Origin of the sequence: Paraburkholderia polaris (assembly GCF_012927345.1) — a bacterium.
In the GTDB taxonomy this organism is placed as follows: Bacteria; Pseudomonadota; Gammaproteobacteria; order Burkholderiales; family Burkholderiaceae; genus Paraburkholderia; species Paraburkholderia polaris.
The window spans coordinates 1-55,400 of the sequence record NZ_JABBGJ010000022.1 but is presented as its reverse complement, the minus strand read 5'-3'; the positions used below and the strand labels follow the sequence as shown (position 1 = coordinate 55,400).

At 60.1% G+C, this 55,400-nt stretch carries 58 protein-coding genes and 4 tRNA genes (1 of these 62 running past the window's edge); 39 read left to right on the top strand and 23 right to left on the bottom strand.

Going from position 1 to position 55,400, the window contains the following annotated elements; all coding sequences use genetic code 11:
- The 5 genes from pepN to HHL24_RS20910 all read left to right on the top strand — a co-directional run.
- Positions 1–686, top strand: partial view of an aminopeptidase N gene (gene pepN, locus HHL24_RS20930; protein ID WP_169487318.1) — the final stretch only. The gene continues 2,011 nt to the left of window position 1, outside the view; the window shows 686 of its 2,697 coding nt (coding positions 2,012–2,697); the start codon falls outside the window, past its left edge; the stop codon is at positions 684–686.
- Positions 687–881: 195 nt separating this feature from the next.
- On the top strand, positions 882–1,163 hold the full coding sequence (locus tag HHL24_RS20925; protein WP_169487317.1) for a type II toxin-antitoxin system RelE/ParE family toxin: 282 nt from the start codon (positions 882–884) through the stop codon (positions 1,161–1,163).
- Positions 1,164–1,179: 16 nt separating this feature from the next.
- Positions 1,180–1,635, top strand: a complete 456-nt coding sequence (locus HHL24_RS20920; RefSeq protein ID WP_169487316.1) for a HigA family addiction module antitoxin — start codon at positions 1,180–1,182, stop codon at positions 1,633–1,635.
- A 120-nt stretch (positions 1,636–1,755) separates the two neighbouring features.
- Positions 1,756–2,772 carry a class 1 fructose-bisphosphatase gene (locus HHL24_RS20915; RefSeq protein ID WP_106283319.1) on the top strand — a complete coding sequence of 339 codons (1,017 nt, stop codon included), beginning with the start codon at positions 1,756–1,758 and terminating at the stop codon, positions 2,770–2,772.
- A 55-nt stretch (positions 2,773–2,827) separates the two neighbouring features.
- Positions 2,828–2,903, top strand: a tRNA-Thr gene (locus tag HHL24_RS20910).
- A 211-nt stretch (positions 2,904–3,114) separates the two neighbouring features.
- Here HHL24_RS20910 and HHL24_RS20905 read toward each other — a convergent pair.
- Positions 3,115–3,315 carry a hypothetical protein gene (locus HHL24_RS20905; RefSeq protein ID WP_169487315.1) on the bottom strand — a complete coding sequence of 67 codons (201 nt, stop codon included), beginning with the start codon at positions 3,313–3,315 and terminating at the stop codon, positions 3,115–3,117.
- Between the two features lie 369 nt (positions 3,316–3,684).
- On the opposite strand from HHL24_RS20905, the gene HHL24_RS20900 reads away from it, so the two are divergent.
- On the top strand, positions 3,685–6,360 hold the full coding sequence (locus tag HHL24_RS20900; protein WP_169487314.1) for an ATP-binding cassette domain-containing protein: 2,676 nt from the start codon (positions 3,685–3,687) through the stop codon (positions 6,358–6,360).
- 20 nt (positions 6,361–6,380) lie between these two features.
- Here HHL24_RS20900 and HHL24_RS20895 read toward each other — a convergent pair whose 3' ends face one another.
- A complete protein-coding gene (locus HHL24_RS20895; protein ID WP_206002956.1) occupies positions 6,381–7,292 on the bottom strand; it encodes a LysR family transcriptional regulator in 912 nt (303 codons plus the stop codon).
- 128 nt (positions 7,293–7,420) lie between these two features.
- Between HHL24_RS20895 and HHL24_RS20890 the strand changes: the two genes are divergently transcribed.
- The 3 genes from HHL24_RS20890 (at position 7,421) to HHL24_RS20880 (ending at position 10,077) form a co-directional block, all read left to right on the top strand.
- Entirely contained in the window at positions 7,421–8,536 is a 1,116-nt protein-coding gene (locus HHL24_RS20890; protein ID WP_169487313.1) for an aldo/keto reductase, read from the top strand.
- Between the two features lie 508 nt (positions 8,537–9,044).
- On the top strand, positions 9,045–9,194 hold the full coding sequence (locus tag HHL24_RS20885) for a hypothetical protein (RefSeq protein WP_169487312.1): 150 nt from the start codon (positions 9,045–9,047) through the stop codon (positions 9,192–9,194).
- A gap of 286 nt (positions 9,195–9,480) precedes the next feature.
- On the top strand, positions 9,481–10,077 hold the full coding sequence (locus HHL24_RS20880; RefSeq protein ID WP_169487311.1) for a chorismate mutase: 597 nt from the start codon (positions 9,481–9,483) through the stop codon (positions 10,075–10,077).
- Between the two features lie 123 nt (positions 10,078–10,200).
- On the opposite strand, the gene HHL24_RS20875 is transcribed toward HHL24_RS20880, so the two are convergent.
- Positions 10,201–11,355, bottom strand: a complete 1,155-nt coding sequence (locus HHL24_RS20875) for an exonuclease domain-containing protein (protein ID WP_169487310.1) — start codon at positions 11,353–11,355, stop codon at positions 10,201–10,203.
- A 352-nt stretch (positions 11,356–11,707) separates the two neighbouring features.
- Complete coding sequence (locus HHL24_RS20870) at positions 11,708–11,911, bottom strand: cold-shock protein (protein ID WP_054037310.1); 204 nt, start codon at positions 11,909–11,911, stop codon at positions 11,708–11,710.
- A gap of 439 nt (positions 11,912–12,350) precedes the next feature.
- Here HHL24_RS20870 and HHL24_RS20865 point away from each other — a divergent pair, with 439 nt between their 5' ends.
- On the top strand, positions 12,351–12,599 hold the full coding sequence (locus HHL24_RS20865; RefSeq protein ID WP_169487309.1) for a hypothetical protein: 249 nt from the start codon (positions 12,351–12,353) through the stop codon (positions 12,597–12,599).
- A 531-nt stretch (positions 12,600–13,130) separates the two neighbouring features.
- Positions 13,131–14,279, top strand: a complete 1,149-nt coding sequence (locus tag HHL24_RS20860; protein ID WP_169487308.1) for a porin — start codon at positions 13,131–13,133, stop codon at positions 14,277–14,279.
- Between the two features lie 228 nt (positions 14,280–14,507).
- Here the strand turns inward: HHL24_RS20860 and greB are convergent, their stop codons facing one another.
- Entirely contained in the window at positions 14,508–15,077 is a 570-nt protein-coding gene (gene greB / locus HHL24_RS20855) for a transcription elongation factor GreB (protein WP_169487307.1), read from the bottom strand.
- 120 nt (positions 15,078–15,197) lie between these two features.
- Between greB and HHL24_RS20850 the strand changes: the two genes are divergently transcribed.
- Together HHL24_RS20850 and HHL24_RS20845 are read left to right on the top strand one after the other, a co-directional pair.
- Positions 15,198–15,274: transfer RNA gene (locus HHL24_RS20850), tRNA-Arg, on the top strand.
- A gap of 88 nt (positions 15,275–15,362) precedes the next feature.
- Positions 15,363–15,439: transfer RNA gene (locus HHL24_RS20845), tRNA-Arg, on the top strand.
- A 111-nt stretch (positions 15,440–15,550) separates the two neighbouring features.
- On the opposite strand, the gene HHL24_RS20840 is transcribed toward HHL24_RS20845, so the two are convergent.
- The 5 genes from HHL24_RS20840 to HHL24_RS20820 form a co-directional block, all read right to left on the bottom strand.
- Positions 15,551–16,039 (bottom strand): phage protein NinX family protein, encoded by a 489-nt coding sequence (locus tag HHL24_RS20840; protein ID WP_169487306.1) that lies wholly within the window; start codon positions 16,037–16,039, stop codon positions 15,551–15,553.
- Positions 16,040–16,168: 129 nt separating this feature from the next.
- Positions 16,169–18,523 (bottom strand): RelA/SpoT family protein, encoded by a 2,355-nt coding sequence (locus tag HHL24_RS20835; RefSeq protein WP_169487305.1) that lies wholly within the window; start codon positions 18,521–18,523, stop codon positions 16,169–16,171.
- 108 nt (positions 18,524–18,631) lie between these two features.
- Entirely contained in the window at positions 18,632–18,835 is a 204-nt protein-coding gene (gene rpoZ / locus HHL24_RS20830) for a DNA-directed RNA polymerase subunit omega (protein WP_006025620.1), read from the bottom strand.
- 60 nt (positions 18,836–18,895) lie between these two features.
- Positions 18,896–19,576 carry a guanylate kinase gene (gmk, locus tag HHL24_RS20825; RefSeq protein ID WP_169487304.1) on the bottom strand — a complete coding sequence of 227 codons (681 nt, stop codon included), beginning with the start codon at positions 19,574–19,576 and terminating at the stop codon, positions 18,896–18,898.
- 18 nt (positions 19,577–19,594) lie between these two features.
- Positions 19,595–20,518, bottom strand: a complete 924-nt coding sequence (locus tag HHL24_RS20820; protein WP_169487303.1) for a YicC/YloC family endoribonuclease — start codon at positions 20,516–20,518, stop codon at positions 19,595–19,597.
- Positions 20,519–20,798: 280 nt separating this feature from the next.
- Between HHL24_RS20820 and rph the strand changes: the two genes are divergently transcribed.
- The 5 genes from rph (at position 20,799) to HHL24_RS20795 (ending at position 24,525) form a co-directional block, all read left to right on the top strand.
- Positions 20,799–21,539, top strand: coding sequence for a ribonuclease PH (gene rph / locus HHL24_RS20815; protein ID WP_169487302.1), 741 nt, complete (start codon positions 20,799–20,801; stop codon positions 21,537–21,539).
- Positions 21,532–22,179 (top strand): RdgB/HAM1 family non-canonical purine NTP pyrophosphatase, encoded by a 648-nt coding sequence (gene rdgB, locus HHL24_RS20810; protein ID WP_169487301.1) that lies wholly within the window; start codon positions 21,532–21,534, stop codon positions 22,177–22,179. Before rph ends, rdgB begins: the two co-directional genes overlap by 8 nt.
- A complete protein-coding gene (hemW, locus tag HHL24_RS20805) occupies positions 22,176–23,405 on the top strand; it encodes a radical SAM family heme chaperone HemW (RefSeq protein ID WP_169487300.1) in 1,230 nt (409 codons plus the stop codon). Before rdgB ends, hemW begins: the two co-directional genes overlap by 4 nt.
- A 55-nt stretch (positions 23,406–23,460) precedes the next feature.
- Positions 23,461–23,550: transfer RNA gene (locus tag HHL24_RS20800), tRNA-Ser, on the top strand.
- Positions 23,551–24,066: 516 nt separating this feature from the next.
- Positions 24,067–24,525 (top strand): hypothetical protein, encoded by a 459-nt coding sequence (locus HHL24_RS20795; protein WP_169487299.1) that lies wholly within the window; start codon positions 24,067–24,069, stop codon positions 24,523–24,525.
- Positions 24,526–24,553: 28 nt separating this feature from the next.
- Here the strand turns inward: HHL24_RS20795 and HHL24_RS20790 are convergent, their stop codons facing one another.
- The 3 genes from HHL24_RS20790 to HHL24_RS20780 all read right to left on the bottom strand — a co-directional run bounded on the left by HHL24_RS20790 (position 24,554) and on the right by HHL24_RS20780 (position 26,705).
- Complete coding sequence (locus HHL24_RS20790; protein WP_169487298.1) at positions 24,554–24,958, bottom strand: RidA family protein; 405 nt, start codon at positions 24,956–24,958, stop codon at positions 24,554–24,556.
- 96 nt (positions 24,959–25,054) lie between these two features.
- The gene (locus tag HHL24_RS20785; protein ID WP_054037416.1) at positions 25,055–25,285 is read right to left on the bottom strand and encodes a hypothetical protein; all 231 of its coding nucleotides are present in this window, start codon (positions 25,283–25,285) and stop codon (positions 25,055–25,057) included.
- 199 nt (positions 25,286–25,484) lie between these two features.
- Positions 25,485–26,705: a Bcr/CflA family multidrug efflux MFS transporter gene (locus HHL24_RS20780; RefSeq protein WP_169487297.1), complete on the bottom strand. Its 1,221-nt coding sequence runs from the start codon at positions 26,703–26,705 to the stop codon at positions 25,485–25,487.
- A gap of 247 nt (positions 26,706–26,952) precedes the next feature.
- Here HHL24_RS20780 and HHL24_RS20775 point away from each other — a divergent pair, with 247 nt between their 5' ends.
- The 8 genes from HHL24_RS20775 (at position 26,953) to HHL24_RS20740 (ending at position 34,652) form a co-directional block, all read left to right on the top strand.
- The gene (locus tag HHL24_RS20775) at positions 26,953–27,549 is read left to right on the top strand and encodes a hypothetical protein (RefSeq protein WP_230417521.1); all 597 of its coding nucleotides are present in this window, start codon (positions 26,953–26,955) and stop codon (positions 27,547–27,549) included.
- 145 nt (positions 27,550–27,694) lie between these two features.
- Positions 27,695–28,978, top strand: coding sequence for a glutamate-1-semialdehyde 2,1-aminomutase (gene hemL / locus HHL24_RS20770; RefSeq protein WP_169487296.1), 1,284 nt, complete (start codon positions 27,695–27,697; stop codon positions 28,976–28,978).
- Positions 28,979–29,050: 72 nt separating this feature from the next.
- Positions 29,051–30,220: a bifunctional diaminohydroxyphosphoribosylaminopyrimidine deaminase/5-amino-6-(5-phosphoribosylamino)uracil reductase RibD gene (gene ribD, locus HHL24_RS20765; protein WP_169487295.1), complete on the top strand. Its 1,170-nt coding sequence runs from the start codon at positions 29,051–29,053 to the stop codon at positions 30,218–30,220.
- 15 nt (positions 30,221–30,235) lie between these two features.
- On the top strand, positions 30,236–30,850 hold the full coding sequence (locus tag HHL24_RS20760) for a riboflavin synthase (protein ID WP_169487294.1): 615 nt from the start codon (positions 30,236–30,238) through the stop codon (positions 30,848–30,850).
- Between the two features lie 202 nt (positions 30,851–31,052).
- Positions 31,053–32,189, top strand: a complete 1,137-nt coding sequence (gene ribBA, locus HHL24_RS20755) for a bifunctional 3,4-dihydroxy-2-butanone-4-phosphate synthase/GTP cyclohydrolase II (RefSeq protein ID WP_169487293.1) — start codon at positions 31,053–31,055, stop codon at positions 32,187–32,189.
- Positions 32,190–32,239: 50 nt separating this feature from the next.
- Positions 32,240–32,746, top strand: a complete 507-nt coding sequence (gene ribH / locus HHL24_RS20750) for a 6,7-dimethyl-8-ribityllumazine synthase (RefSeq protein WP_006050161.1) — start codon at positions 32,240–32,242, stop codon at positions 32,744–32,746.
- Positions 32,743–33,177 (top strand): transcription antitermination factor NusB, encoded by a 435-nt coding sequence (gene nusB, locus HHL24_RS20745; protein ID WP_169487292.1) that lies wholly within the window; start codon positions 32,743–32,745, stop codon positions 33,175–33,177. The genes ribH and nusB overlap by 4 nt, the downstream gene beginning before the upstream one ends.
- Positions 33,178–33,455: 278 nt before the next feature.
- Positions 33,456–34,652, top strand: a complete 1,197-nt coding sequence (locus tag HHL24_RS20740; protein WP_169487291.1) for a pyridoxal phosphate-dependent aminotransferase — start codon at positions 33,456–33,458, stop codon at positions 34,650–34,652.
- A 195-nt stretch (positions 34,653–34,847) separates the two neighbouring features.
- Here HHL24_RS20740 and HHL24_RS20735 read toward each other — a convergent pair whose 3' ends face one another.
- Positions 34,848–36,023 (bottom strand): lytic transglycosylase domain-containing protein, encoded by a 1,176-nt coding sequence (locus HHL24_RS20735; protein WP_169487290.1) that lies wholly within the window; start codon positions 36,021–36,023, stop codon positions 34,848–34,850.
- A 607-nt stretch (positions 36,024–36,630) separates the two neighbouring features.
- Here HHL24_RS20735 and HHL24_RS20730 point away from each other — a divergent pair.
- The gene (locus tag HHL24_RS20730) at positions 36,631–38,199 is read left to right on the top strand and encodes a UbiD family decarboxylase (RefSeq protein ID WP_169487289.1); all 1,569 of its coding nucleotides are present in this window, start codon (positions 36,631–36,633) and stop codon (positions 38,197–38,199) included.
- A 126-nt stretch (positions 38,200–38,325) separates the two neighbouring features.
- A complete protein-coding gene (locus HHL24_RS20725) occupies positions 38,326–39,003 on the top strand; it encodes a LysE family translocator (protein WP_169487288.1) in 678 nt (225 codons plus the stop codon).
- A 113-nt stretch (positions 39,004–39,116) separates the two neighbouring features.
- Here HHL24_RS20725 and HHL24_RS20720 read toward each other — a convergent pair whose 3' ends face one another.
- Positions 39,117–40,082, bottom strand: coding sequence for a threo-3-hydroxy-L-aspartate ammonia-lyase (locus HHL24_RS20720; protein WP_169487287.1), 966 nt, complete (start codon positions 40,080–40,082; stop codon positions 39,117–39,119).
- 146 nt (positions 40,083–40,228) lie between these two features.
- On the bottom strand, positions 40,229–40,531 hold the full coding sequence (locus tag HHL24_RS20715; protein WP_169487286.1) for a hypothetical protein: 303 nt from the start codon (positions 40,529–40,531) through the stop codon (positions 40,229–40,231).
- A 765-nt stretch (positions 40,532–41,296) separates the two neighbouring features.
- Here HHL24_RS20715 and HHL24_RS20710 point away from each other — a divergent pair.
- The 4 genes from HHL24_RS20710 to HHL24_RS20695 all read left to right on the top strand — a co-directional run bounded on the left by HHL24_RS20710 (position 41,297) and on the right by HHL24_RS20695 (position 44,396).
- Complete coding sequence (locus HHL24_RS20710; protein ID WP_169487285.1) at positions 41,297–42,235, top strand: Rossmann-like and DUF2520 domain-containing protein; 939 nt, start codon at positions 41,297–41,299, stop codon at positions 42,233–42,235.
- Between the two features lie 77 nt (positions 42,236–42,312).
- The gene (locus HHL24_RS20705) at positions 42,313–42,633 is read left to right on the top strand and encodes an EthD family reductase (RefSeq protein WP_169487284.1); all 321 of its coding nucleotides are present in this window, start codon (positions 42,313–42,315) and stop codon (positions 42,631–42,633) included.
- 218 nt (positions 42,634–42,851) lie between these two features.
- Entirely contained in the window at positions 42,852–43,415 is a 564-nt protein-coding gene (locus HHL24_RS20700) for a YggT family protein (RefSeq protein WP_169487283.1), read from the top strand.
- Positions 43,416–43,865: 450 nt separating this feature from the next.
- Positions 43,866–44,396, top strand: coding sequence for a hypothetical protein (locus tag HHL24_RS20695; protein WP_169487282.1), 531 nt, complete (start codon positions 43,866–43,868; stop codon positions 44,394–44,396).
- A gap of 290 nt (positions 44,397–44,686) precedes the next feature.
- Here HHL24_RS20695 and HHL24_RS20690 read toward each other — a convergent pair whose 3' ends face one another.
- From HHL24_RS20690 to HHL24_RS20665, 6 genes are all read right to left on the bottom strand, one after another.
- Entirely contained in the window at positions 44,687–45,718 is a 1,032-nt protein-coding gene (locus tag HHL24_RS20690) for a reverse transcriptase family protein (RefSeq protein ID WP_169487281.1), read from the bottom strand.
- Positions 45,696–45,992: a helix-turn-helix domain-containing protein gene (locus HHL24_RS20685; RefSeq protein WP_267929613.1), complete on the bottom strand. Its 297-nt coding sequence runs from the start codon at positions 45,990–45,992 to the stop codon at positions 45,696–45,698. The genes HHL24_RS20690 and HHL24_RS20685 overlap by 23 nt, the downstream gene beginning before the upstream one ends.
- A gap of 48 nt (positions 45,993–46,040) precedes the next feature.
- Positions 46,041–46,283, bottom strand: a complete 243-nt coding sequence (locus tag HHL24_RS20680; protein ID WP_169487280.1) for a hypothetical protein — start codon at positions 46,281–46,283, stop codon at positions 46,041–46,043.
- 472 nt (positions 46,284–46,755) lie between these two features.
- Positions 46,756–47,055, bottom strand: coding sequence for a hypothetical protein (locus tag HHL24_RS20675; protein WP_169487279.1), 300 nt, complete (start codon positions 47,053–47,055; stop codon positions 46,756–46,758).
- A 222-nt stretch (positions 47,056–47,277) separates the two neighbouring features.
- Complete coding sequence (locus HHL24_RS20670; protein ID WP_169487278.1) at positions 47,278–47,637, bottom strand: hypothetical protein; 360 nt, start codon at positions 47,635–47,637, stop codon at positions 47,278–47,280.
- 9 nt (positions 47,638–47,646) lie between these two features.
- Positions 47,647–47,931 carry a hypothetical protein gene (locus tag HHL24_RS20665; RefSeq protein WP_169487277.1) on the bottom strand — a complete coding sequence of 95 codons (285 nt, stop codon included), beginning with the start codon at positions 47,929–47,931 and terminating at the stop codon, positions 47,647–47,649.
- Positions 47,932–49,209: 1,278 nt separating this feature from the next.
- Between HHL24_RS20665 and HHL24_RS20660 the strand changes: the two genes are divergently transcribed.
- The 7 genes from HHL24_RS20660 (at position 49,210) to HHL24_RS20630 (ending at position 55,107) form a co-directional block, all read left to right on the top strand.
- A complete protein-coding gene (locus HHL24_RS20660) occupies positions 49,210–49,473 on the top strand; it encodes a hypothetical protein (protein ID WP_169487276.1) in 264 nt (87 codons plus the stop codon).
- Between the two features lie 102 nt (positions 49,474–49,575).
- Positions 49,576–49,764 (top strand): hypothetical protein, encoded by a 189-nt coding sequence (locus HHL24_RS20655; protein WP_169487275.1) that lies wholly within the window; start codon positions 49,576–49,578, stop codon positions 49,762–49,764.
- Between the two features lie 6 nt (positions 49,765–49,770).
- Positions 49,771–50,829 (top strand): radical SAM protein, encoded by a 1,059-nt coding sequence (locus tag HHL24_RS45085; RefSeq protein ID WP_169487274.1) that lies wholly within the window; start codon positions 49,771–49,773, stop codon positions 50,827–50,829.
- Positions 50,801–51,811 carry a radical SAM protein gene (locus tag HHL24_RS20645; protein WP_169487273.1) on the top strand — a complete coding sequence of 337 codons (1,011 nt, stop codon included), beginning with the start codon at positions 50,801–50,803 and terminating at the stop codon, positions 51,809–51,811. Before HHL24_RS45085 ends, HHL24_RS20645 begins: the two co-directional genes overlap by 29 nt.
- Before the next feature lie 10 nt (positions 51,812–51,821).
- Entirely contained in the window at positions 51,822–52,502 is a 681-nt protein-coding gene (locus tag HHL24_RS20640) for an iron-containing redox enzyme family protein (RefSeq protein ID WP_169487272.1), read from the top strand.
- Positions 52,503–53,261: 759 nt separating this feature from the next.
- Complete coding sequence (locus tag HHL24_RS20635) at positions 53,262–54,299, top strand: hypothetical protein (protein WP_169487271.1); 1,038 nt, start codon at positions 53,262–53,264, stop codon at positions 54,297–54,299.
- A 106-nt stretch (positions 54,300–54,405) separates the two neighbouring features.
- Entirely contained in the window at positions 54,406–55,107 is a 702-nt protein-coding gene (locus HHL24_RS20630) for a hypothetical protein (RefSeq protein WP_169487270.1), read from the top strand.
- A gap of 67 nt (positions 55,108–55,174) precedes the next feature.
- Here the strand turns inward: HHL24_RS20630 and HHL24_RS20625 are convergent.
- A partial coding sequence (locus HHL24_RS20625) for an ATP-binding protein (protein ID WP_169487269.1) occupies positions 55,175–55,400 on the bottom strand: 226 nt, incomplete at its 5' end.

Sequence of the window (55,400 nt, the reverse complement as noted above, 5' to 3'; positions counted from 1 at the left end):
TCAGGAAGGACTGGCTCGCCGTGTACGAAAAGCACCGCACGCCGGGCGCCTACGAAGCTACACCGGAGGCATCCGGTCATCGTGCGTTGAAGAATCTTGCGTTGTCGTATCTCGCGGAACTGGACGATCCGGCTGAAGCCGTGCGTCTCGCATCCGCGCAATACGACGCCGCCAACAACATGACCGACCGCTCCGCGGCGCTCTCGGCATTGCTCAATGCATCGGCGGCGAATGGCGGCAGCGTTGCAGCGCAGCAGGCGCTGGACGACTTCTACCGGCGCTTCGAAAAGGAGCCGCTCGTCATCGACAAGTGGTTCGCCTTGCAAGCCACGCAACGCGGCAGCGCGCAGCGCCCGGTGATCGAGATCGTGCGCAAGCTGATGACGCACCCGGCGTTCAACCTGAAGAACCCGAACCGCGCCCGCTCGCTGATTTTCAGCTTCTGTGCGGCGAACCCCGCGCAGTTCCATGCCGAAGACGGCTCGGGCTACGCGTTCTGGGCCGACCAGGTGATCGCGCTCGACGCCATCAATCCGCAAGTGGCCGCCCGCCTCGCCCGCTCGCTGGAACTCTGGCGCCGCTTTACGCCGACGCTGCGTGACGGCATGCGCGCGGCGCTGGAGAAAGTGGCGTCGCAGGTGAAATCGCGCGACGTGCGCGAGATCGTGGAGAAAGCGTTGGCGTGACGATCACCTGAAAGCGCGTCCCGCATCGAAAAGCCGGCACGAGTTGCCGGCTTTTTTTCGTCCTGAAGTTCGCCATGAGACGGGTGCGGAACTCAACGTTAGCCATCTGGACGACTGTTCGTGCCAAGCCAGCAGGGAGAAAGTAAACGCATTCATTTAACGGTTTACGTTTAACGCGACGCGTTATATGATCCCATGATCACGACATTCGGCGACAAGGCTACGGCGGCAATCTTTCAGGGCAAGTTCGTGCATTCATTGCCGCTTTACATGCAGGCGCTCGCACGCCGCAAGCTGCTGATGATCGACGCGGCCCACTCCATTCATAGCCTGCACTCGCCGCCCGGCAATCGGCTCGAAGCCTTGCAGGGGCAGCGTAGCGGGCAATGGAGTATCCGCAACAACGCACAGTGGCGCATCTGTTTTCATTTTGTCGACGGCGAGGCGCTGAATGTCGAGATTGTCGACTATCACTGATTATTGGGAGACCGGCATGGTCATCAAACGCTCCGATCTGAACAGCATCGATTTCTCGGACATCGACACGGGCGAAAGCATCCCGGATATCCATCCGGGCGAGATTCTGCGTTGCGAGTTCCTCGAACCGCTCGGCATGTCCGTCAATGCGCTCGCGCTTGCGCTGCGCGTACCGGCGCCGCGCATCAACGACATCGTGCGCGGCAAGCGCGCCATCTCAGCCGATACTGCGCTGCGGCTCGAGCGCTACTTCGGCGCGAGCGCGCAGTTCTGGCTGAACCTGCAGATCGCCTACGACCTGCGCATCGCCACCGCGGCAGCCGGCGAGCAGATCGAACGCGAAATCGAGCCGATGCCCAAGGCGAACCGGCCGAAAATGCCGAAAGTCTCGGCCGAACACGCCCGTGCCGCAGCACTCGCCACCAGCCTAACCGGCAACGTCACGGCCATCAAGGCGCGCCGTAAAGTCTGAATTTCGGCGCCCAATGCAGCGCCTGGCGACGCGGCCGAACGCCCTTCCGTATCAAAAGCACGGAGCCGACACAACGAGCGGTTAAAATCGAGACATTCCTCAAGCCCCCGGAGTACAGCAATGGCTTTGCAACGTCGTACCACTCTCACGAAGTACCTGATCGAGCAGCAGCGCGAAACCAACAACCTGCCGGCCGACCTGCGCCTTTTGATCGAAGTCGTTGCGCGCGCGTGCAAGGCGATCAGCTACCACGTCAGCAAGGGCGCGCTGGGCGATGCGCTCGGCACGGCGGGCAGCGAGAATGTCCAGGGCGAAGTGCAGAAGAAGCTCGACATCCTGTCGAACGAAATCCTGCTCGAAGCGAACGAATGGGGCGGCAACCTTGCGGGCATGGCGTCCGAGGAAATGGAGCAATTCTTCCCGATCCCGGCCAACTATCCGAAGGGGGAATACCTGCTGGTGTTCGACCCGCTCGACGGCTCCTCGAACATCGACGTCAACGTGTCGATCGGCACCATCTTCTCGGTGCTGCGCTGCCCGGACGGCCAGCAGCCCACCGAACAATCGTTCCTGCAACCAGGCACGCAGCAGGTCGCGGCAGGCTATGCGGTGTACGGCCCGCAAACCGTGCTGGTGCTGACCACCGGCAATGGCGTGAACTGCTTCACGCTCGACCGCGAACTCGGTTCGTGGGTGCTCACGCAAAGCGATATGCGCATTCCAGTGGAAACCCGCGAATATGCGATCAACGCTTCGAATGAGCGCCACTGGTATCCGCCGGTCGAGCAGTACATCGGCGAATTGAAGGCTGGCAAAGACGGCTCGCGCCAAAGCGACTTCAACATGCGCTGGATCGCGTCGATGGTCGCCGACGTGCACCGTATCCTTAACCGGGGCGGCATCTTCATGTATCCGGCGGACAAGCGCACGCCGGACAAGCCGGGCAAGCTGCGTCTGATGTACGAAGCGAACCCGATGGCCTTTATTGTCGAGCAGGCGGGCGGCGCCGCGACCAACGGCGAGAAGCGTATTCTGGACATCCAGCCGAAAAGCCTGCACGAGCGTGTGGCGGTGTTCCTCGGCTCGAAGAACGAAGTCGACCGTGTCACGCGCTACCATCTCGAAACAAAAAAGTGATCGTAGGGTCTTGCCAAGCTCCTGAAAAAGTACCTATAATCTCGTTTCTCCTGATGCCGGAATAGCTCAGACGGTAGAGCAGCGCATTCGTAATGCGAAGGTCGGGGGTTCGATTCCTCTTTCCGGCACCACAAGATTCAAACAAAAAGCCCAGTCCTCGTGACTGGGCTTTTTGCTTTCTGTCGCCTGCTTTCTGCGTTTCTCTCTGCTTTCTTCCCCGGTTTCTGCTTTTCCCCTGCGCCCGCTTTCCGGAATCCGCAAAGACTCAGCTTAGCCTTCGCCTCGGTCAACGCGAGTGCCGCTACTTCAATGCCGACTGCCACAATGACCAACGGCCCCAGTTTATCCGCCAAAATCCAATCGATCGCATCGCGCGGTCATGCCGAGATTGCGAGCGACCACCGTATCTTCAACGATCACGTTCTCCGCCGGCTTGCTGCCATACGCCAGCACCGCTTCCGGCGGCGCTGACGAAAACCACAAGATCCGGCCGGCGCACTCGATTCCGACCTGGCGTCCTTTCCAGTAGACAGCGTTTTCCATGGCGAACTCTCTGAAGGGCGAAGACAGCCATCTTCCGCGCCAGACCCGGCGCGTCCGTTAGCCACCGCACCGTAAGCGGCGGATAGCTGCTGTCAATGATAGGCGCAGGCTCGCGCGTTGACCGGCTGGTCATTCGATGTCGGTATTCTTTGGCGTCAGACGGCAGCCGCTCGATCCGTCGAAAACATTCGCGGACTCAACGTTTTCGCCGCGCTTCGGCTAGGCTGCTAGATGACGACGCAGTCTCGACTCGTGCACTGCCCTTACTCCCGCCGGAAACCATCCTCCCTTCGCCGGGCATATTCCGTGCAACGCTCATAAGCGTTCCCCCGGCCGACCGGGTTGCCACGCTTACCCCTATGAATCGACATGGACGCCATCCGCAACAAGCCCCGCTCGCTCTCCGCCTCCACCGATGCGCCCGCGCCGACCGGTTTCGTCCGCGTACGCGGCGCTCGCGAGCACAATCTTAAAAACGTCGACGTGCAGATCCCGCGCGATGCGCTGGTCGTGTTCACCGGCGTTTCCGGTTCGGGCAAATCGTCGCTGGCGTTCGGCACGCTCTACGCCGAGGCGCAGCGGCGCTACTTCGAATCGGTCGCACCGTATGCGCGACGCCTGATCGACCAGGTCGGCGTGCCGGAAGTCGACGCGATCGACGGTCTGCCGCCCGCCGTCGCGTTGCAGCAGCAGCGCGGCACGCCGAGCGCACGTTCTTCGGTAGGCAGCGTGACGACGCTGTCCAGCCTCGTGCGTATGCTGTACTCACGCACCGGCGACTACCCGCCGAAACAGCCGATGTTGTTCGCAGAAGATTTCTCGCCGAACACAGTGCAAGGCGCCTGCCCTACGTGTCACGGGCTCGGCCGCGTGTACGAAGTCACCGAGAAATCAATGGTGCCGGACGACTCGCTGACCATCCGCGAGCGCGCAATAGCCGCATGGCCGCCCGCATGGCATGGACAGAATCTGCGCGACATTCTGGTGACGATGGGCTACGACGTCGATACACCATGGCGCGACCTGCCAAAGAAAGACCGCGACTGGATTCTCTTCACAGACGAACAGCCGACCGTGCCCGTCTACGCCGGTTTGACGCCAAAGGAAACCCGCGCCGCACTCAAACGCAAAGCCGACCCTAGCTATATGGGCACCTTCACCGGCGCGCGCCGTTACGTGCTGCACACTTTCGCGAACACCCAAAGCGCGTTGATGAAAAAGCGCGTGTCGCGGTACATGGTCGGCAGCGTCTGTCCGACTTGCCACGGCAAACGACTCAAGAAAGAAGCGCTCTCAGTGAAGTTCGCCAGTCTCGATATCGGCGAATTTGCGCAGTTGCCGCTCGCCAGGCTGGCGGCCATTCTCGAACCGATCGCGCGGGGCGAATGGCCCGATGCCGCGACGGGCGCCGACTGCAAAGGCCGCGTGCTTAGCAGGCATGCGATGCGCGACGCCGTCGACAAGCGTGTCGCCGCAGGCGGTTCGGCGCACAAAGCCTCGCCCGACGTGCGACGCACGCCGAATCTCTCCGAGGAGAAGCGGGTCGCCGCGCAGCGCATTTCAGCTGAACTGCTCGAGCGCCTGACCACGCTGATCGATCTCGGCCTGGGTTACCTCGCGCTGGAACGCAGCACGCCGACGCTGTCGTCGGGCGAACTGCAGCGCTTGAGGCTGGCCACGCAGTTGTCGTCGCAACTGTTTGGCGTCGTGTACGTGCTCGACGAACCGTCGGCCGGCCTACACCCTGCCGATGGCGAGGCGCTCTTCAGCGCACTGCAAGGACTGAAGGCAGCCGGCAATTCGCTATTCGTGGTCGAGCATGATCTGCAGATGATGCGGCGCGCCGACTGGCTGGTCGACGTTGGTCCCGCAGCCGGCGAAGCAGGCGGTCATGTGGTCTACAGTGGACCGCCCGCGGGACTCGCCAGGGTCGAAGCGTCGCAAACGCGCCGGTATCTGTTCACGCCCCCGGCGCCCGTCGACCGTACGCCGCGCTCACCTGCGGGCTGGCTGCGACTTGCCAATATCACGCGCAACAATCTGCACGGGTTGAATGTCGCATTTCCGCTCGGCTGCTTTACGACCGTCACCGGCGTGTCGGGCTCCGGCAAATCGAGCCTCGTAAGCCAGGCACTGCCGGAACTGATCGCAAGCCGCCTGGGACGGATCATCGAAAGCCCGGACGATGACGAACAGGACCCGTTGCTCGCCACCGAGACGATGCCGACAAGCGGCCACATCACCGATGGTATGGAGACGCTGCGCCGGCTCGTGCGCGTCGACCAGAAACCAATCGGACGCACACCGCGCTCGAATCTCGCCACTTACACGGGCTTGTTCGATCACGTGCGCAAGCTGTTCGCCGACACGCCGCTCGCCCGCAAGCGGCGCTACGGTGCGGGCCGCTTCTCGTTCAATGTCGCGCAAGGCCGCTGCCCGACATGCGAGGGCGAAGGCTTCGTGAGCGTCGAGCTGCTGTTTCTGCCGAGCGTCTATGCGCCCTGCTCGACCTGCCACGGCACCCGCTACAACACCCAGACACTGGAAATCACGTGGCGCGATAAAAACATCGCCGAGGTGCTCGACCTGACCGTCGACGCCGCCTGCGATTTCTTCGCCGACGAAGCCAGCGTGATGCGCGCGCTGAAAGTGTTGCGCGATATCGGCCTCGGCTATTTGCGGCTCGGCCAGCCGGCCACCGAACTGTCGGGCGGCGAAGCCCAACGCATCAAACTCGCCACCGAACTGCAGCGAGCGCAGCGTGGCGACACCTTGTACATCCTCGACGAACCGACCACCGGCCTGCATCCCGCCGACGTCGACCGGCTGATGGTGCAACTACAGGGACTCGTCGATGCGGGCAATACGGTGGTGGTGGTCGAGCACGACATGCGGGTCGCCGCGCAAAGCGACTGGATCATCGACGTCGGCCCGGGCGCGGGCGACGCCGGCGGCGCGATCGTGGCCAGCGGCACGCCGGCCGAAGTTGCGCGCGCCACGGAGAGCCGCACGGCCGCCTATCTGAAGCAACGGCTCGCGGCCTGAAGCTGGAGCACGCGCGAGCGCTACCGGACTCCGCGCTTCTCCCTCAGGAAATCGATCAGCGCGCGCAACTTGAACGGCATCTGCGCGCGGCTCGCCGTGTACAGATAAAAGCCCGGAAAGCTCGGACACCATGCGTCCAGCACACGTACCAACCGACCGTCTTCGAGTTGCTCGTTCACGTAGTCGTCGATCACGTGGAGAAGGCCCACGCCCTGCTCCGCCGCCCGCACCATCGTGCGTAGATCGTTGGTGACAAGACTTCCGCGTGTCTCGACTTCGAACACGCGCGACGAATCATCGGGCGGCGCGAACTCCCATCGATAGATACCGCCGCTGGTCGAGAAGCGGTAGCGCAGGCAATCGTGAGCGGCGAGATCAGCAGGTGTCGCCGGCGCTGGATAGCGCTCGAAGTAGGCCGGCGAGCCGGCGACGACAATGCGGATCTCTCCACCCAACGGCACCGCCACCATGTCCTGCGCGACCCGTTCGCCAAGCCGGATGCCCGCGTCGAAGCCTTCGCCGACCACGTCGGCGAAACCATCGTCGAGCGTCAAGTCGAGACGGATCTGCGGATAGCGGCGCGTGAACTCGGCCAGATGCGGCAGCACCAGCAACTCGCTCGCGACCCTCGGCAAATTGATGCGCAGCGTGCCGGCGGGCTGGTCGCGAGTCTCATCGAGCGCCTCGAAGGCCGCCTCCAGTTCACCCAGCGCAGGCACCACGCGCGCGAGAAACTGTGCGCCAGCCTCCGTCAGGGCGACACGCCGGGTGGTCCGGTTGAACAGGCGCACTTTCAACTGCGTCTCGAGCGCGCGAATGCTTTGCGACAGCGCCGACGCCGTCACCCCGGATTCAGCGGCCGCGCGCGTGAAGTTGCCGTGACGCGCCACGCACGCGAACGCCATCAACGCCGGCAGCTGGGCTGGGTCCATCGCCACCTCCATTGTTAAGCCTCACTTCATAATCCTTGCAGACAGACGGCGTTTTTCCAAGTAAAAAATCGGCGCACGATGGCGTCATCGATTCAATTCCTCCCGTCTTAGCGCTCAAGGAGATTGACATGACGATGGACCGCTACAACCTGCTCGGCCGCTCGGGCCTTCGCGTGAGCCCGATCGCACTCGGCACGATGACCTTCGGCACCGAATGGGGCTGGGGCGCCGACGAACAATCGGCGCAACGTCTGTTCGACCTGTACGTGGATGCCGGCGGCAACTTCATCGATACCGCCGACCTGTACACCGAAGGCACCAGCGAAAAATGGCTCGGCAAATTCGTCGCGGCGCGCGGTCTGCGCGACCGGCTCGTGATCGCCACCAAGTACGGCTACAACGCCGAGAGCGGCAATCCGAACGCGGGCGGCAACCACCGCAAGAATCTGCTGCGTGCGCTCGACGGCTCGCTCAAGCGTCTGGGCACCGACTACATCGACCTGTACTACCTGCACACGTGGGATCGCGTCACGCCGGCCGACGAAGTGATGCGCGCGATGGACGACGCGGTGCGCGCGGGCAAGATCCGCTACGTCGGCCTGTCGGATACGCCTGCGTGGTTCGCGGGGCGCGCACAGACGCTTGCCGACTGGCGCGGCTTCGAGCCGGTCGCGGCGATGCAGCTCGAATACTCGATGATCGAGCGCAACGCTGAGAACGAGTTCGCCGACCTCGCCGCCAATCTGGGCATGGGGCTCGTGCCGTGGAGTCCACTGGGCATGGGGGTGCTGTCGGGCAAATACCGTCCTTCGCAAGGCGGAGCAGCGAGCCATGTTTCCGGCGAAGGGCGCCTTGCGAGCGTGGCCAGCGCGCCGCCGCCGGGATTCGACAAGCTGACCGAACGCAACTTTCGCATCGTTGCAGAACTGGAGGCCGTTGCGAATCTGGCGGCGCGTCCGATGGCGCAAGTCGCGCTGAACTGGCTGCATCAGAAGCGCGGTGTATCGAGCATCATTGTCGGCGCGACCCGGCCGGAGCAGTTGCAGCAGTCGCTCGGCTCGCTCGATTTCACGCTCGCGCCGGAATTGATCGCACGGCTCGACGCCGTCTCGGAACCTGCCCGTCCGTTCCCGTACTACATGTTTGCTGACGGTCATCAGGCGCGGATTCACGGGCAGGTCGAAGTCGCCGACAAACCCGCTGCCTACTCCGCACCCGTGAAAATTCCGGCACCGAACGCGTAAAAATCGTCCACCGCTAACGCCGCGCTTCGTCCAGAACGCGGCGCCTTTTATTTGCAAAAAATAACGCGAAAAGTATTCGCGCTCGTCAACGAAGTCGCGCAATCGTTCGTTTACAAACAAATGGGGGGCTGAATGGCCGCACTGAACCAATCGGTAATTAACGAACGTTCGGCCTAACGCGGAGAAAATCGCCCCAATGCGGCAGTGCACAAAAATCGCCACGAATTGTTCATATCAACGCATATGAACGGGTTAGTGGTGTGGCGCACAGAGATAATGCGCGGAAGGCGCGCGGGGCAAGGCTGGGAAGGGAACGGCGGAGATATCGGCCTGTTTTGATTCGCAACGGTGAATTCAGCCGTGCGCAGTCAACCGATAAAGTCTATTCAAACATTCCGTTCCCATGTCGGCCTGTACCGTTAAAGCAACACCCAACATGTGAGCCGCATCAGACACTGGTGCAAAACGGGGACCGAGGCAGATAATCGGTTTGTAAAGGAGAAAGATCATGGATGACAAACCAACGAAGATTCCGACCCCGGATAAAGTTTTTAGTCCGGATCCGGAACCCGCTGGCGTCGAGTTTCTGGGTGCCGAACTGCCTGAGCACGTTCGCGCATTTTTCGACGAACAACGCAGGTCGTGCGACTCGAAGTAATTGTGAAGTGGCGCGATGCAGCATCAGCGTCCGCGCGTTTGACGCGCGGCGAAGATTTGCACGCGCCCCTACGATTGTCTTTTGCCGCTTTCGCGGTACGGGTTACGCCTGCTTGATTGCGACGCCTGGCTCATGTGGCCCGACGCGGTGATAGCGCACGTCTCTGACGAGTGTCTTTAAATATCCCGGTCGTTTGTTTTTCGATCGACCGGCGCGCCCGCTTGATCCGCGCATCGTCTATTCTTCTGGTTTTTCTTCTGCGGCCGACCGGCCTCTCCCGCCCTCCATGAATCGCTCGTATCGCTTTGGAGCGTCATGCGCGCTCGCGTTGTTCACCGCGCTTGCGCTCGCGCCCGCTCCCGCCGTTGCGGACGGCGACGACACCGCGCTGACCAATCTGATTGCCCTGGCCTCGCAGCGTCTCGCGCTCGCGGAACCCGTTGCGCGCTGGAAGTGGGCGAACCATCAGGCGATTACGGATACGCCACGCGAGAACGCATTGCTCGCCGATGTTGAAAAGCGCGCCGTTGCCGCGAACGTCGATCCGGCGTTTGCGCACGCCTTCTTCCAGGATCAGATCGACGCCAGCAAGGACGTGCAAAACGCGCTGTTTGACAACTGGCGCAGCACGCGGCCGCCTGAAGGCCCTGCGCCCGACCTGGCCACCAGCACGAGGCCGCAGTTGGACCGGCTGACGCAGTCACTCGTGGCCGGGCTCGCACGCGTGCAAGCACTGCGCGCGGCGCAGGATTGTCCGTCGCGCGTGGCGCAATCGCTTGCTAACTGGAAGTCACTGACGCGCTACGACTCGACCCGTTCGAGCGCGTTGACACGCGCGCTCGGCCACGTGTGCGAAGCGGGTGGAGTCGGTGCGACGGGCTGATCGGTCTGTGCAGTCTGTGCGATCTATACAGTCGAACCGGGAGCTTAGAACCCCCATTGGTCCGCCGATCTCAGGCGTGGATTGAACCCGCCCTGAGTAACGGGTCGTTATGCAAAGCCCGCTTTAAGCCAGACTCGGCACAGGCGTGCCGCTCGAGACGCTCAACGGCATCAGACGCAGGCCACGCGCAAGATGGCTCTGCAGAAGACGATAGGTCGACAGCTCGAACGGCCCGGCCGCGCTCGACGCATGCAACGCTGCCGCCTGCGCGAGCGAGGGCGCATGCCCGAGGTAACGCCACCGATCGACAACATGAAAAGCGCGCGCGTGCGACGCTTCTTCACGCTCCTCAAAGACGACTGGTCCTTCGAACGGCCAGGGCGCATCCAGCGGATCGCTCTTCGTGACACGCGGCACCCGGTTATGGCCGGGGCGCAGCGTCGCGATCAACTGCGCCTCCGCGAGCATGGCGCCCAGCTCGCCGCCAGTCGCGCGCCACTCGACACGCCGCACTTGCTGCGCGAGCCGCATATCCTTCGACGAACGCCGCTCACCCGTCAAATGCGAACGCAGCCGCTGACGCACACGCACGCTTCGCCCGACGTACAGCGGCAGATCGCCTTCTCCATAGAACGTGTAGACACCGCATCCGGCAGGCGCAGTGTCGAGCAGATCTTCAGTGATGTCGCCGGCAAGCCGGTAGCGCCGGGTGGTGCGTTCGATCTGCGCCAGCAAAACGTCCAGCGGTACGAGACCGCCATGCAGGCGCTGCCAGAACTGCCAGATCAGATCGGCGTCGGCGAGTGCGCGGTGGCGATCGGACGGGACGAGACCATGACGCTCCACCAGTGCGTCGAGCCCATGACGCTTTTCCGCCGGAAACAGCGCGCGCGACAGGCGCACGGTGCACAGCACGTCCGGATCGAACGCAAGCCCGGCCCGGCGAAACTCTCCGCGCAGAAAGCCGCGATCGAAACTGGCGTTGTGCGCCACGAACAGTTTTCCGTTCAGGCGCTCGAACAATTCGGGCGCGATGGCGTCGAATGTCGGCGCGCCACGAACCATCGCGTTCGTGATGCCGGTGAGCTGCTGAATGAATGAAGGAATCGGTTGCTGAGGGTCGACCAGGCTGCTCCAGCGCGACACGCCAGCCGGTCCTATTTCAACCACCCCGACCTCGGTGATGCGATGCTCGCTGGTGGAACCGCCGGTGGTTTCAAGGTCGACGAAGACGATCGGCACATCGAGGGCCGGTTCTGGCGGAAACTGTTCAGACATGGAAAGGGATACTTTGGACGCGTGGCTTTGCGGCAAGTATGCACCAGTTAGCCGCCTCGCACCCAGCCAGCATTGCGTTACCTTTGGCGCCGTGCAGTGCAAAGACCGCATTTCTGCACGATCCACGAAGAGCACATAAAGCTGCGAATTATTATATTGTCATGGCGCCGGTTTGAAATTCAAAAAACGTCATCTTATCTTCCACCTCTCCGCACATTTAATCCGAACCAGATAGTTAATTGCCTCATCCACACAGACAATAATGTCCAGCCATAAAAAAACCTTCGCATCTCGCGAAGGCTTTTTTGCGATCAGACTGCCCGGCGACACGCGCGGAGCAGCGCAGTGCAACTTACAGCGGCTGGATGTTCGCCGCTTGCTTGCCCTTCGGGCCAGCCTTGACTTCGAAGGAAACGCGCTGGCTTTCCTTGAGCGACTTGAAACCTTCAGTGCGGATCTCCGAAAAGTGCGCGAACAGGTCTTCGCCACCCGAATCCGATGTAATGAAGCCAAAGCCCTTAGCATCGTTGAACCATTTGACGATACCAGTTTCCATATTCCAGTTTCCCTCGATGATTTATCAAAATCGGGCATTGCCCTCAGATGAATTTCATGGCCATTTCGTCTGCGAACGAGCATTTCTGAAGGCGCTGCACTATCAGAGCTGGCGATTGAAATTCAGCATTGCCGTTATACGGGGAACGAAGAATCAACGTCAAGAGAATTTTTCGTATGTCCTTAGCGCGCAGCACAATAACTCAATGCCGGATGAATCGAAACCATGACAGCATATTCAGCGAAGACTGAACAACCATTCACGTCAATATTACTTATTCAAAGCTGGAAATAAACAATTTCGGGAAAAAATTCTGCATGCCGGTGAGCATATGTAACAAAACATGTTTTCAGTAAGTGTTTGTCCGAGTTGTTGCCCCGCACCCACGGCAGCATGATGGAAATCAGTAGCGGGAAGTAATGCGCGTCAGGAGGTTGCCATGCTGTTCAATGAATTCCACCGCCTCATCACCTGGCTCACCCAATCACATGTAAAGACGGTTCCCGCTCAGTCCGGTCCGATCGCCGCGTCGCCTTCAGCCTTCGAATTTGATCCTATGTGGCATGGGGACCATTGGCAAAACCTGCTGTCGTCCCCCATGGACGCGCGCCGCTATGTCATGGAAGACTGGAGCACCCCCATAGCGACCGACTGGAGCGAAGTGGACAGCGCTGCGCCGGCGCACTAACTGACATCCGCGATTCGGCAATCGGCAGGCGAAAAAAAAGCGCGACTGGGAAGTCGCGCCGACAAAGGTTTGGAGATCTTTTTCGTCAACGAAAAAGTCCGCTTCGGAAAGCAGAGATTTCAGTATAGCTGCTTAAACGATTTCGATTATTCGCACAATCAACAATCATCTATTGCTATTGCGACAACAATCTTTCGTTACGATTTATCGCGTTGTTTTTTTGCATCGATTATTGTAGTAAATGAGCAACGCGATTCGCGTTGACTCGCCTTCCATTCCCCCTCAATAACGCTGCAAGCCTTTATCAACAAGGCTCAGGCGGCACGCGCCTATCGTTTCACATCCAGTAATACTTTATTGCGAAAACCGGAACGTCCGTTTTACGAGTGTCTATCTACACTCTGCCTAATCGGAAACCGGTGCGTTTGGAGTACAACGCGCTTCTCATGCGGATTTCGCCTCTCGCAGCGCCCGCGTGAAGGTCTCCTTAAGCCTGGGTTCAATGCCCACTCTCGCTCTCGGAGTTACAAGATGAAAAAGACACTCATGGTCGCGGCCCTCACGGGCGTTTTTGCAACGGCAGCACATGCCCAGAGCAGCGTCACGCTGTATGGCTTGATCGACGCCGGCATCACCTATACCAACAACCAGCACGGCCACAGCAACTGGCAGGAAACGAGTGGCTCGGTCAACGGCAGCCGTTGGGGCTTGCGTGGTTCTGAAGATCTGGGCGGCGGTCTCAAGGCCATCTTCACGTTGGAAAACGGCTTCGGCATTAATGACGGCACGCTGAAACAAGGTGGCCGCGAATTCGGCCGTCAAGCGTTCGTCGGTCTGACGAGCGACCAGTTCGGCGCAGTGACCCTCGGCCGTCAGTACGACAGCATGGTTGACTACGTTGCTCCGCTAGCACTCACCGGCACCCAATACGGCGGCACGCAGTTCGCGCACCCGTTCGATAACGACAATCTGAACAACTCGTTCCGCGTCAACAACTCGGTCAAGTACCAGAGCGTGAACTACGGTGGCTTCAAGTTCGGCGCTCTGTACGGCTTCTCGAACCAGGCTGACGGCTTCGCCAACAATCGTGCTTACAGCGCGGGCGCATCGTACAACTGGGGCGGGCTGAACCTCGCTGCCGCTTACCTGCAACTGAACAGCAACGGCGCCACCGGCGCGGCTGCGGCGTTCAATTCGGGCGGCGCCGTGTCAAGCGACAACACGTTCTTTGCTGGCCGCCAGCAAACGTGGGGCGCAGGTGCTAACTATGCGTTCGGCCCGGCAACGGTCGGCCTCGTGTACTCGCAAACGAATCTGTCGAGTCTGGCTGGCATCGGCGCGGGCGCGTCGGGTCAATCGGCTGGCATTGGATTCGCCAACCCCAACAGCGCCCACTTCCAGAACTTCGAAGCTAACGCTCGCTATGCTCTGACGCCGGCAGTGAGCGTCGCCGGTTCGTACACGTACACGCGCGCAAGCCTGGCTGGTACGCGTCCGCACTGGAACCAGTTCAACTTGCAAACGGCGTATGCGCTGTCCAAGCGTACGGACGTCTACCTGCAAGGCGAATATCAGCAAGCCAACGAAAACGCCATCGTCGATGCCGACATCAACGGGCTGAGCGCTTCGAACAACAACAAGCAAGTCGCTGTGACCGCTGGTCTGCGTCACCGCTTCTAAAGCAGTTGGCAACAACACCTGCAGTATCGAAGGCGCCGTTCGCGGCGCCTTTTTTATGCTGCACCGAAAGCACGCTATACCGAGGGGAGACGGTCTGCTGGATCAGGTTCACGCCCTGCTGGCCGACGCCACCACGCGCGACGTTTCGATCCCTGCGCAAGCGATTGCGTCGAAATAACCTGACGCGGACGCCCTCGCCCGCCGCATCCTGCACGCCAACGCATTGGCCTAGCCACCAGTATCCGGCAGCGGATATTTGACGTCCAGAATATCTATCGGCTGCGGGCCAGCCGGCGTGTACAAAGTCACCGTATCGCCGATTTTTGCCTTGAGCAGCGCCCGCGCGATCGGCGAGATCCAGCTTACGTGGCCAACATCCAGATCGACCTCATCGACGCCAACGATTGTCAGGGTATGCACCTCGCCGTCTTCCGTGGCGTATTCGACGGTTGCGCCGAAGAAAACCTGATCGACGTTTTCCTGTTTGCTGCTGTCGACCACTTCGGCGATGTCGAGGCGCTTGGTCAGAAAGCGGATCCGCCGATCGATTTCTCGCAGACGGCGTTTGCCATAGATGTAATCGCCGTTTTCAGAGCGGTCGCCGTTCGAGGCCGCCCACGACACCAGTCTGACTACCTCCGGCCGCTCGACATCGATCAGATGCAGCAGTTCATCGCGCATACGCCGGTAACCGGCGGGCGTGATGTAGTTTTTCGTGCCCGGCGGGATTTCGGGCTGCGCGACGTCGAGATCGTCGTCATTCTCTTCACTCGACTCTTTGACAAAGGCCTTGTTCATGATGGTCCGTTAACTGCAGCAAGCGACTGCCTATCAAGGGTACACGATCAGGGCAATGAGACAAATCGCAGTTACATGCTTCCCTTTTTGAAAACCTTTGCTATAATCTCGTTTCTGCGTGCGGCTGTAGCTCAGTTGGATAGAGTACTTGGCTACGAACCAAGGGGTCGTGGGTTCGAATCCTGCCAGCCGCACCACTTATTCGAGGGCCTCCCTCCGGGGAGGCCTTATGTTTTACCCGGTTTCATTGCTGTATCATAGAAATTAGCATCACCTGTTTAGCGTGCGGCTGTAGCTCAGTTGGATAGAGTACTTGGCTACGAACCAAGGGGTCGTGGGTTCGAATCCTGCCAGCCGCACCACCTATGAAGGGCCTTCCGATCGGAAGGCCCTTTGTTTTTGCGTAGCCGTTTTCCTTCAGCGCGTCTGCCCCGCCAAGCCAAGCCCACAGGCCCCCGCAGACGTCCCGGCAACTATCGCGGTGCCGACTGAATATCACCGATCTGCCCGTCGGGACTCGGCATATCCTCGAATGAACTTCCCACGGATTCCTCGCCGATCGGCTCCGCACGCTCGCCAGTGACCGCCTGCGCCTGGCGTAACACATCGTCCACGTTGTTGCCGAAGCGACTTTCGACGAATGCCCGCAGCAGCGCGATCCGCAGCGAGTCTCCCCGCCCTTCCACAGTTCGGTGGCCGCCTTCGAATTCCGCGATGCAATGTGCCGCGCCACGATCGGTCCGCTCACGCACCTCCAGCCGTTGCGCACGCTCCAGCACCGCGGCTGCCGCTTCCCATGACGTGGACGGCGTAAAACGGCCGTCCCATGAGCGGCCACGGTCATTGCCGCGGATAGAGACGGTTTCGCCGCCGTCGGTAAAGTAGATTTCGCGCACGAAGTCGTGCAGGCTGCGGGCGACCCAATAGTCGAGCGCCACGCCGGTGAGGTCAGCTACGTTCATAAGCGTTCTCCCTGAAGAACCGGTGAGACTCGCTGGCAGTGGGTGCGTTCAGATTCGACGAGAGCCGCCTCAAGCCGCCCGAGGCGACCGGACGTCCACACCGACGAGCAGACTCAGCCAGCCGTCAGATCAGTAATCCGCCCGCTCGCGGTCGATCCGCATCCCACCGTCGTGACGGTGATGCCCTTCCTCGCTCGGCCGCTCGCGCGCAATGCGCATCACGTCCGGATTGGTACGCACGCGGCGCATGACGTTGGCGAGATGGACGCGATCGCTAACCTGGATCACGAAGCGCAGCACCGTGGATTCTTGCGACAGGTCTTCGTCCATCGCGATGTGAACGATGTTCGCATCCGCCGACGTGATGTCGGCCGCCACGCGGGCGAATACGCCCTTGGTGTTCTTGACCAGCACCTTCACCGCGACGTCGAACAGACGCCCCGGTTGCGGCGCCCACGCCACGTCGATCCAGCGGCCCGGATCGCGCTTGTGGATACGCTGCGCGACGCGGCAATCCGTGGTGTGAATGGCCATGCCGAGGCCGATGCCGATGTAACCCATGATGTCGTCGCCCGGAATCGGACGGCAGCACGCGGACAACTGCACCGACATGCCCTCGGTACCGGTGATGACGACCGGCGGTGCATGCGGCGCCGTGCCGTCGCGCGAGCCGTCGTCGTCGGCGTCGCGGCCGCTCATCAACACTTCGATACGCTTGGCCATGACCGCGGCGACACGCCGGCCAAGACCGATATCCGCGAAGATTTCCTGACGATTCTTGTTGCCCGTCCACTGCACGAGCTTTTCCCACGCTTCCGGCGTCACGTCCGACAGCGCCAGCCCGTAGCCTTTCAGCGCCTGGTCGACGAGACGCTCGCCGAGCTGTACAGACTCGTTCAAACGCATCGTCTTCAGATAGTGGCGAATTGCCGAACGCGCCTTGCCGGTGCGCACGAAACCCAGCCAGGCCGGGTTCGGCTTCGAATACGGCGCGGTGATCACTTCAACAATGTCGCCGCTCTTCAGCTCAGTGCGCAACGGCAGTAGTTCGTTATTGATCTTGACTGCGACGCACTGGTTGCCCAGGTCGCTGTGGATCGAATACGCAAAGTCGAGCGCTGTGGCGCCGCGCGGCAGCGCCATGATCCTCGACTTCGGCGTGAACACGTAGACCGCGTCCGGGAACAGATCGATCTTGACGTGCTCCAGGAATTCGCTCGAATCGCCCGCTTCGCTCTGAATGTCGAGCAACGACTTGAGCCACTGGTGCGCGCGTTTCTGCACATCATTCAGATCCGCGCCGCCGTTCTTGTACAACCAGTGCGCAGCGACGCCCGCTTCGGCGATCTCGTGCATCTTGCGCGTGCGCACCTGGAACTCGATCGGCGCGCCGAACGGGCCGACCAGCGTGGTGTGCAACGACTGATAGCCGTTCACCTTCGGGATCGCGATGTAATCCTTGAACTTGCCCGGCACCGGCTTGTAGAGCGCATGCAGCGCGCCGATGCAGGTGTAGCACTCGAGCGCACTTTCGACCACCACACGGAAGCCGTACACGTCGAGCACCTGCGAGAACGACAACTGCTTGTCGCGCATCTTCTTGTAGATACTGAAGATGGTTTTCTCGCGGCCGGTGACTTCGGCGTCGAGCTTCGCGTCGGCAATCGCGCGCTGCACCGACTCCAGAATCTTGCCAACCACTTCACGCCGGTTGCCGCGCGCGGCCTTGACGGCTTTTTCGAGCGTGGCGTAGCGATGCGGGTTGAAGTTCGCGAAGCTCAGGTCCTGCAGCTCGCGATAGGTATTGTTCAGGCCAAGCCGGTGCGCGATCGGCGCGTAGATGTCCAGCGTCTCGCGCGCCACGCGGCGGCGCTTTTCATGCGGCACCGCACCCAGCGTGCGCATGTTGTGCAGCCGGTCGGCGAGCTTGACCAGAATCACGCGGACGTCGCGCGCCATTGCGAGCAGCATCTTGCGGAAGTTTTCCGCCTGCGCTTCTTCGCGATTGCGAAACTCCATCTTGTCCAGCTTCGACAACCCGTCGACCAGTTCCGCGACCTTCGCGCCGAATCGCTCGGCGAGTTCGGCCTTGGTCACACCCTGGTCTTCCATCACGTCATGCAGCAGCGCCGCCATGATCGACTGGGCGTCGAGATTCCAGCCGGCGCAGATTTCCGCGACGGCGACAGGATGGGTGATGTAGGGCTCGCCGCTCTGGCGATACTGGCCGAGGTGGGCTTCGTCGCTGAAATGGAACGCCGCCTTGATGTCCTTGATCTCTTCCGGCTGCAAATAGCCGGACAGAACGGATGTCAGCTTGGCGATCGAAACGACGTCATGCCGACGCGGTTGCTCCGGCGTGGCGGTCGGCCCGAACAGATGGCGAAACGACTGTTCAAGGACCGCGTCGATGTACTTCCGTGCAGACGAGGGCGAGTCGGCGTCGTGTTCCACTTCCGTGGCGGTGGGCGGGGTAGCACTCATTTTCGCCTCCGTAGCGGTTAGGGTTGGACGCCGGTCTGCACGTTGAGCAATTACATGTGGCAAATGCGGTGTAGCAAATGCGGGCAATCGAAAACCGAACAGCGCGCCTTAAACCGGCACCTTCTTCAGCATTTCGACGCCAACCTGGCCAGCTGCGATTTCACGCAATGCGACGACTGTGGGCTTGTCGCGGCTTTCGATCTTCGGCGTGTGACCTTGAGCGAGCTGACGCGCGCGATAGGTCGCGGCAAGCGCGAGTTCGAAACGGTTCGGAATCTGTTTGAGGCAGTCTTCGACGGTAATGCGGGCCATGTTGGGTTCCTTCTCAGTATGTTGCTTATTCTACCTTATGTGCTCGACACACCGCCGCGCTCACGCGTGTGGCAGGTGAATGCCGAGCTGCACGAAAAGCTGCGTGTGGCGCGCGTATTGCGAAGCGAAGCGCGAACGCGTCGCGGCCACGAGGCACCGCAGTTCACCGAGCGCGCGATCGAAGTTGTCGTTGATCACGACATACTCCGCTTCGGCCGCGTGCGCCATCTCGCTGCCGGCTGCGAGCAAACGGCGCGTAATCACGTTCGGTTCGTCCTGGCCGCGCTTTTTCAACCGCTCTTCGAGCGCATCCAGGGAGGGCGGCAAGATGAAAATTTCGACTGCGTTGTGAAACTGTTTCTTCACCTGTTGCGCGCCTTGCCAGTCGATTTCGAGCAGCACGTCATGCCCGCTTTTCATCTGCTCTTCGATCCACACGCGCGAGGTCGCGTAGTAGTTGCCGTGCACTTCCGCGCTTTCCAGATACTCGCCAGCCGCGTGACGCGTCAGGAAATCGTCGACCGTCGTAAAGTGATAGTGCTCGCCGTCCTGCTCCTTCGGACGCGGCGGGCGCGTCGTGTACGAAATCGACAGACGGATCGCGTCGTCGCCGGCGAGCAGCGCGTTCACGAGCGTCGACTTGCCCGCGCCCGAAGGCGCGACAACCATGAACAGATTGCCGGGATAAGCACCGGCGTAAGGATTGCGCGGTGCGCTGTGTTCGCGTGTGTGGTCGGTCATATTCGTGTTGCTCCAGCTTTATTCCAGATTTTGTACTTGCTCGCGCATCTGTTCGATGAGCAGCTTCAGGGTCATCGACGAATCGGCCAGCTCCTTCGCAGCCGCCTTCGAGCCGAGCGTGTTCGCTTCGCGGTTCAGTTCCTGCATCATGAAGTCGAGGCGCTTGCCGACCTTGCCGCCCTTCTCGATCACATGACGCGTTTCGTTCAGGTGAGCGGTCAGGCGCGACAGTTCTTCGGCGATGTCGATGCGGATGCCGTACATCGTCACTTCCTGGCGGATCCGTTCGTTGATTTCTTCCCGCGAAACGCTCGTCGCTGCCGTATCGGGCGCGGCGATGCCGAGCGCTTCCTGCAGACGTTCGACGATCTTCTGTTGATGCTTGGCGATCAACTCCGGCACGAGCGGCGTGATCTTCGTGACGATCGCTTCCATTTCGGTGACGTTGGCGAGCAGCACCGTCGCCAGTTGCGCGCCTTCGCGGGCACGCACGTCGATCAGATCGATAATCGCCTGCTTGCCGCATGCGAGCACCGCATCGCGCAGCACTTCCGGCGCCACGCCGGTTTCGGCCAGCACGCCCGGCCAGCGCAAAATTTCGCCGGTGCGCAGGCGCCCTGCTTCCGGGAACGTCGACAGCACGGTGCGCTCAAGCAGCGCGAGTTGCGTCAGCGCATCGCGATTGACGGAACCTGCGTTGGCCGACTGTTCGCTGCGTTGCAGGTTGATACGAATATCGACCTTGCCGCGCGAGAGCTTGTTCATCAGCATTTCGCGCAGCGTCGGTTCGCAAACGCGCACGTCTTCCGGCATCCGGAAGTTCAGATCGAGAAAGCGCGAGTTCACCGTGCGCAGTTCGACCGACACGCTCACACCACCTGTGCCTGAGGCCGCGACGAGTTCGCGCGTGGCGCTCGCATAGCCAGTCATGCTGTAGATCATCGTATTTCTCGCGATTGTGGCCATGCGGTTGACGATGGCCGGAGAGTCGAATCGCCCGGCGTGTACGAGACGCGGGGCGGAGAATCCGTATTATCCCATTTTTACCGACAAGGCCCCTTCACACCAGGGCAGCACGAAGGCCGCCAGGCGCGCAGCACTACCTCGCGCAGAGCCCCGGCACATGCGGGCAGCCGTCCGACGGACAGGCCGCCCCGCGCCCGGCGCGATCGGCGGTAAAATTGCGCTTTCCCTCCTGCTTTTCTTCCATACCGATCCCAACATGACCAACAACACCCAACGCCCCAGCGGCCGCCAGGCCAATCAGCTGCGCGACGTGCGCATCACGCGCCACTACACGAAGCATGCGGAGGGCTCGGTGCTGGTCGAATTCGGCGACACCAAAGTCATTTGCACGGCGAGCATCGCCGAGAGCGTGCCGCCGTTCCTGCGCGACCGCGGCCAGGGCTGGCTGACCGCCGAATACGGCATGCTGCCGCGCGCCACGCATACCCGCAGCGACCGTGAAGCGGCGCGCGGCAAGCAGACCGGCCGCACTCAGGAGATCCAGCGTCTGATCGGCCGCGCCCTGCGCTCGGTGTTCGATCTCGAGAAGCTCGGCGCACGCACGCTGCATATCGATTGCGACGTGATCCAGGCCGACGGCGGTACGCGCACGGCCAGCATCACCGGCGCGTTCGTTGCCGCGCATGACGCGGTGGCAGGGTTGCTGGCTACGGGCCGCATCGAAAGCTCGCCGATTACCGATTACGTCGCGGCAATTTCGGTCGGCGTGTACGACGGTCTGCCGGTGCTGGATCTCGACTACGACGAAGATTCGCAATGCGACACCGACATGAATGTGGTGATGACGGGCGCGGGCGGCTTCGTCGAAATTCAGGGCACGGCCGAAGGCGTGCCTTTCTCGCGCGATGAAATGAATTCGCTGCTCGATCTGGCGAGCGACGGCATCAACACGCTGATCGCGAAACAGAAAGAAGCGTTGGAGCAAAAGAGTGAGTGAGGTTCGTCAAGACAACGGCGCGGTTGCGTCTGACTCGCCGTTGAAAAAAGTCGTGCTGGCGTCGAACAACGCGGGCAAGCTGCGCGAGTTCGCGGCGCTGCTCGGCGCGGCCGGCATCGACCTGATTCCGCAAGGCGAGTTGAACGTGCCGGAAGCGGAAGAGCCGTATCCGACTTTCGTCGAAAACGCGCTGACCAAGGCACGTCACGCGGCGAAGCTCACCGGCCTGCCCGCCCTCGCCGATGATTCCGGCTTGTGCGTGCGCGCACTGCGTGGCGCGCCCGGCGTTTATTCGGCGCGCTACGCGCAACTCGCCGGCGGCGAGAAGAGCGATGCGGCGAACAATGCACAGCTCGTTTCAGCCTTGCAAGGCGAAACCGATCGTCGCGCGTATTACTACTGCGTGCTGGCGCTCGTGCGTCATGCGGATGATCCCGAACCGCTGATCGCCGAAGGCCGCTGGCACGGCGAAATGCTGGATGCGCCGCGCGGCGAGCATGGTTTCGGCTATGACCCGTACTTCTTCCTGCCGTCGCTGAATGCGAGCGCCGCGGAACTCGAACCAGCGGTGAAGAACGCCAGCAGCCATCGCGCGATTGCATTGCGCCAACTGCTCGCGCGTTTGACGGAGGAAGCGTGATTCCGATCAAACCGGCGCCGGCCGATATCGGCAACGGCGTCATCAAGGCTTTCACGTCGCCGGGCAGCATTCGCCTGACGTCGTTACCGCCGTTGGCGTTGTATGTGCACTTTCCGTGGTGCGTGCGCAAGTGCCCGTACTGCGATTTCAACTCGCATGAGTGGAAAGGCGACACGTTCCCGGAGAGCGAGTATCTCGACGCGCTGCGCGCCGATCTCGAGATGGCGCTGCCGCTCGTGTGGGGCCGCCAGGTGCATACGGTGTTCATCGGCGGCGGCACGCCCAGCTTGCTGTCGGCGGCCGGGCTCGACCGTATGCTGTCCGACATACGCGCGCTGCTGCCGCTCGACGCCGATGCGGAAATCACGCTCGAAGCCAACCCTGGTACGTTCGAAGCCGACAAGTTCGCGCAGTTTCGCGCGAGCGGCGTGAATCGCCTGTCGGTGGGCATCCAGAGTTTCAATGAAGCACATCTGAAGGCACTCGGGCGGATTCACGACTCGACGCAAGCACGCCATGCGGTCGAAGTGGCCGCGACCACCTTCGACAACTTCAACCTCGATCTGATGTTCGCGCTGCCGCAGCAGACGCTCGCGCAATGTCAGGCTGACGTGGAGACGGCGTTGTCGTTCGCGCCGCCGCATTTGTCGCTGTATCACCTCACGCTCGAACCGAACACGCTGTTTGCGAAATTCCCGCCTGCGCTCCCCGACGACGACGCATCCGCCGACATGCAGGACTGGATTCACGAACGCACGACGGCCGCCGGTTATGGACGCTACGAGGTCTCCGCCTATGCGCAGCCGCATCGGCAGAGCAAGCACAATCTGAACTACTGGCGCTTTGGCGACTATCTCGGCATCGGCGCGGGGGCGCATACCAAGCTGTCGTTTCCGAACCGCGTGCTGCGCCAGGTGCGCTACAAGCATCCGACCACCTTCATCGAGCAGGCGATGGCCGGGACGGCGGTGCAGGAAGAGCATGAGGTCGGGCCGCGCGATCTGCCGTTCGAGTTCATGTTGAACGCGCTGCGGCTGGTGGAAGGGTTTCCGGTGCATCGTTTCATCGAGCGCACGGGGATGTCGATGACCTCGATCGAACCGGCTTTGCAGGAGGCCGAACGGCGCAAGCTGATTACACGCGACCACGAAAAGATCGCACCGACGCCGCTTGGCCAGGCGTTTCTGAACGACTTGCAAGAACTGTTTCTGAAAGATCCGCAGTAATTGCAGGTCCGCCGAGCGCCGCAACGAGGATTTTTCAGGTTACAATTTAGGGCTTGGAGGTGTGGCCGAGCGGTTTAAGGCACCGGTCTTGAAAACCGGCGAAGGAGTGATCCTTCCGTGAGTTCGAATCTCACCGCCTCCGCCAGACAATCAATGAAAACGGGCCTTGCGGCCCGTTTTTCATTTCTGACCGCCAAAGCACCCGCAGATCAGCGCATGCGCGACGCGTCGAACGGGTAAGCAACTGTAAATGAAAGCCGATTAAACCGAGGCTTCGTAATTTGCTGTCACAAGGCAGGCCGAACGATGCTGCTCCCGGTTCCTCCAACTCACAAAGAGGGAGGATTCATGCTCAAATTACTGTTTGCGATAGGTTTCGCATTGGGCCTTTCCGGATGCGTCGTCGCACCGCCTTATGCCTACGCACCGGCATACGGATATGCCCCCGGCTACTACGCCGCCCCGAGCGTCAGCGTGGGTGTTGGTGTCGGCGGTTATTACGGAGGCCACGGGAGGTGGTAATTTCTGGTCAGACCGGCACCCGGCAACCAGTCAATCTCCTGGCGCAGCCCGCGTTAAGGGGAAGCCCTCCCTCAACATCTCGCTCCCCCGGTCGATATGGAGACTATCTGTGCCGTCAGCACAAGCCAGGGAGTTGCTCATGAAAGTCCGCACTTTGTCGGTTGCACTGATTTGGGTCGCCGCGAGCACGGGCGTATCGTCCGCGTTTGCAGGCACGTCAACGGCGCCGTCCGACGACGATAGCGCAGAGGTGTTCGGCTCAGCCAGGCTGTCCAATCTGCAAGACATTGGCGGCAGCGCGAAAGCTGGCGCGTCCGCAGCTACCGTGGGGGCGAATGCATTGAGAGGTGCAAGCGGCAACATCGGCGTGAACCTCGCGGCTGGGGCGCTGAACGCGCAGGCTAACCAGATCGCCCTCGTCACCACACCGCAAGCCGCGATCACCTCACAGCAGAATCTGCATACCGTCGCGCAGTTGACTGACAGCGCCACCGCAAAACTCGGTGCCGGCTCACTGGCGGCAGTGAGCGGCAACGTCGGCATGAATATCGCGTCCGGCGTGGGCAATGCACAGTTCAACGGGCTCGTGATTCACTGAGTCGGCTCCTTGGCACCGCAACCACGACTTAAATCAACGCGGTTGCCTCGACCTCGACCTTCAGACCGTAGTGCAGGTGTGGAACCGGCACGACAGCCCGCGCCGGCCGTGCATCGCCTGCCCAACGCGCGTAGATCTGGTTGAAGCTCGCCCAGTGTTCGACGTCGGCAATATAGACGCGCACCTGCACCAGTTGCGCGATGCTGCTGCCGGCGCCCTCGAGCGCAGCCTGAACGTTGGTCAACACCTGCTCGGCCTGAACTTCGAACGAGGCGTCTGCAAGCTTCTCGCCTTGTGCATTGATCGGCAACTGCCCTGAGACGAAAACAAAACCATTCGCGATCGCGACGTGGCTGTAATGGCCGCCCGGCTTTGCCAAAGCAGCAGGATTGTCCAGGTGCGGCAGATGCGGGTCGTGCTGGCTAGCGGCCATGAATACAACTCCAAAGGGAATGACGCCTTCGCGCCGCATGGCTATGCGCATGAGACTGCATGCCACTCGCCTCACACGTCTGACGCGTCAGACGCGTCAGACGCTAAGCGCGTCCAGCTTCTCACGCGCATCGGCGCAACGGCGATTCAGGTCGCGATGCATCAACTGGCTGTCGAGCAGCGCCGATACATCAGACAAACCGTAATCAAAGCGCAAGACGTATTCGATGTCTGTGTAATCGTGATAGGCGCCGCTGTCTGCCAGCTTCTGCGCTTCGGCAAAGGCAGCATGTTGCCGCTCGCCGTTCATCAAATCTCTGATCGCCATGATTGCCGCTCCGAGGAACAGTGACTCCATCATAGCAATGCCAATTGAAACGCACGGTCGCGCGCGCGCAACACCTGGTGTTTTCCGTAGACGCGTTGGTTAGCGCGGAACGGAGAAGCAAGCTTGCCGCGCGTTTCGGCTAAGGAACAACGATCCGCCTTTAGCAACGGACTCCCGCCTCATAGCGCTACATGCAGTCTCAAACGGCAGCGACGGGCGCCTTCATTCCGTGCCATTTGACGACCAGAATCCGACCGACGTAACACAGCACGCCCGCGACGCCCACGACGATGCCCATGCCCTTGGGCGAGCCATCCTGCCAGAGTCCGACGGCGAGACTCGACAACGCGCCGAGCGCCAACTGCACGGCGCCGAACACGGCGGCCGCGGCGCCGGCATTCAACGGATAGCGATGCATCAGATCGGTTGTGCAGTTAGCGGACAGGAGCCCGACGACTCCGACCACGAAGAACAGACCGAAGACGATCGACCACAACCCGCCCCAACCCGTCAGCGAGACGAGACAGACAAACAGGGACGCGATGCAACTCACGGTCGCGGCAAAAGAAATGATCGGCAGCGAACCGAGCCGGCCGACGAGGCGCGTATTCATGAAGTTGCCGAACATGATGCCAACAATATTCAACGCGAACAGAAAGCCGTAATGCTGCGCTGATACATGGAAATATTCGATGTACACGAACGGCGTCGCGGTGATGTACGCGAACATCGACGCGAACGCCATGCCGCCGCACAGCATGTGCCCCCACGCGACCGGATCGCGCAGCAACTTGCCATAGGCACCGAACGATTTCAGCAGCGCCGAATGCGCACGCTTTTCGGGCGGCCACGTTTCCGGCACCTTGAGGAACGCGGTTACCGCGCACACCGTACCGAATAGCGTCAGCACGACAAAAACGACACGCCAGCCACCGAGCAACAGCAGCTGACCGCCGATCAGCGGCGCGAGCAACGGCCCGATCGACGTGACGATGGCGAGCATCGACAGCACGCGCGCGGCATCGGTCGGCCCGTGCGCGTCGCGAGCGATCGCGCGCGCCAGCACCGAGGCCGCACCCGCGCCGAGCGCTTGCACGAAGCGGAATGTCACCAGCGATCCGATCGAAAACGACAGCGCACATGCCACGCTCGCCAGCGCATACATGATGATGCCGCCGAGCAGCACAGGCCGGCGGCCATAGGTGTCCGACAGCGGACCATAGAGCAGCATGCCGATCGAAAAGCCGAACATGAAGCTGGTCAGCGTGGTTTGTGCGGCGCCGGTGCTGATAGCGAAGGCCTGCGCGATGGTCGGCAGGCTCGGCAGATACATATCAATGGAAATCGGCCCGCATGCGGCAAGCGCACCGAGCAACAGAATCAGCCGACCATCGGGCCGGCGTCTGGTGACGTGAGACATGGGAATCCAGATGAAGCGCCGCGCCGTCATCGGCAGCGAAACGCGGTGAAACAGGGAAAACAGCAACTTGACGGCCCCAATTGTACGCGACGGTTAAACCATCCGCCGCGCCCAAGCCTGGCTGGGCCGGCCGCCCAGTTGCCGCGACAGGCGCGCCACCGATCGGTTAAGCTGCCGCCAGAACGCTTCCGGGCGTGACACAAAACTGTCCGCTGCACCCTTTCACACTGCCTGTTCCAAACCTGACATGACTGCCTTCCTGCTGATCTGGAGCCCCAAGAAATGGCCGTGGCCCGAGTTACCCGACGTGGCGAAGCGGGTCGCCGCGGGCGTAGCGGTGGCTGACGTGTGGGGTTGCGGATTTGCCCGCAGCATCCTGCCGGGCGACCGCGTATTCCTGCACCGTGTCGCACAGGAACCCAAGGGCATTTTCGGCTCGGGCTACGTAACGCGCGCGCCATACGAAGTCCCCGACCCGGCGACGAAGCGCGGTTACCGGTTGTGCATCGACTTCGTGTACGACTGGGTGGTCGACGCACACGAGGGTGTCGTGATTCCACGCGAGACGTTGCGTACGCATCCGTTTTCGGTGCAGACATGGGACGCGCAAAGCTCGGGCACTGTCATCAAGCCGATCGCCGAAGGCGCATTGGAAAAGCGCTGGGCCGAACTCACGGGCAAGCGCAAACCGCCAAAGCTCGACACACCAAAGGGACCCACGCGTTCCAGCAAGGTCACGGCCCATGCGGCAGCGGCAGAAAAAAGCGCGGCGGAAGGTCGCGTGGTGACGAAGCCGAAGGCAGCGCCGAAAAAGGCGGCAACGAAACACACGCATGGCGGCTGAGCAACGACACAGCCGCCCCAACAGAGTCAGACACAAAACCCCTTCACGCTGACTCCGGTACAATTTCCCCACCAACCCCCAGCGCCGTGCGGAGCGCAAAAAGCAGCACCCGCGCCGCTGCGCAACCCAAATTCCAGCCCTCACCATGTCCAGAAACCAGACCCTCTTCGACCGCGCGCAGCGCACCATCCCCGGCGGCGTGAACTCGCCGGTCCGCGCATTCCGTTCGGTAGGCGGTACGCCGCGCTTCATCGAGCGCGCGCAAGGCCCCTACTTCTGGGACGCGGACGGACAACGCTATACCGACTACATCGGCTCGTGGGGCCCGATGATCCTCGGCCACGTGCACCCGGAAGTGCTGGAAGCGGTCCAGCGCGTGCTGGCCAACGGCTTCTCCTTCGGCGCGCCGACCGAATCCGAAATCGAAATCGCAGAAGAAATCTGCAAGCTGGTGCCGTCGATCGAACAGGTCCGCATGGTCTCGAGCGGCACCGAAGCGACCATGAGCGCGCTGCGTCTCGCGCGCGGCTTCACGAACCGCAGCCGCATCGTCAAGTTCGAAGGCTGCTATCACGGCCACGCGGACAGCCTGCTGGTCAAAGCCGGCTCGGGCCTGCTCACGTTCGGCAATCCGACTTCGGCGGGCGTGCCGGCGGACATCGCCAAGCACACCACGGTGCTCGAGTACAACAACATCGCGGAGCTCGAAGAAGCGTTCAAGGCGTTCGGCAACGAGATCGCCTCGGTGATCGTCGAGCCGGTGGCAGGCAACATGAACCTCGTGCGCGCCACGCCGGAATTCCTGCAAGCCTTGCGGCGCCTGTGTACCGAGTACGGCGCGGTACTGATTTTCGACGAGGTGATGTGCGGTTTCCGCGTCGCCCTGGGGGGCGCGCAAGAGGTCTACGGCATCACACCGGATCTGACGTGTCTCGGCAAGGTGATCGGCGGCGGCATGCCGGCGGCAGCCTTCGGCGGCCGCCGTGACATCATGGCTCACCTTGCGCCGCTTGGCGGCGTGTACCAGGCGGGCACGTTGTCCGGCAATCCGATTGCGGTTGCCGCGGGCCTGAAGACGCTGCAACTGATCCAGGCGCCAGGCTTCTACGACACGCTCGCCGCCCGCACCACGCGTCTCGCGCAAGGTCTCGCGAATGTCGCACACGAAGCGAAGGTGCCGTTCGCGGCCGATTCGCTCGGCGGCATGTTCGGCCTGTACTTCACCGAGTCGGTTCCGACCAGCTTCGCCGAAGTCACGAAGAGCGACGTGCCGCGCTTCAATGCGTTCTTCCATAAGATGCTCGACGCGGGCGTGTACTTCGCGCCGTCGGCGTATGAAGCCGGCTTCGTTTCAATCGTGCACGACGACGCGATCATCGACGCCACGATCGACGCGGCGCGCGGCGCGTTCGCCTCCCTCGCGGCCTGAGGCCGGCGAGACGCTGAACCCGCCGAGACCCAAGCTCAATACTGCCTAGCCACCGTACCCGACCGGATACCGATGTTTTCGCAAACCGATTTCGTCCATATGGAGCGCGCGCTCGCGCTGGCCAAGCGCGGCATGTACTCGACCGACCCGAATCCGCGCGTCGGTTGCGTACTCGTCAAAAATGGCGAGGTGATCGGCGAAGGCTTCACGCAACCGGCCGGCCAGGATCATGCCGAAGTGCGCGCGTTGAAGGACGCGCGCTCGCGCGGCCATGATCTGCGCGGCGCCACGGCCTACGTGACGCTTGAGCCGTGCAGCCATTTCGGCCGCACGCCGCCGTGCGCGAATGCGCTGATCGAAGCGCAGGTTGAGCGCGTGGTCGCAGCGATGGAAGACCCCAATCCTCAAGTCTCCGGGCGTGGCCTCGCAATGCTGCGCGACGCCGGCATTGAAGTTCGTTGCGGGCTGCTCGCCAACGAAGCGCACGAACTGAACATTGGCTTCGTGTCGCGCATGACACGCGGCCGCCCGTGGGTCCGCATGAAAGTGGCCGCCTCGCTGGACGGCCGCACCGGCTTGCCGTCGGGCGTCAGTCAATGGATTACCGGAGAAGCGGCGCGCGCCGATGGTCACGCGTGGCGCGCCCGCGCGTCGGCAATCCTGACGGGCATCGGCACCGTCAGGGAAGACGATCCGCGCATGACCGTGCGCGCTGTCGACACGCCGCGCCAGCCGCAACGCGTGCTGATCGACAGCCAGCTCGACGTGCCGCCCGAAGCCCAGATCCTGGCCGGCGCACCCACGCTGATTTTCTGCGGCAATCTTGATGAGCGTCATACCGAACGCGCCGCCGCGCTGCGCGATCGCGGCGCGGAGATCGTGCAACTGGCAAACGCGGCGGGCAAGGTCGACCTGCCCGCCATGCTGAAAGTGCTCGGCGAGCGTAATGTGAACGAACTGCACGTCGAGGCGGGCTACAAGCTGAACGGCTCGCTGCTGCGCGAAGGCTGTGTCGACGAGCTGCTGGTCTATCTCGCGCCTAGCCTGCTCGGCATGGACTCGATGAGCATGTTCAATCTGAACGCGCCGGAAACGCTCGAAGACCGCATGCAACTGAATTTCCACGCGGTCGACCGGATCGGCGACGATCTGCGGATTCTCGCGCGCTTTGTGCCCCGTTCCGTGCCGCATCCGGCACCCGAAGCCGGGACCGAGCCCGCCCCCCAACCAACTTCGAATTGATCAAGGATTAGCACGATGTTTACAGGAATCGTCGCGGCAGTGGGCCGCATCGAATCAGTCAACCCCCTCGGCACGGATGGTGACGCGGGCGTGCGGCTGAACGTCGAAGCCGGCGGCCTCGATCTCGAAGACGTCCAGCTCGGCGACAGCATCACGATCCAGGGCGCCTGCATGACGGTCGTGGCAAAAACCGCGCATTCGTTCGAAGTCGACGTGTCGCGCGAAAGCCTGAATTGCACGGCGGGCCTAGGCGAGACCGGCGAGGTCAATCTCGAGAAGGCGCTGCGCGCGCATGACCGGCTCGGCGGCCATATCGTTTCCGGCCACGTGGACGGCCTCGGCACGGTCACGCATTTTGCGCCGGTCGGCGAATCGCACGAACTGCGCGTGCTGGCGCCGCGCGAGATCGGCCGCTACCTCGCCTACAAAGGTTCTATCACTGTCAACGGCGTGAGCCTGACCGTCAACTCGGTTAAAGATCGCGACGATGGCTGTGAGTTTTCGATCAACCTGATTCCGCACACGGTCGAAGTGACCGCGCTTAAGCGCTTGCGCGAAGGCACGCAAGTGAATCTGGAGATCGATCTGATTGCGCGGTATGTGGAGCGCATGGTGAACGCGCCGAAATAACCTGCAACAAAGCCCGCCGCGCATGGGCTGGCGGCGGCGCCTTGCCGCTTTCAACCCGTTCATGCGCCCATCGTTTCATCGAGCATACCGGTGCCGGGCGGCGCAACACCAGTCGGCCAAACGGCCTATACCATCCGGCGGGAGCGACGCCGGGGCGCGCGTGGCGTAAAATACGCGCTTTCCCGAAAAACTCTCCGCCAACATGACGCTCGCCTCCACCCAAGAGATCATTGCCGAACTGAAAGCAGGTCGGATGGTGATCCTCGTCGACGAAGAAGACCGCGAAAACGAGGGCGACCTCGTGATCGCCGCCGAATTCGTCACACCGGAAGCGATCAACTTCATGGCCCGCTACGGCCGCGGCCTGGTCTGCCTGACGCTCACGCAGGAACGCTGCAAGCTGCTGAATCTGCCGCTCATGACCTATCGTAACGGCACGCAGTACGGCACGGCATTCACCGTCAGCATCGAAGCGGCCGAAGGCGTGACCACGGGCATCTCGGCAGCCGACCGCGCCCGCACCATCGCCGCGGCAGTCGCGCCGGACGCCAAGGCCGAGCACATCGTGCAGCCGGGCCATGTGTTCCCGATCATGGCGCAGCCCGGCGGCGTGCTGGTGCGCGCCGGCCATACCGAGGCCGGCTGCGACTTCACCGCGCTGGCAGGCCTCACGCCGGCCGCGGTGATCTGCGAAGTCATCAAGGACGACGGCACGATGGCGCGCCTGCCGGACCTGATGGAATTCGCCAAAGAGCACGATCTGAAGATCGGCACGATCGCGGATCTGATTCACTACCGCAGCCGCACCGAATCGATCGTCGAACGCATTTGCGAACGCACCATGCAAACCGCGCACGGCGCGTTTCGCGCAGTGATGTACCTCGACCAGCCGAGCGGCCAGCCGCATATCGCACTGGTGCGCGGCACGCCGGACCCGGAACACGACACGCCGGTGCGCGTGCACGAGCCGCTGTCGATGCTGGATCTCCTCGAAGTCGGCAAGTCGACTCACTCATGGACGCTGGATGCGGCCATGAAAGAGATCGCCCAGCGTGACCTCGGCGTGATCGTGCTGCTGAACTGCGGCGATTCGAAAGATCATCTGGTTGACGTGTTCAAAGCGTTCGACTCGAAAGAAAAGGCCGAGGCGCTTAAACGCCGGCCGGTCGACTTCAAGACGTACGGCATCGGCGCGCAGATCCTGCGTGAGCTTGGTGTCGGCAAGATGCAGGTGCTGTCGAACCCGCGCAAGCTGGGCAGCATGTCGGGCTACGGCCTCGAAGTCACCGGCTTCGTACCCATGCCGGGCAGCGCCGCACTGGCTCCGCAACAAGGCTGATCCGACCATTCACGCGCTTAAGCGCCAACTCAAAACACTACGGAATTCACATGGAAATCGGACAATACCAACCGAATCTCGACGGCGACGGACTGCGTATCGGCATCGTTCAGGCGCGTTTTAACGAACCCGTCTGCAACGGCCTCGCGGATTCGTGCATCGAAGAACTCGAACGCCTCGGCGTGACCGGCGAAGACGTGCTGCTGGTCACTGTGCCGGGCGCGCTGGAAATCCCGCTGGCGCTGCAAAAGCTTGCCGAAAGCGCGCAATTCGACGCACTGATCGCGCTGGGCGCGGTGATTCGCGGCGAGACGTACCACTTCGAGCTGGTGTCGAACGAAAGCGGCGCGGGCATCACGCGTATCGGCCTCGATTTCGGCATTCCGGTCGCGAACGCAGTGCTGACCACGGAAAACGACGAGCAAGCCGTCGCGCGCATGACCGAAAAGGGTCGTGACGCGGCGCGCGTGGCCGTCGAAATGGCAAATCTCGCCGTCGCGCTCGAACAACTCGGCGGTGACGACGAAGAAGAAGACGAAGAAGAGGAAGAGGCATGAAGAGCGCACGCCGACGCTCCCGCGAACTGGCCACGCAGGGGCTTTACCAGTGGCTGCTGTCGGGCTCGCCCGGCGGTGAAATCGACGCGCAGCTGCGCGGCGCGCAAGGCTTCGACAAGGCCGACCACGAGCATCTGGACGCCATCCTGCACGGCGTGATCCGCGATTCGGAAGCACTCTCCGCGGACATCGCACCGTGCCTCGACCGCCCGATCGAACAGCTTTCACCGGTCGAACGCGCCGTGCTGCTGGTCGCCGCGTTCGAGTTGAAGAATCACGTCGACATTCCCTATCGCGTGGTCATCAACGAAGCGGTCGAACTCGCCAAGACGTTTGGCGGCGCAGACGGCTACAAGTACGTGAACGGCGTGCTGGACAAGCTGTCTGCGCAACTGCGCGCTGCTGAAACGCAAGCGGCTCGCAAACATTGAGGGTAGGCGCGTGACCTGGTCGTGCGTCTCGCGCTAAACATTGACCCGCCGGGCGCCGGCTTGTGCAATGCGGTGCCGCTGGAACGCCAGCCGGTGGAACGCAGCCGCTGGTTTCGGTGGCCACCGGATCGCCCGGCCGCGGATCATCCGCCGGCCGGTTGAACCCCAAGCTGAACAATGCAGCCCCATCTTGGCGGCCGCTTGCAAGGACGCCGCTGCGCGCATGAACCCAGCGCGAGGCGCCGTCCCGCTTTTGCTTCTGAACTGGATTTGATCGTATGAACCCCGTGACCGAACCCTTGGTGCGGCTTGCTGCCCGCGTCGACGCCATCCAGCCGTTCTATGTGATGGAACTGGCCAAGGAAGCCGCGCTGCTCGAACGCGATGGGCGCGACATTATCCACATGGGAATCGGCGAACCCGATTTCACCGCACCCGAGCCGGTCATCGAAGCGGCCGCGAGCGCCCTGCGCCGCGGTGTCACGCAATACACCAATGCGCTCGGCCTGCACGCGCTGCGCGAGGCGATCTCGGCGCATTACGCCGAGGTCTACGGCGTCAGCGTCGATCCGGCGCGGATCGTCGTCACCGCCGGCGCGTCTGCCGCGCTGCTGCTGGCTTGCGCGGCGCTGGTCGATCGCGACGACGAAGTGCTGATGCCCGACCCGTGCTACCCGTGCAACCGCCACTTCGTGATCGCGGCAGAAGGCAGACCGGTGATGGTGCCAAGCGGGCCGGCCGAACGCTTTCAGCTGACCGCCGCCGACGTCGAACGCCTCTGGAACGAGCATACCCGCGGCGTGTTGCTGGCGTCGCCGTCGAACCCGACCGGCACGTCGATCGAACCGGCTGAGCTCGAACGCATCGTCAAGAGCGTGCGGGCGCGTGGCGGCTTTACGATCGTCGACGAGATCTACCAGGGCCTGAGCTACGACGCCAAGCCTGTCTCGGCGCTCTCGTTCGGCGACGACGTGATCACCGTCAACAGCTTCTCAAAGTACTTCAACATGACCGGCTGGCGTTTGGGCTGGCTGGTGGTGCCACCCGGCATGGTCGGCGCGTTCGAAAAGCTCGCGCAGAACCTGTTCATCTGCGCGTCGGCGCTCGCGCAGCATGCGGCGCTGGCCTGCTTCGAACCGGAAACGATCGCAATCTACGAAGCGCGCCGGCTCGAATTCAAGCGCCGCCGCGACTTCATTGTGCCGGCGCTCGAATCGCTGGGTTTCTCCGTGCCGGTGATGCCTGACGGCGCGTTCTATGTGTACGCGGATTGCCGCACGGTCGCGCATCAGGCGGCCGGAGACAGCGCAGCGCTAACCAGCGCGATGCTGCACGACGCGGGCGTGGTGTTGGTGCCGGGCATGGACTTCGGCACGCACGCGCCGAAGGACTACATCCGGCTATCGTATGCAACCGCCCTGCCGAAGCTGGAAGAAGCGGTCGAGCGACTAGCGAAGCTCTTCGGGAGGCACTGACCGGGGCGAGGTATAAGGCACTATGGCTTGAGCGCCTCAACGGGCCCGCCAAGACGGGTTGCTATGCCCCGACACACGTCTCACGACCGCGCCCATGCCGCCGCAAATGCAAGCCACATAAGGAAAAAGGACACCCAAGGGTGTCCTTTTCTATACCGGCCGCTCTCGCGCCAGACGAACTGAGTTAAGCCAACCTCAGGCGCCCAACTCCGAAGCCGATGCGACATGCTTGGGAGCATTGGAGCTGGCGTCGTCCTGCTCGGACATCGGCGTCTTCACCGGCGTTGCCGCGCTCAGCGGATGAGCTGCATCGAGCGTCATCTGCACGCGCTTGCCGCTAGCCGATGCCGCAGCAGCCGTGGTCGTGTTCGACGCCGTCAGAACCGGAGCCTGCGGTGCATTGATCGGTACCTTGCGGCCACGCGCCACATCACGCAGACGGCCACGCTCGGCCATCACCTTGGCGCCGTAGCCGCCGTCGTCCTGTGAGGTCGAGCCGACGTAGAGACGCAGGCCGCCCGGCAGCGAACCGCCGCGTGCGATGCAATCCTTCAGCACCAGCGCACCCACCTTGATGTTTGCAACCGGTTCGAGCGCAGCGCTCTGACCGCCGAAATACTGGAATTTGTCCGAGTGAACCTTGGACATCACCTGCATCAGGCCCTGCGCGCCCACGCCGCTCTCGGCGTACGGGTTGAAGCCCGATTCGATTGCCATCACGGACAGCAGGAGAAGCGGGTCGAGACCGACTTCGCGCCCAGTGTCGAACGCTGCCTTCACGAGCTCGCTAACGGGCTCCTGAGCGACGCGATAGCGACGCGCGAGGTACGACGCCACCAGATCCTGCTCGCGTGTCGAGACCAGCACGCGATCGTCGCGTGCGTCGGCCGAGACGCGCTGCGCCGGGATCAGCCGAGCCAGCGCGGAGACACTCTGCATGGTGCGCGGGTCGAGGCCGTTCAGCGCCGCCACGCCCATACCGGACGTGCCGGTGCCGTCGAAGGCGCCGTCGAAGCTGGTGTTGCTGCTGACGGTGACGTTGTTGTTCGCGCCGCTAGCGGCGTCGCTACTCGTCGAATTCGCGGACAGCGAGTCGTCAGAGGACGCGCCAGTCGGTCCGAAAGCCGGTAGCGGGTGGCCCTGCAGCAGACGGGCGGGACCGGCTTGCACAGCGGCCGAAATGACCGGCATCAGCTTGGCGGCAAGGGGGCCGCGCCAGGCCGGCATCAGCCACAGTGTAAGTGCCAGCACGACGGCGATCCCGCCGACGATACTGAACAGGTGATGACTCATTCGCGTCCCGCGACGCAACGCACCACGCACAACTTGCGCGATACGCTCATCGGGACGCCACGATAACCAGGCGTTCATTCAGATCTCCCATGTTGCATGATCCGCGAACCCCGCCAGTTGAACAGGCGGTAACACTCGTTCGCAGAGTCAAGACATCGCGCGCTCTGTCTGGTTAGGGCAGCAGCGACGTCGGGAAAACGGTATATACCGTTTGTGGGGAGCCATCTTGAAAAGAGGTCCGCGGCATGCCAAAAAAACATGCAGGCGGTGGCTCCCACGCGAAAAACCAGCGTCAGTTGGCGCTGGCGAGAACTGCAGTAAGGCCGTCAGATACCGTGCAGGGGGTCGGTAAACGGTGACGCGTTGCGTCTAAAGGGACCGGGGGCAGTGGTAAAAAGGTTCACGCCCTGCAACCAATGTGGACGGATTCTATGCAGGGTTTTATAGATCGTCAACACTATGAATAGGAAAATCTATAACTAATTGTAATAATGAACAGTGTTCAGTCCGTCCAAAACCGCGCGGCGCGCGCCTCTTGAGCTATCTCGATTAGTCCTCCCGAGATAGCCCATTTGGCCAATCTACGTGCGCGTGCCAACACAGGTAAAATCGACAATTGTTCTGGCACCGTGAAGCCGTGCGGCGCCTTCATTTTTGCCGCTTGCGCGGCCCTCTACCGCACCAGATGAAATACAAAGACCTGCGCGATTTTGTCGGCCGTCTTGAGACGATCGGCGAACTGCGCCGTATCTCGCAAAACGTCTCGCCCGTCCTGGAAATGACCGAACTGTGCGACCGCGTCCTGCGCGCCGGCGGTCCGGCGATATTGTTTGAGAGCCAGCAGCAGCACGCGTTCCCGGTCCTCGGCAATCTGTTCGGCACGCCGCGCCGCGTCGCGCTCGGCATGGGTATCGACGCGCAAGAAGGCGAAGGCGACGGCGCCGCGCTCGAGTCGCTGCGCGACGTCGGCCGCCTGCTCTCCGCATTGAAGGAACCGGAGCCGCCGAAGGGGCTCAAGGACGCGGGGAAACTGTTCTCGCTCGCGAAGGCGGTTTGGGACATGGCGCCCAAAACGGTGAGCGCGCCGCCCTGCCAGGAAATCGTCTGGGAAGGCAATGACGTGGACCTCGGAAAGCTGCCGATTCAGACCTGCTGGCCGGGCGATGCAGGGCCCCTGATTACATGGGGTCTGACCGTCACAAAAGGCCCGAATAAGAGCCGACAAAATTTAGGCATATATCGCCAGCAACTGATCGGGCGTAACAAACTGATCATGCGATGGCTCGCGCATCGCGGGGGCGCCCTCGATTTCCGCGAATTTGCGCTGCAGAACCCGGGCAAGCCCTATCCCGTGGCCGTGGTGTTGGGCGCCGATCCGGCAACCATCCTCGGTGCGGTCACGCCGGTGCCCGACACGCTCTCCGAATATCAGTTCGCCGGGCTGCTGCGCGGTGGCCGCACCGAACTCGCGAAGTGCATCACGCCGGGCGTCGATGGATTGCAGGTGCCCGCGCGCGCGGAGATCGTTCTGGAAGGCTTCATTTATCCGCAGGAAGGCACGCCCTCGCCCGCTCCCGCAGGCGCGCCGCCACGTCCGGTCAAGGGCGCGTCGGCGGCTTACGAACATGCGCTGGAAGGGCCCTATGGCGACCACACCGGCTATTACAACGAGCAGGAGTGGTTTCCCGTCTTCACGGTCGAGCGCATCACGATGCGGCGCGACGCGATCTATCACTCCACCTACACCGGCAAACCGCCCGATGAGCCCGCCGTGCTCGGTGTCGCGCTCAACGAAGTGTTCGTGCCGCTGTTGCAGAAGCAGTTCACCGAGATCACCGATTTCTATCTGCCGCCCGAAGGATGCAGCTACCGGATGGCGATCGTGCAGATGAAGAAGAGCTACCCCGGTCACGCCAAACGCGTGATGTTCGGCGTGTGGAGCTTCCTGCGGCAATTCATGTATACGAAGTTCATCGTCGTGGTCGACGAGGACGTGAATATCCGCGACTGGAAAGAAGTGATCTGGGCGATCACCACGCGCATCGATCCGGCGCGCGACACCGTGCTGGTCGATCGCACGCCGATCGACTATCTGGATTTCGCCTCGCCGGTAGCGGGTCTCGGATCGAAGATGGGACTCGACGCGACCAACAAATGGCCCGGCGAAACCGATCGCGAATGGGGCCGCCCGATCGAGATGGACAAGGCGGTCAAACAGCGCATCGACACCTTGTGGGATGAGTTAGGACTGTAAAAACAGCCTTCGAATCACACCATAGAATTTTTAGGATTCTGTCGGCATCGCAGCGATCCCGTCACCCGCCGGATCGCTCGCGCTCGAACAAGTCTGAATAACAATACTGATGGAGCAGTTGCGCGGATGCATGCCTTTTCAATGATGTCAGATGGTTTTTTTCTGTCGTTGTCGTTGTGTCTGGATATCGGTCTCGTCAACGTCGCGATGATTTCGCTGACGCTGTCGCACGGCTTCAAACCAGGCTTCTGGTTGGGCCTGGGTTCCTGTTTCGGCGATCTGGTTTACGCGGCGCTCGCGCTCGCGGGAATGGCTGCGCTGCTGCAGTTCGAATCGGTGCGCTGGGTGGTGTGGATCGGCGGCGCGGCGATCCTGCTGTTTCTCACGTGGAAGATGGCGCGTGAGGCGCTGTTCCCGGCTTCGGCACCTGCAGTTGCCGGAGAAGCGGATGCCAAAGCGCCACATCTCTCCCCGTGGCGCGGTTTTTTGCGCGGCGTGTTGCTGGCGATGTCGTCGCCTTCGGCGATTCTGTGGTTCGCGGCAGTCGGCGGCGCGTTGATTGCGAAAGCCGGCGCTACCAGCGCGACGACTGCACCGATATTCCTCGGCGGTTTCTTCCTGGGTGGCTTGTGCTGGACAATCTTTATCTGCGGACTCGGCAGCCACGGACGCAAACGCGCCGGCACCGGTTTGCTGCGCGCGTGCCACGTGTTGTCGGCGCTGCTGTTCGCGTACTTCTCGTATAGCGTGATCGTGAACGGATATCGCGATCTGATCGTGCAGACCGCCCAGGTGGCAAGCTAGAAAAAACGGGTCGCCAGGGCGACCCGTTTTCCATCCATTTCAACGTGCACAGCGCGGGCTAAAAACGATCAAGCGACGATCAGGCAACCATCAAGCAACGATCAGGCAGCCTATCAGGCGAGATACTGCGCCAGCTTCGCCAGATCGACGTTGCCACCGCTCACCACCACGCCCACGCGCTTGCCCTTCACCGGCACGATGCCTTTGAGCACGGCAGCCGCTGCGAGGCAGCCCGTCGGCTCCACCACGATCTTCATGCGCTGTGCGAAGAAACGCAGGGTCTCGATCAACTGCTCGTCACTGACCGTTTCGATCCGTGCGACCAGCTTCTGAATGATCGCGAACGTGTAGTCGCCGAGATGCGTGGAGGCAGCACCATCAGCGATCGTGCGCGGTGCCTCGATATGCACGATCTCGCCGCGCGCGAGCGATTGCTGGCCATCATTGCCCGCTTCGGGCTCGATGCCGATCACGGTACACGCCGGGCTCAATGCCGCCGCCGACAATGCGCTGCCGCCGATCAGCCCACCGCCGCCGAGGCAAACAAACAGCATGTCGAGCGGGCCGGTTTCTTCGATCAATTCTTTCACCGCCGTGCCCTGCCCCGCGATCACGTGCGGATGGTCGTACGGCGGAATCAGCGTCATGCCGCGCTCCTCAGCGAGCCGCCGGCCGATCTCTTCACGATTTTCCGTGTAGCGGTCGTAGCTGATCACTTCGCCGCCGTAGCCCTTGGTCGCCGCGACCTTGGCGGCGGGCGCGTCGTGCGGCATGACGATCGTCGCGTGGATCCCGGCAAGGCGCGCCGATAGCGCGATGGCTTGCGCGTGGTTACCGGACGAGTACGTCAGCACGCCTGCTTTGCGTTGCTCCGCGTCGAAATGCGAAATCGCGTTGTAGGCGCCGCGAAACTTGAAGGCGCCCATGCGCTGAAAATTTTCGCACTTGAAAAACACTGACGCGCCCGTGCGCTCATTGAATGTGCTCGAGGTTAGAACGGGGGTACGGTGGGCGACACCTTCAAGACGCGCAGCGGCGTCGAGTACGTCGTCGAAAGTGGGAGCGGGAAGCGCTTGCATCGGCGAAACTCTCCAGAAGCGGTGGCGAAACAGCCATTCTCCCAGCTTCGCCGATGCTTTGGTATGTCGCAGTAAAAACACAAACGGCGCAACCCGGCGATCAAGCCGGCGTTACGCCGTCAACACATCCCTTTCTCTTCCTGCGATTAGTGGCGATAGTAGCCGTGGCCGTAGTGGCCGTAGTAACCACGGTAGCCATGGTGATAATAGGGACGGCCATAGCCACCGTAATACCCACCCACCACGACTGCCGGCGGCGCGTAATAGCCCGGCGCGTACACCACCGGCGGAGGCGGCGCGTAATAGACGGGCGGCGGCGCGGCATAAACCGGATACGCGGGCGCGACCGGAATGCCAATACCGATACCGACGGAAACGTGCGCCTCTGCAGCAGTAGCGAACCCCACGCCGAGTGCGGCGGCAACAACAAACGGAACGATCTTTTTCACTTTTATTCTCCTGGCGCGGCCCACTAAGGTCGCCGACTTCGCATGCCTTGCATGCTATGAAATCAATGTATCGAAAAAGACCGGGCATAGATGTTCGCATTTGTTGCAAATTGCAATCGGCAGCAATAGGTCGGAATTTGCATCGGCGCGGCCCCGCGCGGACACGCCGTGTAACGGGCTGAGAACCAAGGGTTTGCCAGCGGTCGAGCGGACGCGATCCACTGCTTTGCGGCTCTTGTGGCTTCCGACACTCACTTGTCAGTAATCTTTGATTACAAATTAGCTTCAATCCTGACAGCGCAAATAAAAAATGCCCGGCGCAATCGCGCCGGGCATTCCTTACTCGTGAGCAGACGGTCTTTTAGCCTACCTTCACATAGGCGAATTCTCTGGAGACGTTAGGCGGCACATACGCGCCGCTGATGCATACGCGTGGCGTCAAGCGCTTCTTCTGATCCCACCAGCGACGGCGCTGCGAGTGCGTCAAGAACCGCAAGTGCTTTCGGTAAGAAAAAATATTCATCGTTACCTCCCGAATCTAACTGCGAGACGAAAAACCCAGAACAGCAACTGCCAAACCGGCTCAAGAAGAAATTGTGAGCAGTTTTCGGACCCGCGGGGCGCGCGTGCCCGGATGACCGACCGGAGCGCTCATATCGCACGCGCACTGATCAGAGGAATGCCGGCACCGGGACACGCCAGCGCCGGGCGGATGCGCGATACTTCTGCTTTCCCGTTCAAGTATCCCGTCTGGAGCAGGCAACCATGTCCCAGCCCTCTCTGCCGCGCCTCGGCTTCATCGGTGCGGGCCGGCTCGCGCGCTGTCTCGCGCTGAGCTTTTCACGCGCCGGCTACCCCGTCACGGCGGTGGCGAGCCGCACGGCGGCCTCGGCCAGCCAGCTCGCCAGTCAAATCGAGTATTGCGCGGCGTTCGACGATCCACAACAGGTCGCCGACGCAGCCGATGTCATCTTTTTAGCCGTTCCCGACGACAGCATCGGTACGACAGCGCACACACTGCGGTTCGCGGCGGAAGCGGCAGGCGGCCCGCACGGCAAAGCGCTCGTGCATTGCAGCGGCGCCTCGCCGGTGGAATTGCTGGCCACGGCGCGCGACCAGGGCGCCTCGATCGGCGGCTTTCACCCACTGTACCTCTTTAGTGGCGATCTCGCCGACCTCGAACGGATCGCCGGTTGCTCAGTGACGATCGAGGCCGGCGGCGCGCTCAAGGACGCGCTGACGGCACTGGCCATCGCCCTGCGCTGCCATCCGCTGTCGATTCCAGCGGGCGGCCGCATGCTGTACCACGCCGCCGCGCATTACGCCGCCAGCTTCGCGCTGTGCAGCCTCGCTGAATGCGTCGCACTCTGGCGCACGCTGGGCTTTGCCGAAGACGACGCGCTGCGCGCGCTGCTGCCGATGCTCTCCGGCACCATCGAAACCGCGCGCGACAAGGGCCTGCCTAACGCGCTCGCCGGCCCCGTGTCGCGCGGCGATACGGGCGTGGTGGAGAAGCAGTTGGCGTTGCTGGAAGGCCTTGGCGGCGACCATGCCGCGCTGTACGGTTTGCTGTCGCGGCGCGCGGTCGGACTCGCCGAACGCCGCGCCAAACCGCCCGCCGCGATCGAGGCGATTGCCGAGGCGGTGGAAGAATCGCTCAACCGGTCGCTGAATCAGGCCGCAGCAGGTGCAAGCGTCAAGTAAGGCGTGATAATGTGACGTCCGGCGCCGCGCGCAATCCGCCAGCGCCGCGCTTCGGGACCAACAGACGAGAACGCACAATGATCAAGGTCAGCATCCTCTATCCGTATCGGGAAAACGGCCACTTCGACGTGGACTATTACTGCGTCACACACATGCCGCTCGCGGCCAGGCTGTTCGGGCCCTCGCTGAAAGGCTGGTCGGTCGATGTCGGCATCAACGCCGGGCCGCCGGGAACGCCGCCGCCGTATGTCGCCGCAGGTCACTTCGTGTTCGATAGCGCGGACGACTTCTACAAGGTCTTCAAGCCGGCTTCGGAGCAGTTGGTTGCCGACATCCCGAATTACACCGACGGTGGCAACGGCACGATTCTGATCAGCGAAATCAAGATTTCTGTGTGATGTCGCGTGGCTGGGTGCAGCTTGGCGGCACGCAGTTCGCCGATCAGGCTGCCTCGAACATCTGGAAATTGATCCACCGCGTCCCCACTTTGACGCGTAGCGCGCCCTCCCGCGGGAACGGCGCAGGCATTCCAAATGAAACCGCCGGCGCACCGATCGGTCAGCGCCGGCACCCCGCGGCCGATCGACGGCCGCCATCCGAAGGATAAGGACACGAGATGTTTGGCGATATCGCCCGTTTTCTGCTCAATACCGTCTTTACGCTGTTCGGCGCCGCGTTGCTGTTGCGCGCATGGCTGCAGGTCGTACGCCTGCCGCCGTACAACCCCGTCTCGAACGCCGTGCTGCACGCCACCAACTGGATCGTGCTGCCCTTGCGGCACATCCTGCACAGTACCCGCAACATCGACTGGGCGAGCCTGGTCGCGGCGCTGCTCGCGGCAATCGTTTATGTGGTGCTGATGGTGGTGCTCACGGGCGCCGATCCGCTGACCCTCGTGCCGACCTTGCTGATCGTTGCTGTGCTGACGCTCATCAAGTGGGCGCTGAATCTGATCATCTGGATGACAATCCTGATGGCGCTGCTATCGTGGCTCAATCCGCGCTCGCCGGCCATGCCGATTTTGTACCAGTTGACCGCACCGTTCCTGAATCCGCTGCGCCGCGTGGTGCCGCAACTCGGCGGCATCGACCTTTCGCCGATTCTGCTGTTCGTGATCGTGCAGGTGCTGCTGATGGTGGTGACGCGTGCGGCCGTTCAGTTGACCTACTTCGTGATCTGAACGGCGCTCCGTGCGCCTTGTAGACAGGGGTGGCAGCAGCGCGATTTGCGCTACCCACCCCTTCCCGAGTAGAATCATGCGCTCTGCGGGCGTCGTATAATGGTAATACCCTAGCTTCCCAAGCTGCAACGGCTTGAGCAAACCCACTATTCATGCGGGTTTTAGACGCGGGTTTCCGGGAGGCACCACTGGAAACCACGTGTCATGCGGGTTTGACGGCGACGCCAGTTTTCACCCCAGCACATCAAGTCAGAAGCTAATAATCTACGCGGCACCCTCCGACAATCAGTCCTCCCTCAGCCTTGTAGCGGCTAAATGCGGACCAGTAGCCTTCGCTCGACACGGACGCAGAAATCCACAACAATCACAGCGGATTTTATTTGACAACCGCCTCAGCCTATCTCGATGAAGAACGGGTGATGTAGTTTCGAGAACCGCAATTTGTGAAATATGAATAACCTACCTGATTCAGTCTACGTTGTATTGGCTACTGGTCTGACGACTATCGCTGCTGCAGTCGTTACGACAATAGTGACTCAGTTTTTTCTTGCGCGTGCTGAGGCTAAAAAAGCTGTTCGCGAAGACACTCGGGAAGCTAAAAAACAACAAACAGAGTGGCTATCAAAGCAGCGCGAAATCAAAGCGTTAAAGTTGGGAGAGCTTTGGCTAGCGGTAGATTTGGCCCGAGAGCGTCTTGCCGATGCCGGGATCCAATCTCAGACAGGAGATCAAATCTTGCCGCCGCCACCGAAGGACTCGGCCGCAAGCGCCACCAGCGCGGCATTTAGCATTGCTCTATTGCATTTTCCTGAGCTGCGGCCGCTGGTCTACGCGCTTCACGCTGAAACAGCAAAGTACGAAACTGGTCTATGGTTTCATAGACTGGAGGATGAAGATGCTATGTTAGATCGCTGGTCAGCGATCAGGACTGAGCTTGCGGATGCCGTAGAGACAGCTTCGCGCAACTTGCAGCAACACTAGATATTAATTTACTGACATCAATAACGCCCTCGCTCTCGCTACGTCAGATAAGCCCGCCCCCCAGAAGAAGAAATGGTGTGGTCGGTGCGTCGGCAAACGGGGTACGGGTAAGACCTGCCTACGTTATCGACATGCCACTTAATAACGCTATTGACTATGCTACGTACCTTGCAAGCGTAAGGACAACGGCATATCACACCGATACTGTACCGATCTGATGATGCTTATACCGATGGACCGCGAGGTCAGGTTGTATAAGCCGGTGCATCTTGATTTCTGAAACTACGAAGTCACCACGGAACAGTTGAAATGTCGCCAACACTGACGTGAAGCGCCTTGTCTGTCACGCCCGCTCCTTTAGTGACCATCGGAACCAACAGCAATTGCTCGCGCACGGAATCGATGCGTCGCTTCAGTGCGAGCCCGTCCGTAGGGTGGAAACGTGCAAGCATACTGACCCGACCTGTGACGGAGGGTAAAAGCGCTCGCGCCTCCGAAAAAGCGCCAGCCGCGAATGTCAGTTCGAGCTTGTGTACGGCAGCGCGAATCTGTCCTCGCTGCTGACCTGACAGGCTGGGATCCCCATTGACACCAAGCTTCGTTGCTGTGATGCGGCCGCTCGCCGTCTGGATTTTGTGTTTCGACCGCTTGGCCGAATAGCCGTGGCGTGCCAGCATTGCGTACACGACCGCAATCACTGACTGCTTATCGGCATGAGCAATGCCAGCGCTGGAAGAAACACAAACATCATCGACATATCGCGAGTATCGTAATCCTCGAGACGCCATCTCCGCACGTATCGCTGGCTCGACGCGCCAAAAGACGAGATTCGCGACATGCGGACTTGTGATGGCCCCTTGCGGGAGAGCGCCATCTTTGATGCAAAGAGCAGTTAGGCACTGCGCCACGTCGGCCGAAAAACCGAAGAACTGCGACCAGACCTCCTGCACAAGATGCTGCGTGGTCGAAGGAAAAAATCCTTGTATATCTTCGCTAATCAGGATCTTTGAATTGCGATGCAGCAGCGCGTTCGTGCGATAGTCCTGCCCCTTCACGCTGCCAGTCAGGTAGGTTGGAAACCTTACCCGATCGAGAATGGCCCGCTTGATCCGCCGATGAATGTCCTTCAACACCGGCTTCGCATCAAACGTTTCGCGAAAGGTACCGTCAGCTTTTTCAATCTTGTCCGCGACGCGGTAAAGAGAGGAAGCTTTGGCGGCAACTGCAACGAGGTGCTCGGCTGTTACACCCAGCGCTCGCGACAATGCCGCCATACTTTCTATGGGAGCAGCCGTGTACCTAGGAACCTCTAACCGGTTCATGTGTATCACTCAGTATCTCCAACGCCGCGCGGGCGAGCTGACCGGAGAGTTCTTTGTCCATACCGGCAAGTTCCTCTCGGTCTGATCCCAAAAAGAATAGAATCTCCGTCGGGATGCGTAACGCTCCGGCAATACTTTTCAAAGTGGATAGCGACGGATCCCTCTGATTGCTTTCCAGCATGGAAAGGTAAGAAATCGAACAACCCGCAAGTCCAGCTAATTCAGCCTGTGACAACGACCTACGAGTCCGACACATCTTGATAGCCTGACCCATGTTCATAGTGCTCACCCAATCAACTGTGGGGCTTGCCGTGACTTGGCTTTACTGCCAACGATCCATCAGATCCGTGATGTTAGTCACGATCCTCAAGACCATTGCGAAGATGCGAAAAACTCGGTCTTCGAGTTCTCCACGCCGAACAATTTCGAGGCGTTCGAACTGCTGTTTCAGCAATTCGAGTACATCATCGAGTTCCGCCAGTACACTAGCGTCGAGTTGGCTGTGATAGATCTCGCGCAGCTTTTGCAGCGTCGCGATTGCTACTGTTAAAGCATCTTTCTGCATTTCGCAGCTCCCAGAACGCGGCGCCACCGCCGCTGTCCCGTATCGGCGTAGTCCAACGTTCCTCACGGCGAATGAATCGAAAGGAGCCAACCGACGCGCAAGCCCAACACCAGTCCCTTCGGCTAAAGGAAGTCCCATCGGTCGTCCCACAACGGAACGGCGTTTCGGCTTCCTCGACGCGGCCGTACCCGACCCGCGCACCGATACCTCTCTAACCCTGGACGCTAGAGCCGCCCATTCCGCGTTCTGCCGGACGGGCAAATGCACAACTGATTCCTCGACGTGATGGGAAAATGCCACTGCTCACCTAGGCGATACGCCTAGCCTGCGAGAAGCAGTAGACCACGAAAAATCAACACGCGCAATGCAAATGTTCACTGTGTGTGAATATTTCGACGAATTCACTAATTGCCCTTTTCGTCAGACGAAAAAAAAGCTCCCGAAGGAGCCCTCTGTTCCTGCAATCCGGCCGTCACTTCTTACCCATCGGCTCGTGCTTGTCTTTGATCATCTGGTAGTAAGTGCTCGCTCCCGCCTTCGTCAGCTTCACTTCGGAGATGAACCTCTCGATGATGTCTTTCCGCGTCACGTCCTTGACGGAACGCATCCGCTTGTAGATTTCCGTCGCCAGTTCCATCTTCGTCGGCGTAGCTGGTGCCACCTTCGCTGCGGTATCGTTCGCCGTCGCAGTACCGGCATTTGCCTTCACATCGGCGACAGGCTTGCCCGCTTTATCGTCCTTGCTCACCACACCTTGCTTCTGATCGACCATGATCGCACTCCATTCGTTGAAAGTGCGTCCAGGGTCCAGCAGATCGACCTTCGAGGCAACGGCAAGCAAGCGACCACGACCAGCACGCCGGCGACCAGCGCAAAATCCGACGAGCAACAGTGACAGTTTTCACGTCACCCTTACCCACCACATCACTATCCCCTTGATCGACCGGGAGATTTCGAGCCAGGGCAATAGCTTATTAAGATTCTGTCGCAGGGCCTAACGAAGGACTTCCAGTCCATACCACATGGTAGAGGCCATGCCCAAAGCAAAGCAAAAGACCTGGACAAACGACGGAATACGGATGTTGTTCTCGAATACGGTACTTGGGGCCAGTTTCTTTTCAGAAGAAAGCGTGCCCGTTACCGCCATAAAGGCCCAAATTCCGGCACTCACAGAGATGAGAAGTAAGCCCCATGCCCACTGGAGCTGCCAGAGCTTCGGAATGGCAGCCCTACTAAGTATGCCGCTAGCAAACGACACTTCGAGCGTCAACACCCCCGTTCCGAGGGTAATCAACTGCTTCGTAAGGTCGATAACGGATGCGAAAGCTTCTTTAGTCTGGTCATCAAGGGGCATCGCGCTCTCCTAACGACAGATGGGAAATATCGGACAAAGATCTCGCAGCGCGAGGGCAATCTGCTGCTCATTTATCGTTCCTCCGGAAAATGCGCGTTGACTCTCGAGATTTTCTGCGAGGAGCCGCATTGCCCGCTGGGCTTCCGCAAGCCGATGCGGCTCTCTTTGAAGCTCCGGTGCGGCTTCAGCAATGATGTCACTCAACCCTTGCTTCGCGTCGGCATCAAGGCGGAGATCCTTTGGGAGAGCCGCCCAAAGCGCAGCCTCAGCATCAAAGTTTGTCGGCGTCGCCATCTCAAGTATCCTTCGAGGCCACGTCAAGCGCCTCCAACACACCGCGTAGGTAGCCGGCTGTCACGTTGATCAGCCGATAAATCAGCGACATGGACCATACCTCACTCGCCGCGACGCGTTCATCTAGTAATGGCAGTATAAAAGCGCCGACCATCGAAAATAACGCTCAATTGACAACACGACGGATCCAAAGGACGCCTTCAATTTAACAATGACAATTTATCGCGCAGCAAGCGACCACTCCGCCCGCGCACAAAATGCAGGTCCATCCGGTCGGGTCGTCAAGACATGCTCCTACGCACTTTGGCGCGTGCCTTCTAATACAGTCTTCCAAACAGCTGCTATTCGGCGCGACATTTACAGTTAAATTTTTTACGCGTCCGATGCGATTATGTGAGGTCTGTGACGCATACTGTAGCGCATAGCCAGCATTAGTGACGACGGTATTGGTTGAATCAAAAAATATTCCGTTGACCGTAAACTCCTTGGACGCAGCGGCATTTTCAAACTTGACCACACCGTCGTGATGATCGACGTCTAAGTGCATAAAAACCTGCCAGCTGTTACTAGTCCCGCTCGGCACACCTAAAAAGCATGCATATAATAATTGACCGTCCGGTGTCACGCATACTCCTAAACTTGGACTGCCGAGTGATGCTCCAGGAAACGCTTGCGGAATTCTCGCGACTGCTCGGCTATGCATGCTTTGAAAGTCTGTTTGAGTGATTGGGCGAAGCCGACTAAATCCTGACCCACAGCTGCAGGACATATTGCCCTCCTTGGCTGACAGTTATAATCTGAAAGCGAGCGCGATAAACCGACAAAATTACAAAATAAAGCAAACACAAAGCGCAGCAACTAATAAAACACCTTCCCTAACCTAATTTTTGCATCTATCACCCGCGCTTTTCACGATCGTACGCAGCGAAGAATAAGTAAAAGCCCCCACACAGCGCACAGAAAACTAGCGTAGACGAAATTTCCGCCACCGCAACTTCTCTTTTTGGCAAGTTCAACCAAGAGCCCGGCGCGCAACCACCCTGCAGATATGCATGATAATAATATTACCTAAGCGCACCCCCTCTCGCAGCTGCCGCTCAAGCTAGTGTCGTTTGCAACGGGTTAAATCGGACAATTACCCGCTCGCGTTTCGCCGGCTGACGCAATTCGCCTTGACAATTATGCGGTGTGCTCTAGTGTGAATACGCAACGGGGGGAAGTGCTTGAGTAAGGACAAATTTCTACCGAGCAACCGCTGATGCCTCTAGGAGACAAAGAATGACTGAGTTCATAACGGAAGCAAAACGCAAAGAACTAGAGGATGCCTTTAAAGCATTTACGCCTACCACTCAATCTACGGGTGCGGGCACGGCGTCCACAACAAGTACCCTCGCGGGTAATTTTTGCACGGACTGGCAAAGAACGAAGAGTGTCTTACAGTTTATTGCATCTTTAAGTATGGTTCCCGACTTCGTTAAAAGCGCCATCAGTACAGTAATTTCTGCGGGAGACGTAGTGAGCGGTATTTTATGCAGTCCGTAACCAGATTACCTTACGCAGAATGGTTCGCTTTCAATTAAGTAGCGCAACTATCCGACGAACGGATGGCATTTCAAAATGAACGCAGTTCATACGGAGTACATCATGGATGCAACAATCGATCAACTAAAGAAATCCGGCCTCGTCACCGATGACCAAGTAAAAGCAATGGGCCCTGATGAACGGAAATTGATTGAAAGCTTGACACCCGAGGAGATCAAAGCACTCGAGAGCATCAAAAATAAAGCTCAAGGTACAGTCGGGACATTGCAGGACGGAAATATAATATTTTAAAACAGTATGAATCTCGTCGATATTCTTAGCGCGCGCACCGTCCCATGTCGCGGGGCATATTTAGCGATCACGCGACGGTGCCCATTGTCCTGCGCTCACTGCCTCTCTGAGTCTTCAAACGAAAGCGAAGAACATTCTGCTCAGATGTTTAAGACCTTCGTTGAGACGATGACCCCAGAATGCAGGCCGGACTTCATTCTTTTGACTGGCGGAGAGCCGCTGCTTCGGCCTAAGCTTGTTTCCCAGCTTTCGCACCATGCTCGGAGTGCCGGATGCACCGTTTGTGTTGCGACGGGGATGTTCTTTGCGAGGTCTCCATCGGTGCCCCGCTTGATTCAAACGGCGTTGACCGAAGTGGACATCGTGACAGCTAGCATCGACGAATTTCATGAAAGAGAAGTTTCTCGCGCTTCTGTGTTCCGCGCAGTGCATTGGTTATTGAATCAAGGAAAATTCGTTCACTTTCAGACGGTTACGGATGATCCGGCCTCAATATACCTGCGCGAACTACTAACTGATGTCAAGGCGCATTTTGGCGGGGAAGTGCCCGTATTTGTCGGCAAGCTGTCGCCCGTTGGGCGCGCAGCCGCATGGATGCGGCCGACGTCCAAAAGTTGCCCGTCGGACAGCGGTGGTTGCGGCATGGCATCGTGGCCGGTCGTCACCTACTCGGGCGCGATCGCGGCGTGCTGCAATCAGGATGTCGTGAACGGGCCCATTCCAGCTCACCTCCAAGTCGGGCATGCGGCATACAATTCTTGGTCTGACGTCTGTGCAGCCTTTTCGAGCAGTGCAACGATTCGAGCAATTCGCGTCTATGGCCCGCACACACTCGCTTTCGCGGCCCCCCTTAGTGGAGAGACGACTTACTGCGAAACGTGTCAAGGACTCTCGAGCGATCCCACGCTGACGGGTCGCGCTCGGAACCTAATGGGCAAACCATTTTCGGCCGCTCTGGAGTTAATGGTCGACTCCAATCGGATCGACCCCGGTAATTTCACACTAGCAGGGTACGAAGACTGGCTAGGGAGTACCTATGAACGGTTCAGACGTGGGACTGCGTGAGCCATTACTAACGGCAGCCAACATTGACACAGCGCGTCAAACTGAAGGTCGTGCGGCAGGGCTGTTTCTGACGGATCGCTGTCCAGTCGGATGCTCACACTGCTCTGTCGACTCGCGCAAAGACAGTCCGACTATTCAAGATTTCGCAAAATTCGCACAGATGGTGGAAACACTCGCCAATAGAAATGGCCTACAGCTGGTAGCCATTACGGGAGGCGAGCCGTTTGTTGAACGTCGTGCGATTTCGTATGCCATAGAGTGCTTGGATCGGCATCGGAAGCAGATTGTCGTTTTCACGAGCGGAGTATGGGCAAGCAACACTGTTCCGCGATGGATCCTGTCGCAGTTACAAAAGGTCAACACAGTATTCCTGAGCACTGACGCTTTTCATAACGAGCGCCTAACAGATCAAGCGTTTGTTCGCGCGGCTCGGGCCGTCGCCGATTCAGGATGTTGGATCATTGTTCAAGTGCTAGGCTTTGAAGATATGAACGCAAACGCCCACCGACTTTTAGAATGTGCTTTTGGCAACGATTATGCTCTATATAGCGAAGTAGTCTCATCGAGACCCCTTCCGTATGGTCGGGGCGCGGCGCATTTCAGATTCGACCGTCTGCACAACGCAGAAACGTTCGGCGCTTGTCGTCTTCTGAGCAGTCCGTTGATAAGATACGATGGACAAGTGCTTGCCTGTTGTAACGAGCAAGTCGTTACTGGACAAGGCCCCTCGCGACTGCGGCGACACTGCAAGACTAGCCAGGAAGCCAATAGCGCACTAGATGAGTTCGAATTAGATCCGCTCTTTAGTGCAATGAGGCGAGTTGGTGTAGGCCCTCTCGTATATCATCCGAAATTTACTAGCCTGAAGAACAAACGTTTTAAAAGTATTTGCGACTTGTGCTGGGAAATACAAGACTTGGCAGCCCATGGCGAAATCTCTGATGATGCCATCCTGACTGCGCTTGTAGACAGCCGCAACTAGGAGCCCCTACATGAACGCTTCTTGCATGTTTAGCCCCATTCTGCGAAAAAAATTGGCTTTGGGCTATCCCTTTCTGGCCCAGACGACAGCGCATCTATTTTCGGGAAACGCACCTGAGCGCGTTTTCGCCAACTATCTGATGGTCCTGCATGGACTTATTCGGGCATCGGTGCCGGTCATGAAGGCTGCGGCCGCATGTATCCAAAAAACCCATCGGTCCGGAAGTGACGACCTTGTGCTGAGTTATCTCATCACGCACATAGACGAAGAGACCGGGCACGACGATTGGCTGATCGATGACCTAGCGGCGCTGGGGGTGGAGAGGCAGGAAGTGGAAAAGTATTTGCCATCGGTCCCAGTAGCTTCTCTAGTTGGAATGCAATACTATTGGATACACCATTACAATCCCCTTGTCGTGCTGGGCTACATTGCGGCAATGGAAGGGAATCCGCCCAACCGGGCGGCGTTAGATGCTATGCGGCTAGCAAACGACTTTCCTTTCGCTTCGATGCGGACGCTCTATATGCATTCCGATGCCGACCAACAACACATGCTCGCGCTCGACAAGGTGTTGGACCAAATCTGCGTAGATACAGAATTACGCGACGCAATTACAATGAACGCTTTGTGCACGCTTGACTACGCGGCAGCTGCATTTTTATTCTCAGCGAGAGGTGTGTTCCCGTTGTGATTTCATAGGCTTTCCTTGCGGAACACCACACGCATCCCCTGTTCTATCAAAAGTACTCGCATAACCGGACTGAAATTTTTCTTCGAGACCGCGCTCGACCAATCTCAATCTCGTAACGGCACGCTGAAGCGTCATTTCCTGCAACAGCACCTGCCGTCGGGTCAACAGTAACCGAACTTGCCCGATTTCTCGTCCTTGCTTACCACACGTTGCTGCTGATCGCCCCTGATCGCCCTCCCTTGATTGAAAGTGCGCCCAAGGCCCAGAGAATCGGCCTTCAAGACAACGACAAGCGAGCAGCCCACGACCGTCACGGCGGCGACCACCGGAAAATCCGACAAGTAACAGTGACAGTTTTCACGTCACCCTTACACACCGGCGCTCTATCCGATGGATCTAACGGGGATTTCCGAGCTAGATCATCAGCTTAACTAGGTTCAACAGAGGAACAGCCTGCAGCAAGATCAGACAACTGCACTATTCGCACATGAATACGGTCGAGTCGGCCGATTGCGCAAAGGATGAAACACCTACAGAAGTATGGTTGGCACTCGTCCAGTGGCCCCCTCTCCGCACACCAGAAGATTTTTTCAGAAAAATGGTAACTGTCGAGACAGCGTTCGACAAGTTATGAGGAACTCGCAAGACCTCCACGTCAACCCACTTGTGGGTCTTCAGAATGTTAAGCATTTTGCCGTAAATAACTGGGAAACAGCCAAATAAAGTGCGCCCTCCTCGGCGCCCTTCCCGGAGATTAGAGTGCAAGGCGTCGTATATCTGCTAGATCAACCGCTCAAGACGTTGAAACTGAATGCCTCCCTTGAAGGGAAGTATTTTTTGCGGCCCGTCCACAGCTCAACAATGGCAAGCACTCGCATAGGCGGACACGAGCCGACAATAATCCGTTTTTTTTCAGGCGCAGATCGTGCAATCGTTTTCTGTTTCTGTCCGATAGACAATCCGACAGACGGCGCTGTTGGGGCTGCCTGGCGACGCGCCAACCAATTTGCCGAACCTGATTCTCGTGTCGAAGAAGTTGGACGCTTCGTCTGGTCGAACAACGCGTTCGAAACAACGATTGGTGAAATATCCATGTTCCTGCGTGGCTCCGCTACGCTGACGGAGGATTGCTATCTAGATATCGGTCGCCTGAAAGCAGCGGTTGATGCGAAAGGCATGATTGTGTTTTCATCGGAGCCGGGTGGTGACCGCGCTGGACGCGCCTTAGCGGCCTACATGCTTGGCTTGGCATATCACCGCGTTCTGGAAGAAGCGATCAACGATCTTGCAGAAACATGCCGAAACGGCTCGCTCGAGATTCGCGCAGAACCGATGCACGCTGAGATCTCCCGTTTTTTGGCCAGCTACTATTTCGAAGCACCGGCTCGCGTCGCAACCACCGAAGTTGGTCCGCTGTACGCGGCGATTCGCGACCGATTGCTTCTTGGGCCGCTTTGCCGGGAATTAGTTGACCAACTAGGCCGAATCGCCGAGATTAGTCGGATGCAGCGTACGGCAGCGGAATCCGCCTTTGAAACGAAACTGCAAAGGCGGTTCGCAATCTTCGGTGTATTGATTGGATTGCTTGGGCTAGCTCAACTGACCCAGACCACGCCATCTCAAATTCAGTCATTCGCCGTCGGATGGAAGTCGTTCTTCACCGGTAGCCCGGTGCCGTCGGCCTCACCGGTAGTGCCGACTTCAGAGGCGAAAGAGCCCAGCGAGCATATGAAACCTCAGCAAGCCAGATCAAAGCGGTCGCGCCACGACGTGTCTGAACAAGCGGATCCTCGCTGACAGGAACGGTTCAAGGATTGGCAACAGACGGTCGCTGATAGCTGGCAATAAGCCTCTCGTGTCGACCGCACGACTCCTATCATCGAAAATTAATATCAGACCAGACGTGACAACATCTACCATTCCCCCTCGTATGCTAGAAGCACGCGAAATTGGCGGAGTTCCCATCTTTCGCCCGAGCGAAGCCTGTGAAGCTTTCGTCTACCGTCACGTCAAAGCACGTTTGTTTGAGCAATATGCATCTGGGACTTACACAGACATCGCACAAGTAACGCGAATAGTCAACGCACAGTTCGAGTCATATGATCAGTTGCTCCAAGCTTATCTTCCCAAGGTTGATCATCTCGAGTTCATTGCGTTTTTAATTCAGCAGTATGAGCAATACGGCTTAGCGCACAACGTCTTCCAGCGCGGCAACATGTCCGACGATGACGAAGAACTTTGGCGATCCTATGCAATGAATTCCCGCAGGGGAATTAAGTACCTCATGGAACTGGTCTGCGCTCGCGGTTGGAGCGGAGGAACGAACGTGGGAACACTTGAGGAGCAGGAACAGGCCTTATCGATCCTGTTCATTGCAGCAGAGGAGCTCGTCAGCCTTTATATGCGCAGCGGTTTCTATCACACCATGCTCGACGAGATCAAGCTTGTTTTGGACCAGTCAGAGTTTGTTTATTTTCATGTAGATCAAGATCTAAGCACACCAGCGTTCGATGTTCGCCTTGATGTGCAGGAACAGCGGAAATACATCCCAACCCCGGACTTTCTACACGACAGGCGATGTCACAATGAGGTACTGAGCTGTTGATTTGCACGGAATCCTGACCCGGGATTTGCATTGAATTCTGACCCACCCGTTGGACCAGCTTTGCGGGTTATTCGGTGGGTGTCTGGGTCTTCTTTCTCTCCTTCTTTGGCTGTGTCGTGCTGTTTCTGAAACGATAGCTATCGTTGCCTGTTTCTACAATGTGGCAGTGGTGCGTGAGCCGGTCGAGCAGCGCCGTCGTCATCTTTGCATCGCCGAACACACTGGCCCACTCAGCGAAGCTCAGGTTGGTGGTGATGATGATGCTGGTTCGTTCGTAGAGCTTGCTGAGCAGG

What these genes read in the sequence shown, in the direction of transcription:
- HHL24_RS20795 (WP_169487299.1), top strand. Translation starts at nt 24,067, where the DNA reads ATGAAAGTCCGCACTTTGTCGGTTGCACTGATTTGGGTCGCCGCGAGC.
- HHL24_RS20780 (WP_169487297.1), bottom strand. Translation starts at nt 26,705, where the DNA reads ATGTCTCACGTCACCAGACGCCGGCCCGATGGTCGGCTGATTCTGTTG.
- HHL24_RS20870 (WP_054037310.1), bottom strand. Translation starts at nt 11,911, where the DNA reads ATGGAAACTGGTATCGTCAAATGGTTCAACGATGCTAAGGGCTTTGGC.
- HHL24_RS20775 (WP_230417521.1), top strand. Translation starts at nt 26,953, where the DNA reads ATGACTGCCTTCCTGCTGATCTGGAGCCCCAAGAAATGGCCGTGGCCC.
- HHL24_RS20865 (WP_169487309.1), top strand. Translation starts at nt 12,351, where the DNA reads ATGCTGTTCAATGAATTCCACCGCCTCATCACCTGGCTCACCCAATCA.
- HHL24_RS20835 (WP_169487305.1), bottom strand. Translation starts at nt 18,523, where the DNA reads ATGAGTGCTACCCCGCCCACCGCCACGGAAGTGGAACACGACGCCGAC.
- HHL24_RS20690 (WP_169487281.1), bottom strand. Translation starts at nt 45,718, where the DNA reads ATGAACCGGTTAGAGGTTCCTAGGTACACGGCTGCTCCCATAGAAAGT.
- HHL24_RS20905 (WP_169487315.1), bottom strand. Translation starts at nt 3,315, where the DNA reads ATGGAAAACGCTGTCTACTGGAAAGGACGCCAGGTCGGAATCGAGTGC.
- HHL24_RS20640 (WP_169487272.1), top strand. Translation starts at nt 51,822, where the DNA reads ATGAACGCTTCTTGCATGTTTAGCCCCATTCTGCGAAAAAAATTGGCT.
- gmk (WP_169487304.1), bottom strand. Translation starts at nt 19,576, where the DNA reads ATGACCGACCACACACGCGAACACAGCGCACCGCGCAATCCTTACGCC.
- HHL24_RS20900 (WP_169487314.1), top strand. Translation starts at nt 3,685, where the DNA reads ATGGACGCCATCCGCAACAAGCCCCGCTCGCTCTCCGCCTCCACCGAT.
- ribH (WP_006050161.1), top strand. Translation starts at nt 32,240, where the DNA reads ATGGAAATCGGACAATACCAACCGAATCTCGACGGCGACGGACTGCGT.
- HHL24_RS20885 (WP_169487312.1), top strand. Translation starts at nt 9,045, where the DNA reads ATGGATGACAAACCAACGAAGATTCCGACCCCGGATAAAGTTTTTAGT.
- HHL24_RS20840 (WP_169487306.1), bottom strand. Translation starts at nt 16,039, where the DNA reads ATGAACGTAGCTGACCTCACCGGCGTGGCGCTCGACTATTGGGTCGCC.
- HHL24_RS20705 (WP_169487284.1), top strand. Translation starts at nt 42,313, where the DNA reads ATGATCAAGGTCAGCATCCTCTATCCGTATCGGGAAAACGGCCACTTC.
- HHL24_RS20670 (WP_169487278.1), bottom strand. Translation starts at nt 47,637, where the DNA reads ATGCCCCTTGATGACCAGACTAAAGAAGCTTTCGCATCCGTTATCGAC.
- HHL24_RS20720 (WP_169487287.1), bottom strand. Translation starts at nt 40,082, where the DNA reads ATGCAAGCGCTTCCCGCTCCCACTTTCGACGACGTACTCGACGCCGCT.
- ribD (WP_169487295.1), top strand. Translation starts at nt 29,051, where the DNA reads ATGTTTTCGCAAACCGATTTCGTCCATATGGAGCGCGCGCTCGCGCTG.
- HHL24_RS45085 (WP_169487274.1), top strand. Translation starts at nt 49,771, where the DNA reads ATGAATCTCGTCGATATTCTTAGCGCGCGCACCGTCCCATGTCGCGGG.
- HHL24_RS20680 (WP_169487280.1), bottom strand. Translation starts at nt 46,283, where the DNA reads ATGCAGAAAGATGCTTTAACAGTAGCAATCGCGACGCTGCAAAAGCTG.
- HHL24_RS20665 (WP_169487277.1), bottom strand. Translation starts at nt 47,931, where the DNA reads ATGGCGACGCCGACAAACTTTGATGCTGAGGCTGCGCTTTGGGCGGCT.
- HHL24_RS20740 (WP_169487291.1), top strand. Translation starts at nt 33,456, where the DNA reads ATGAACCCCGTGACCGAACCCTTGGTGCGGCTTGCTGCCCGCGTCGAC.
- HHL24_RS20725 (WP_169487288.1), top strand. Translation starts at nt 38,326, where the DNA reads ATGCATGCCTTTTCAATGATGTCAGATGGTTTTTTTCTGTCGTTGTCG.
- hemL (WP_169487296.1), top strand. Translation starts at nt 27,695, where the DNA reads ATGTCCAGAAACCAGACCCTCTTCGACCGCGCGCAGCGCACCATCCCC.
- HHL24_RS20700 (WP_169487283.1), top strand. Translation starts at nt 42,852, where the DNA reads ATGTTTGGCGATATCGCCCGTTTTCTGCTCAATACCGTCTTTACGCTG.
- rpoZ (WP_006025620.1), bottom strand. Translation starts at nt 18,835, where the DNA reads ATGGCCCGCATTACCGTCGAAGACTGCCTCAAACAGATTCCGAACCGT.
- HHL24_RS20790 (WP_169487298.1), bottom strand. Translation starts at nt 24,958, where the DNA reads ATGGCCGCTAGCCAGCACGACCCGCATCTGCCGCACCTGGACAATCCT.
- HHL24_RS20655 (WP_169487275.1), top strand. Translation starts at nt 49,576, where the DNA reads ATGGATGCAACAATCGATCAACTAAAGAAATCCGGCCTCGTCACCGAT.
- HHL24_RS20820 (WP_169487303.1), bottom strand. Translation starts at nt 20,518, where the DNA reads ATGATCTACAGCATGACTGGCTATGCGAGCGCCACGCGCGAACTCGTC.
- HHL24_RS20895 (WP_206002956.1), bottom strand. Translation starts at nt 7,292, where the DNA reads ATGGACCCAGCCCAGCTGCCGGCGTTGATGGCGTTCGCGTGCGTGGCG.
- HHL24_RS20710 (WP_169487285.1), top strand. Translation starts at nt 41,297, where the DNA reads ATGTCCCAGCCCTCTCTGCCGCGCCTCGGCTTCATCGGTGCGGGCCGG.
- HHL24_RS20730 (WP_169487289.1), top strand. Translation starts at nt 36,631, where the DNA reads ATGAAATACAAAGACCTGCGCGATTTTGTCGGCCGTCTTGAGACGATC.
- HHL24_RS20860 (WP_169487308.1), top strand. Translation starts at nt 13,131, where the DNA reads ATGAAAAAGACACTCATGGTCGCGGCCCTCACGGGCGTTTTTGCAACG.
- HHL24_RS20875 (WP_169487310.1), bottom strand. Translation starts at nt 11,355, where the DNA reads ATGTCTGAACAGTTTCCGCCAGAACCGGCCCTCGATGTGCCGATCGTC.
- HHL24_RS20915 (WP_106283319.1), top strand. Translation starts at nt 1,756, where the DNA reads ATGGCTTTGCAACGTCGTACCACTCTCACGAAGTACCTGATCGAGCAG.
- HHL24_RS20675 (WP_169487279.1), bottom strand. Translation starts at nt 47,055, where the DNA reads ATGGTCGATCAGAAGCAAGGTGTGGTGAGCAAGGACGATAAAGCGGGC.
- HHL24_RS20735 (WP_169487290.1), bottom strand. Translation starts at nt 36,023, where the DNA reads ATGAACGCCTGGTTATCGTGGCGTCCCGATGAGCGTATCGCGCAAGTT.
- HHL24_RS20925 (WP_169487317.1), top strand. Translation starts at nt 882, where the DNA reads ATGATCACGACATTCGGCGACAAGGCTACGGCGGCAATCTTTCAGGGC.
- HHL24_RS20695 (WP_169487282.1), top strand. Translation starts at nt 43,866, where the DNA reads ATGAATAACCTACCTGATTCAGTCTACGTTGTATTGGCTACTGGTCTG.
- nusB (WP_169487292.1), top strand. Translation starts at nt 32,743, where the DNA reads ATGAAGAGCGCACGCCGACGCTCCCGCGAACTGGCCACGCAGGGGCTT.
- HHL24_RS20685 (WP_267929613.1), bottom strand. Translation starts at nt 45,992, where the DNA reads ATGGGTCAGGCTATCAAGATGTGTCGGACTCGTAGGTCGTTGTCACAG.
- rph (WP_169487302.1), top strand. Translation starts at nt 20,799, where the DNA reads ATGACCAACAACACCCAACGCCCCAGCGGCCGCCAGGCCAATCAGCTG.
- HHL24_RS20880 (WP_169487311.1), top strand. Translation starts at nt 9,481, where the DNA reads ATGAATCGCTCGTATCGCTTTGGAGCGTCATGCGCGCTCGCGTTGTTC.
- ribBA (WP_169487293.1), top strand. Translation starts at nt 31,053, where the DNA reads ATGACGCTCGCCTCCACCCAAGAGATCATTGCCGAACTGAAAGCAGGT.
- HHL24_RS20760 (WP_169487294.1), top strand. Translation starts at nt 30,236, where the DNA reads ATGTTTACAGGAATCGTCGCGGCAGTGGGCCGCATCGAATCAGTCAAC.
- greB (WP_169487307.1), bottom strand. Translation starts at nt 15,077, where the DNA reads ATGAACAAGGCCTTTGTCAAAGAGTCGAGTGAAGAGAATGACGACGAT.
- HHL24_RS20920 (WP_169487316.1), top strand. Translation starts at nt 1,180, where the DNA reads ATGGTCATCAAACGCTCCGATCTGAACAGCATCGATTTCTCGGACATC.
- HHL24_RS20785 (WP_054037416.1), bottom strand. Translation starts at nt 25,285, where the DNA reads ATGGCGATCAGAGATTTGATGAACGGCGAGCGGCAACATGCTGCCTTT.
- HHL24_RS20890 (WP_169487313.1), top strand. Translation starts at nt 7,421, where the DNA reads ATGACGATGGACCGCTACAACCTGCTCGGCCGCTCGGGCCTTCGCGTG.
- HHL24_RS20660 (WP_169487276.1), top strand. Translation starts at nt 49,210, where the DNA reads ATGACTGAGTTCATAACGGAAGCAAAACGCAAAGAACTAGAGGATGCC.
- HHL24_RS20645 (WP_169487273.1), top strand. Translation starts at nt 50,801, where the DNA reads ATGAACGGTTCAGACGTGGGACTGCGTGAGCCATTACTAACGGCAGCC.